Origin of the sequence: Pseudalkalibacillus decolorationis, assembly GCF_024609785.1 — a bacterium.
GTDB classification, from domain to species: Bacteria; Bacillota; Bacilli; order Bacillales; family Fictibacillaceae; genus Pseudalkalibacillus; species Pseudalkalibacillus decolorationis.
The window spans coordinates 115,343-168,977 of record NZ_JANHJQ010000012.1; the positions used below are offsets into that span (position 1 = coordinate 115,343).

53 protein-coding genes and 2 pseudogenes (1 of these 55 only partly in view) are annotated in these 53,635 nt (G+C 38.7%); 42 read left to right on the top strand and 13 right to left on the bottom strand.

Annotated elements, in window-relative coordinates; translation table 11 throughout:
• The 5 genes in view from NON16_RS13265 to NON16_RS13285 are tightly spaced (at most 52 nt apart) and all read left to right on the top strand, a layout consistent with a single transcriptional unit that may run on beyond the window.
• Nucleotides 1–555, top strand: partial view of a phosphonate C-P lyase system protein PhnL gene (locus tag NON16_RS13265; protein WP_257349656.1) — the 3' portion only. 150 nt of this gene lie to the left of the window's left edge; 555 of the gene's 705 nt are visible here — the last part of the coding sequence; its start codon lies off the left edge, out of view; the stop codon is at nt 553–555.
• A 52-nt stretch (nt 556–607) separates the two neighbouring features.
• Nucleotides 608–1,636, top strand: a complete 1,029-nt coding sequence (gene phnD, locus NON16_RS13270; protein ID WP_257349657.1) for a phosphate/phosphite/phosphonate ABC transporter substrate-binding protein — start codon at nt 608–610, stop codon at nt 1,634–1,636.
• 21 nt (nt 1,637–1,657) lie between these two features.
• Nucleotides 1,658–2,437 carry a phosphonate ABC transporter ATP-binding protein gene (gene phnC, locus NON16_RS13275; RefSeq protein ID WP_257349658.1) on the top strand — a complete coding sequence of 260 codons (780 nt, stop codon included), beginning with the start codon at nt 1,658–1,660 and terminating at the stop codon, nt 2,435–2,437.
• Nucleotides 2,438–3,223, top strand: a complete 786-nt coding sequence (locus tag NON16_RS13280) for a PhnE/PtxC family ABC transporter permease (protein WP_257349659.1) — start codon at nt 2,438–2,440, stop codon at nt 3,221–3,223.
• Nucleotides 3,223–4,095 carry an ABC transporter permease subunit gene (locus tag NON16_RS13285; protein WP_372508803.1) on the top strand — a complete coding sequence of 291 codons (873 nt, stop codon included), beginning with the start codon at nt 3,223–3,225 and terminating at the stop codon, nt 4,093–4,095. Before NON16_RS13280 ends, NON16_RS13285 begins: the two co-directional genes overlap by 1 nt.
• 136 nt (nt 4,096–4,231) lie before the next feature.
• Here NON16_RS13285 and NON16_RS13290 read toward each other — a convergent pair whose 3' ends face one another.
• A complete protein-coding gene (locus NON16_RS13290; RefSeq protein ID WP_257349661.1) occupies nt 4,232–5,005 on the bottom strand; it encodes a phytanoyl-CoA dioxygenase family protein in 774 nt (257 codons plus the stop codon).
• 157 nt (nt 5,006–5,162) lie between these two features.
• Between NON16_RS13290 and NON16_RS13295 the strand changes: the two genes are divergently transcribed.
• The 9 genes and pseudogenes from NON16_RS13295 to NON16_RS13335 form a co-directional block, all read left to right on the top strand.
• Complete coding sequence (locus NON16_RS13295) at nt 5,163–6,023, top strand: AraC family transcriptional regulator (RefSeq protein ID WP_257349663.1); 861 nt, start codon at nt 5,163–5,165, stop codon at nt 6,021–6,023.
• A 462-nt stretch (nt 6,024–6,485) separates the two neighbouring features.
• Nucleotides 6,486–6,734 (top strand): substrate-binding domain-containing protein, encoded by a 249-nt coding sequence (locus tag NON16_RS13300; RefSeq protein WP_257349666.1) that lies wholly within the window; start codon nt 6,486–6,488, stop codon nt 6,732–6,734.
• Between the two features lie 29 nt (nt 6,735–6,763).
• Nucleotides 6,764–7,486, top strand: coding sequence for a ThuA domain-containing protein (locus tag NON16_RS13305; protein WP_257349669.1), 723 nt, complete (start codon nt 6,764–6,766; stop codon nt 7,484–7,486).
• A gap of 45 nt (nt 7,487–7,531) precedes the next feature.
• Nucleotides 7,532–8,566, top strand: coding sequence for a Gfo/Idh/MocA family protein (locus NON16_RS13310; protein WP_257349672.1), 1,035 nt, complete (start codon nt 7,532–7,534; stop codon nt 8,564–8,566).
• A gap of 111 nt (nt 8,567–8,677) precedes the next feature.
• Entirely contained in the window at nt 8,678–9,646 is a 969-nt protein-coding gene (locus NON16_RS13315) for a sugar phosphate isomerase/epimerase family protein (RefSeq protein ID WP_257349673.1), read from the top strand.
• A gap of 966 nt (nt 9,647–10,612) precedes the next feature.
• A pseudogene (locus tag NON16_RS13320) lies at nt 10,613–11,158 on the top strand (RNA-guided endonuclease InsQ/TnpB family protein); the annotation flags it as partial.
• Between the two features lie 11 nt (nt 11,159–11,169).
• Complete coding sequence (locus tag NON16_RS13325; RefSeq protein ID WP_257349674.1) at nt 11,170–11,475, top strand: hypothetical protein; 306 nt, start codon at nt 11,170–11,172, stop codon at nt 11,473–11,475.
• Between the two features lie 27 nt (nt 11,476–11,502).
• On the top strand, nt 11,503–12,189 hold the full coding sequence (locus NON16_RS13330; RefSeq protein ID WP_372508805.1) for an RNA-guided endonuclease TnpB family protein: 687 nt from the start codon (nt 11,503–11,505) through the stop codon (nt 12,187–12,189).
• A 155-nt stretch (nt 12,190–12,344) separates the two neighbouring features.
• Nucleotides 12,345–12,686, top strand: a pseudogene (locus NON16_RS13335) (DUF817 family protein); the annotation flags it as partial.
• Nucleotides 12,687–12,726: 40 nt separating this feature from the next.
• Here the strand turns inward: NON16_RS13335 and NON16_RS13340 are convergent.
• Nucleotides 12,727–13,791, bottom strand: coding sequence for a DmpA family aminopeptidase (locus tag NON16_RS13340; RefSeq protein WP_257349676.1), 1,065 nt, complete (start codon nt 13,789–13,791; stop codon nt 12,727–12,729).
• Between the two features lie 112 nt (nt 13,792–13,903).
• On the opposite strand from NON16_RS13340, the gene NON16_RS13345 reads away from it, so the two are divergent.
• The 5 genes from NON16_RS13345 (at nt 13,904) to NON16_RS13365 (ending at nt 20,235) form a co-directional block, all read left to right on the top strand.
• Nucleotides 13,904–14,533, top strand: coding sequence for a LysE family translocator (locus NON16_RS13345; protein ID WP_257349745.1), 630 nt, complete (start codon nt 13,904–13,906; stop codon nt 14,531–14,533).
• 346 nt (nt 14,534–14,879) lie between these two features.
• Entirely contained in the window at nt 14,880–15,776 is an 897-nt protein-coding gene (locus NON16_RS13350) for a TIGR01777 family oxidoreductase (protein WP_257349678.1), read from the top strand.
• Between the two features lie 83 nt (nt 15,777–15,859).
• Nucleotides 15,860–16,678 carry a type II pantothenate kinase gene (coaW, locus tag NON16_RS13355; RefSeq protein WP_257349680.1) on the top strand — a complete coding sequence of 273 codons (819 nt, stop codon included), beginning with the start codon at nt 15,860–15,862 and terminating at the stop codon, nt 16,676–16,678.
• Nucleotides 16,679–17,646: 968 nt separating this feature from the next.
• The gene (locus NON16_RS13360) at nt 17,647–18,990 is read left to right on the top strand and encodes a YfcC family protein (protein ID WP_257349746.1); all 1,344 of its coding nucleotides are present in this window, start codon (nt 17,647–17,649) and stop codon (nt 18,988–18,990) included.
• Nucleotides 18,991–19,059: 69 nt separating this feature from the next.
• Nucleotides 19,060–20,235, top strand: coding sequence for a M20 metallopeptidase family protein (locus tag NON16_RS13365; RefSeq protein WP_257349684.1), 1,176 nt, complete (start codon nt 19,060–19,062; stop codon nt 20,233–20,235).
• Between the two features lie 140 nt (nt 20,236–20,375).
• Here NON16_RS13365 and NON16_RS13370 read toward each other — a convergent pair whose 3' ends face one another.
• Both NON16_RS13370 and NON16_RS13375 read right to left on the bottom strand, forming a co-directional pair.
• Nucleotides 20,376–21,341, bottom strand: coding sequence for an NAD(P)H-dependent glycerol-3-phosphate dehydrogenase (locus NON16_RS13370; protein WP_257349687.1), 966 nt, complete (start codon nt 21,339–21,341; stop codon nt 20,376–20,378).
• 40 nt (nt 21,342–21,381) lie between these two features.
• Complete coding sequence (locus NON16_RS13375; RefSeq protein WP_372508806.1) at nt 21,382–22,128, bottom strand: IclR family transcriptional regulator; 747 nt, start codon at nt 22,126–22,128, stop codon at nt 21,382–21,384.
• A 164-nt stretch (nt 22,129–22,292) separates the two neighbouring features.
• Between NON16_RS13375 and NON16_RS13380 the strand changes: the two genes are divergently transcribed.
• The 6 genes from NON16_RS13380 to cypC all read left to right on the top strand — a co-directional run bounded on the left by NON16_RS13380 (nt 22,293) and on the right by cypC (nt 30,315).
• Nucleotides 22,293–23,165, top strand: coding sequence for a dimethylarginine dimethylaminohydrolase family protein (locus tag NON16_RS13380; RefSeq protein WP_257349691.1), 873 nt, complete (start codon nt 22,293–22,295; stop codon nt 23,163–23,165).
• Nucleotides 23,166–23,186: 21 nt separating this feature from the next.
• Entirely contained in the window at nt 23,187–23,948 is a 762-nt protein-coding gene (locus NON16_RS13385; RefSeq protein WP_257349693.1) for a dimethylarginine dimethylaminohydrolase family protein, read from the top strand.
• Nucleotides 23,949–24,090: 142 nt separating this feature from the next.
• Nucleotides 24,091–25,488 carry an amino acid permease gene (locus tag NON16_RS13390; protein ID WP_257349747.1) on the top strand — a complete coding sequence of 466 codons (1,398 nt, stop codon included), beginning with the start codon at nt 24,091–24,093 and terminating at the stop codon, nt 25,486–25,488.
• A 79-nt stretch (nt 25,489–25,567) separates the two neighbouring features.
• The gene (locus NON16_RS13395; protein WP_257349695.1) at nt 25,568–27,214 is read left to right on the top strand and encodes a M20/M25/M40 family metallo-hydrolase; all 1,647 of its coding nucleotides are present in this window, start codon (nt 25,568–25,570) and stop codon (nt 27,212–27,214) included.
• A 450-nt stretch (nt 27,215–27,664) separates the two neighbouring features.
• Nucleotides 27,665–28,786 (top strand): threonine aldolase family protein, encoded by a 1,122-nt coding sequence (locus NON16_RS13400; RefSeq protein ID WP_257349697.1) that lies wholly within the window; start codon nt 27,665–27,667, stop codon nt 28,784–28,786.
• Between the two features lie 254 nt (nt 28,787–29,040).
• Nucleotides 29,041–30,315: a CYP152 family fatty-acid peroxygenase CypC gene (gene cypC, locus NON16_RS13405; RefSeq protein ID WP_257349748.1), complete on the top strand. Its 1,275-nt coding sequence runs from the start codon at nt 29,041–29,043 to the stop codon at nt 30,313–30,315.
• A 504-nt stretch (nt 30,316–30,819) separates the two neighbouring features.
• Here cypC and NON16_RS13410 read toward each other — a convergent pair.
• Nucleotides 30,820–32,511 carry a M3 family oligoendopeptidase gene (locus NON16_RS13410; protein ID WP_257349698.1) on the bottom strand — a complete coding sequence of 564 codons (1,692 nt, stop codon included), beginning with the start codon at nt 32,509–32,511 and terminating at the stop codon, nt 30,820–30,822.
• A gap of 408 nt (nt 32,512–32,919) precedes the next feature.
• On the opposite strand from NON16_RS13410, the gene NON16_RS13415 reads away from it, so the two are divergent.
• A complete protein-coding gene (locus NON16_RS13415) occupies nt 32,920–33,372 on the top strand; it encodes a hypothetical protein (RefSeq protein WP_257349700.1) in 453 nt (150 codons plus the stop codon).
• A gap of 49 nt (nt 33,373–33,421) precedes the next feature.
• Here NON16_RS13415 and NON16_RS13420 read toward each other — a convergent pair whose 3' ends face one another.
• Both NON16_RS13420 and NON16_RS13425 read right to left on the bottom strand, forming a co-directional pair.
• Nucleotides 33,422–33,601: a small acid-soluble spore protein H gene (locus NON16_RS13420; protein WP_257349702.1), complete on the bottom strand. Its 180-nt coding sequence runs from the start codon at nt 33,599–33,601 to the stop codon at nt 33,422–33,424.
• 82 nt (nt 33,602–33,683) lie between these two features.
• The gene (locus NON16_RS13425; protein WP_257349704.1) at nt 33,684–35,162 is read right to left on the bottom strand and encodes an alkaline phosphatase family protein; all 1,479 of its coding nucleotides are present in this window, start codon (nt 35,160–35,162) and stop codon (nt 33,684–33,686) included.
• A 101-nt stretch (nt 35,163–35,263) separates the two neighbouring features.
• Between NON16_RS13425 and NON16_RS13430 the strand changes: the two genes are divergently transcribed.
• A complete protein-coding gene (locus tag NON16_RS13430) occupies nt 35,264–35,998 on the top strand; it encodes an endonuclease/exonuclease/phosphatase family protein (protein ID WP_257349705.1) in 735 nt (244 codons plus the stop codon).
• Nucleotides 35,999–36,223: 225 nt separating this feature from the next.
• Here NON16_RS13430 and ymzB read toward each other — a convergent pair whose 3' ends face one another.
• From ymzB to ligD, 3 genes are all read right to left on the bottom strand, one after another.
• Nucleotides 36,224–36,568: a protein YmzB gene (ymzB, locus tag NON16_RS13435; protein WP_257349706.1), complete on the bottom strand. Its 345-nt coding sequence runs from the start codon at nt 36,566–36,568 to the stop codon at nt 36,224–36,226.
• A 75-nt stretch (nt 36,569–36,643) separates the two neighbouring features.
• Entirely contained in the window at nt 36,644–36,874 is a 231-nt protein-coding gene (locus NON16_RS13440; RefSeq protein ID WP_257349708.1) for a hypothetical protein, read from the bottom strand.
• Between the two features lie 70 nt (nt 36,875–36,944).
• Nucleotides 36,945–37,844 (bottom strand): non-homologous end-joining DNA ligase, encoded by a 900-nt coding sequence (ligD, locus tag NON16_RS13445; protein ID WP_257349710.1) that lies wholly within the window; start codon nt 37,842–37,844, stop codon nt 36,945–36,947.
• An 80-nt stretch (nt 37,845–37,924) separates the two neighbouring features.
• On the opposite strand from ligD, the gene NON16_RS13450 reads away from it, so the two are divergent.
• The 5 genes from NON16_RS13450 to NON16_RS25895 all read left to right on the top strand — a co-directional run bounded on the left by NON16_RS13450 (nt 37,925) and on the right by NON16_RS25895 (nt 43,309).
• Nucleotides 37,925–38,872, top strand: a complete 948-nt coding sequence (locus NON16_RS13450; protein WP_257349711.1) for an ATP-dependent DNA ligase — start codon at nt 37,925–37,927, stop codon at nt 38,870–38,872.
• 248 nt (nt 38,873–39,120) lie between these two features.
• Complete coding sequence (locus tag NON16_RS13455) at nt 39,121–39,762, top strand: TetR/AcrR family transcriptional regulator (protein WP_257349713.1); 642 nt, start codon at nt 39,121–39,123, stop codon at nt 39,760–39,762.
• The gene (locus NON16_RS13460; RefSeq protein ID WP_257349715.1) at nt 39,759–40,463 is read left to right on the top strand and encodes an MBL fold metallo-hydrolase; all 705 of its coding nucleotides are present in this window, start codon (nt 39,759–39,761) and stop codon (nt 40,461–40,463) included. The genes NON16_RS13455 and NON16_RS13460 overlap by 4 nt, the downstream gene beginning before the upstream one ends.
• Nucleotides 40,464–41,092: 629 nt before the next feature.
• On the top strand, nt 41,093–43,003 hold the full coding sequence (locus NON16_RS13465; protein ID WP_257349716.1) for an endonuclease MutS2: 1,911 nt from the start codon (nt 41,093–41,095) through the stop codon (nt 43,001–43,003).
• A 210-nt stretch (nt 43,004–43,213) separates the two neighbouring features.
• Nucleotides 43,214–43,309, top strand: coding sequence for a YoqH family protein (locus NON16_RS25895; protein WP_486660016.1), 96 nt, complete (start codon nt 43,214–43,216; stop codon nt 43,307–43,309).
• Between the two features lie 8 nt (nt 43,310–43,317).
• Here the strand turns inward: NON16_RS25895 and hepT are convergent, their stop codons facing one another.
• Both hepT and mntA read right to left on the bottom strand, forming a co-directional pair.
• The gene (gene hepT / locus NON16_RS13470; protein ID WP_257349717.1) at nt 43,318–43,716 is read right to left on the bottom strand and encodes a type VII toxin-antitoxin system HepT family RNase toxin; all 399 of its coding nucleotides are present in this window, start codon (nt 43,714–43,716) and stop codon (nt 43,318–43,320) included.
• Nucleotides 43,709–44,113 carry a type VII toxin-antitoxin system MntA family adenylyltransferase antitoxin gene (gene mntA, locus NON16_RS13475; protein ID WP_257349718.1) on the bottom strand — a complete coding sequence of 135 codons (405 nt, stop codon included), beginning with the start codon at nt 44,111–44,113 and terminating at the stop codon, nt 43,709–43,711. Before mntA ends, hepT begins: the two co-directional genes overlap by 8 nt.
• 76 nt (nt 44,114–44,189) lie before the next feature.
• Between mntA and NON16_RS13480 the strand changes: the two genes are divergently transcribed.
• The 7 genes from NON16_RS13480 to NON16_RS13510 all read left to right on the top strand — a co-directional run bounded on the left by NON16_RS13480 (nt 44,190) and on the right by NON16_RS13510 (nt 49,877).
• A complete protein-coding gene (locus NON16_RS13480) occupies nt 44,190–44,375 on the top strand; it encodes a hypothetical protein (protein WP_257349719.1) in 186 nt (61 codons plus the stop codon).
• 200 nt (nt 44,376–44,575) lie between these two features.
• Nucleotides 44,576–44,902 (top strand): VOC family protein, encoded by a 327-nt coding sequence (locus NON16_RS13485; protein WP_257349720.1) that lies wholly within the window; start codon nt 44,576–44,578, stop codon nt 44,900–44,902.
• Nucleotides 44,903–45,140: 238 nt separating this feature from the next.
• On the top strand, nt 45,141–45,338 hold the full coding sequence (locus NON16_RS13490; protein ID WP_257349721.1) for a hypothetical protein: 198 nt from the start codon (nt 45,141–45,143) through the stop codon (nt 45,336–45,338).
• Nucleotides 45,339–45,516: 178 nt separating this feature from the next.
• Entirely contained in the window at nt 45,517–47,028 is a 1,512-nt protein-coding gene (locus NON16_RS13495) for an alpha/beta hydrolase (protein WP_372508808.1), read from the top strand.
• A gap of 325 nt (nt 47,029–47,353) precedes the next feature.
• Entirely contained in the window at nt 47,354–48,238 is an 885-nt protein-coding gene (locus NON16_RS13500; protein ID WP_257349724.1) for an alpha/beta fold hydrolase, read from the top strand.
• A gap of 277 nt (nt 48,239–48,515) precedes the next feature.
• Complete coding sequence (locus NON16_RS13505) at nt 48,516–49,232, top strand: hypothetical protein (protein WP_257349725.1); 717 nt, start codon at nt 48,516–48,518, stop codon at nt 49,230–49,232.
• A 9-nt stretch (nt 49,233–49,241) separates the two neighbouring features.
• Nucleotides 49,242–49,877 (top strand): hypothetical protein, encoded by a 636-nt coding sequence (locus NON16_RS13510; RefSeq protein WP_257349726.1) that lies wholly within the window; start codon nt 49,242–49,244, stop codon nt 49,875–49,877.
• 56 nt (nt 49,878–49,933) lie between these two features.
• Here NON16_RS13510 and NON16_RS13515 read toward each other — a convergent pair whose 3' ends face one another.
• Complete coding sequence (locus NON16_RS13515; RefSeq protein ID WP_257349727.1) at nt 49,934–50,692, bottom strand: MBL fold metallo-hydrolase; 759 nt, start codon at nt 50,690–50,692, stop codon at nt 49,934–49,936.
• 122 nt (nt 50,693–50,814) lie between these two features.
• On the opposite strand from NON16_RS13515, the gene NON16_RS13520 reads away from it, so the two are divergent.
• From NON16_RS13520 to NON16_RS13530, 3 genes are all read left to right on the top strand, one after another.
• The gene (locus tag NON16_RS13520) at nt 50,815–51,243 is read left to right on the top strand and encodes an Lrp/AsnC family transcriptional regulator (protein ID WP_257349750.1); all 429 of its coding nucleotides are present in this window, start codon (nt 50,815–50,817) and stop codon (nt 51,241–51,243) included.
• A 126-nt stretch (nt 51,244–51,369) separates the two neighbouring features.
• Nucleotides 51,370–52,422, top strand: a complete 1,053-nt coding sequence (locus tag NON16_RS13525; protein WP_257349728.1) for a serine hydrolase domain-containing protein — start codon at nt 51,370–51,372, stop codon at nt 52,420–52,422.
• Between the two features lie 64 nt (nt 52,423–52,486).
• Complete coding sequence (locus NON16_RS13530) at nt 52,487–53,224, top strand: DUF2161 domain-containing phosphodiesterase (RefSeq protein ID WP_257349729.1); 738 nt, start codon at nt 52,487–52,489, stop codon at nt 53,222–53,224.
• The last annotated feature ends 411 nt before the right edge of the window (nt 53,225–53,635 follow it).

Below are 53,635 nucleotides of genomic sequence, written 5' to 3' on the forward strand. Positions count from 1 at the left end.
ACGGTTTTAAAATGTATTTATCGTACTTACTGCTCGCAGGAGGGAAGTATTTGGTACAACTCTATCCGATTTGGAAAGATCAATTTATCCGAGGTATCCGAACGAGAAATGATCTCACTGAGAAAACATGAAATCGGCTACGTTTCACAGTTTCTAGATGTAATGCCCCGAACAACGGCAAGAGAGCTTGTTGCCCAGTCAATTATGGAAATGGGTACGGATGCTCAGACAGCGGATTTACAAACAGAGAATATTTTGCAGCATTTCGAGCTCGACCGAGAATTATGGGACAGCTACCCCACTACTTTTTCGGGAGGTGAAAAACTACGACTAAATATTGCACGTGCAATGGTGAAACGACCAAGACTATTACTTCTAGATGAACCGACAGCAAGTCTTGACCATGCCTCTAAGCTAAAAGTAAAAGAACTACTCGAACAGCTGATCAAGGGAGGGACAACGATGCTTGGGATTTTCCATGACCTTGAATTCATGCAGGATCTTTGTGATCGAGAGTATAGCATTGAGAATGGAAATTTCACGATAACTCATTAGTCACCCTTTCTTTTTGGAAAGACAACTCATTTACTATAGGAGGATTTTATAAATGAAAAAAGCATTGATCGTGTTGATGTCTCTCTTTTTAGTAGTTGTAATGGCAGCATGTTCATCTGGTAAAGCTTCAGAAAGTGAAGATAATACGCTAACTGTTGCATGGCTTCCAAATGAGTCGGGTGCAGATGTAAAAGCAGCACGTGAAGCAGTAGGTGCAATGATCGAGAAAGCGACAGGAAAGAAAGTTGAACACAAGACGACTACGGATTACATTATCGCAATCGAGTCAATCGCAAACGGTAGTGCAGATATTGCGTTTTTAGGCGCACAAGGCTATATCGAAGCACACAATAAAAATGAAAAGGTACTACCGCTCGTTGTTCCAAGTGGGGAGTCTGGGACAATAGAAGATGCGGTTTATCATAGCTGGATTGCTGTTAAGCAAGGAAACGAAGCCCAATACAAAGACGGCGATAAATTCTCTATTGAAAACATTGCTGGAAAATCATTTTCTTTCGTATCCACAAGCTCAACATCTGGATTTAAAGTACCATCAGCGGGAATCGTTTCTCATTTCAGTAAAGAAGATAAGTACAAAGATTTAAAGGCAGAAGATCTACTTAAAGGTGGTAAATTCTTTGATAAAGTTCTTTTCGGTAACTCTCATCAAGGGTCAGCAGTAAACTTGCTGTCTGGGAAGGCTGAAGTTGCGGCATTTTGTGATACGTGTGTAGCGAATTACGTGGAATTATCAGATGGAGAACATAATAAAGCAGGAGCAGTCTACAAAGTGAAAGAGGACGCGGCTCAACCATTCGATAAAGTGATTGGTGAAAAGTTCGTGCTTGTCTCTGACACACCAGTCTTAAATGCTCCATTCACAGTCAATACAGAAAACGTAAGTGACAAAGACCGCAAAGCGCTCGTGGAAGCTTTCACATCGGATGAAGTTGCAAACAATGAAGATATTTTCGTCCCAGAGGATTCAAAGAAACCAGCCTTATTCACGAGTACAGGTAAAGAACGTTTCGTAAAAGTAGAGGATTCTTGGTTCGATCCAATCAGAGAATTATCAAAATAATCATAAGTAAGGGTGTTTACCATGAAAACGCTACTTGAAGTGAAGAACGTATCTAAGCAATATGGTACCGATACTGTAGCGTTATCAGATGTGAATTTCTCTGTAAAAGAAGGAGAGTTTGTTTCTGTCATCGGTCCTTCAGGAGCAGGAAAATCTACTCTCCTTCGTTGCATCAATAGAATGATTGAAGCAAGCAATGGGGAGATCATCTTTGATAACGTAAACGTACAAGGATTAAGGAAGAAGGAATTAAGAAGATTACGAACCAAAATCGGGATGATTTTCCAACACTATAATCTAGTAATGAGAATGAGTGTAATTGAAAACGTCCTGCACGGTCTCCTTGGTTACAAATCGACATTCTCAGGTGTTCTCGGTTTATATAGTGAAGAAGAAAAGAAGAAGGCATTACAAGTTCTAACGATACTCGGATTACAAGAACAAGTGTACAAACGATGTGACCAATTAAGCGGTGGGCAAAAGCAGCGAGTCGGGATTGCGAGAGCGTTGATCCAAAATCCGAAGATGTTGTTATGTGATGAACCGATTGCTTCATTAGATCCGAATGCCTCTAAGATTATCATGGATTATTTGAAAAAGATCTCTTCGTCAATGGGCATCACGGTGCTCGTTAATTTGCACCAAGTCGATGTGGCATTAAAGTATTCGGATCGAATTATTGGAGTGAGCAAAGGGAAGATCGTTTACGATGGCTCACCGAAAAAAATTTCGGAAGAGGAAATCAATACGATCTATGGTTCTGAAGCTGGTGAACTAATGATTGAAGTAGGAGGAAAATAAATGAAGACGGATTTTTTTGCGAAAAAAAGACGCCAATCGTTACTCATCCTATTTGTGCTGGTTTTAGTTTGCTACGGCTCTATAATTCTAACCGATTACGATGTTGCCAAAGGGTTTACATCTTTTCCAATGGCGATTGATTGGGGACTGTCTAACTTTTATCCCACTGAGGCATCATTGGCTAAGCTTCCAGAAATACTCGCAGAACTACTACAAACGGTGCTAGTCTCGATCGCTGCAGCTACAGTTGCTGCAGTCTGTGCTATGTTATTTGCGATCTTTGGTTCAAGTATAACGAAGGTGAACAATTTTATGAGCACGATCAGTAGAGGAATTGCTACGTTATTTCGGAACATCGACGTTGCAGCATGGGCGATGATCTTACTCTTTTCATTCGGTCAGAGTGCATTAACAGGATATTTTGCACTGTTCTTTGTTTCGTTTGGATTTTTGACACGCGCCTTTATCGAAACGATTGATGAAGTGGGCAGTGGCTCGGTTGAAGCGTTAACAGCAACTGGTGCAAGCTACTTTACCGTCGTTTTCCAATCCGTGATACCTTCAAGTTTGCCACAAATGATCAGCTGGGTGCTGTTTATGGTTGAGACGAACATACGAAGTGCAACATTAGTCGGAATCTTAACAGGGACAGGGATCGGATTTCTGTTTGATTTGTATTATAAAAGCTTGAACTACAATGTGGCTAGTTTAATAGTGATTACGATTGTCGGGGCCATCTTACTCATCGAATATATTTCAAACTATGTTAGAAGGGTGATTCTATAGTGAATCTTGAAGAATCAACAAAAATCGTTACCACCAATACTCCGAAAAAGTTTCTGACAGCTGGTACGAACAGGATCAAATTAAGGCCCTTAACTAAGGCATCTATTGTTGTACGGGTTACGCTCATGTCCTTACTCCTGTTAACTCTTTACGGTTTTCTAACGTTTAATTATGCTGGCGTAGGCTTATTCGAGGGCATCTGGACAATGCTTGGAAATTTTAAAACGATGTTTGTAAATACACACTTTAAACATTTTACATTTGGAACCGCCCTTTATCAGGTTTTGATTACCTTGGGACTAGCACTCTTAACAACGTTATTCGGGGCAATCATTGCATTGTTCTTAGCCTTGTTTGCAGCGAAAAACTTAGGCAGTTCCTACGTGTCGAATGCGATAAAAGGGTTTGTGGCTTTTATTAGAGCGGTGCCAACTGTACTTTGGGTGTTGATCTTTGCAGTTTCTGCAGGACTCGGAAGTGTCGCGGCTATTGTGGGCATGACCTTTCATTCGGTCGGTTACTTAATAAAAGCTTACTCTGAATCGTTTGAAGAACTGGATGATGGCGTGATCGAAGCGTTAAGAGGAAGTGGTGCTAACTGGTGGCAGGTCGTTTTCCAAGCGGTCCTCCCATCCTCCATGACATACCTCATTTCTTGGACATTCTTACGATTCGAAATTAATTTCGGAGTAGCAATCGCGATGGGAGCAGCAGCCGGAGCGGGTGGAATCGGCTATGAAATGTTCATGGCAAGTGGTTTTTATCTCGACCTTAAAGAAGTTGGCGCAATCACCTACTTCATTTTAACCTTCGCAATCCTATTAGAAATATTCGCCACAAAAATCAAAGGAAGATTGAAAGTGAGAATGTAGTTCTTTGGAGTGGCAATGACATGTGTACAAATTCTTTATAGATCTAGTTAGTTCCTCTCTCTAGTCTTAATGTCATTGTTTCCATTAGTATGCAGGGCTTTGCAAAAGAATAAGACAAAGCCCTGCACAAAGAAATTTACACAATTTGATAAGATGGTGTCACCTTATCGAAGTGGGGGTTCTCTCCATTCACCATCAGTCCCATCCCCCAATCAAAATGTTCCTTGCTTGTAGGGAAATCTGAGGCTTCTCGATACTGAAAAAGTAAGTTTCTTCTATTGCGAGTACTTTGGTTTACGTTGGAACCGTGAATAGTCAAATAATTGAAAAACAACACATCACCTGCTTCAGCTGGACACGGTGTTCCTATTGAAATAGGGTAATCCTTTTGGTCCAAATAATGTCTCCCTACATGTGGAAGAGCACCCTCTTTGTGTGATTCAGGGACGACACGTAGACATCCATTTTCCTCATTACTATCGTCTAAATGGACGCTGGCTGCTAACATGGTATGGTTTTCGTGCGGAAAGTAAGGGTAATCTTGGTGCATCGGGAAAGCAGCACCGTTCTCTGGAGGCTTCACGAGCATTTTCGAATGATGAAGCTGCACATTTGGTCCAATTATTTGTTTCAATACAGCTCTCATGTTCGGATGGGACAAAGCATTTAGGAATACAGAATCATGATAATGAACATTATGAAATCCTTTTAATACAAGTTTCTTCAATTTTTCTTTAGGTAAATAATCACCATCCCAAGTAGCATTATGATCCATCTTTGCTTTTGCTGCACGTTGAATGATGTTTTCAATCCCAGTACGCATATCATCCACTTCTTGACTATTAAATACTCCTTTAACCAATAAATACCCTTGGTCTTTGTAAAAATCTACGTCTTTTGAATTAATCATTTTTTAAAACCTCCTCATAGGTTTATAAATTTGATATCATCTACTCTTTCATTATAATAAAGTTAACCTTGACCTGTATTTGAATAGCAACGCCATGTTTTTGTCAGATTACGCCATATCAAGATTTTGAAACTTAATGAAAGGTAGGGGAATATTGGTGTATTGTGTAAAAGAAAGCGTTGGACGATTAAATCAGCATACTGTTCTGGTTGGTCACGATGTATCCTTTCGAATCAACTACTGGGGAGTCGATTCAAATTTGACGTCTAACCCAGTCCATCGGCATTCTTCTTTTGAAATCTGTTATGTATTGAGTGGAGAAGGGACTTACTTAGATAATGGAAATATTTATTCTCTTTATCCAGGGACATTATTCTGCTCACGCCCTGGTATCACCCATCAAATTCAGAGCGAACAAGGGCTATTTTTATTTTTTGTTTGTTTTGAGGTTGATGAGGGGAAGTCCTCAAGAGAGTATGTGGAAAACTATCTTTCTATGGCTAAGCAAGAGTCAATCATTGTATATAATGGAGAAACTTCTTCTACCGTCTCATTATGGAAATCACTTCTTGTACCGCTACAAAAGCGATGGGCCGTAGCTTCCCACGAATTACCCAACATTGCACATGCCTTGCTTGTATCTTTTCTAAATATGTTCATGGATAACGAGGGAGAATTTAAAACGAACACGTCACCTCCTCATTTTATCTTGCAACAGGCAAAAACATTTATTCGAGATAATTTGGAAAAAAAATTATCGTTAGAAATGATTGCACAGTACCTTAATGTTTCAACACGTCACCTATCTCGTTTATTCTCCGATGGGATAAATGAAAGCTTTATTTCATTTATCCGAAAAGAGAGGGTTAAGCAAGCTACTTACCTATTAAAAACAACGCACCATTCAATCAAAGAGATTGCAGATATGACTGGATTTGGTAGTGTCCATTATTTCACAAGGGTTTTCCATAAAGAAACTGGACATCCACCAGGTCGTTTTCGGAAAGAGTATCATTAAGATGGTTTTTGATAGAGTTTAACTTTCCTCGAAGCCTCTCACATGTGATCAAAGATGTTGTTTATTTTATGAGTAAAGAAAGTATAAAAGTTTGCGGCATGGATGTAATGTCCAGCTTCAACGCCCAGGTACTCGAGGTCGCTTCGATTCTTCCACAAACACAAAAAGCGTGTTGGCTGCAGAATCTCCAGCGCTTGTCGTACCTGAACAGGGCGTTTATGCTTTTCTTAAATCTGTCGTATTTCTCCTTTGTAGCACGTTTCATAATAAGAAAATGGTTATGAAGTACTATTGATGCAATATTCAAACTGTTGAAATAGTAAATTTAAAATGTTAAATTTGAAAAAACATTATGCAACCGTTTTCATTAATGATCAAAAAATACATAACAATTGGAGGATTGATTAGAAGGAAAGGAAGATTGTATACGCAAAGGTTAATAAATTCATTACGTTATCAGCTTTGAGCAAGGAAAATATTCATGTTCCAAATGAAGTCAGTATCGTTAGTTTCAACAATTCTCTGATGTCTCGATTTTCAACACCCCCATTAACATCCATTGATACACAAACCTATCAACTAGGATTTGAAGCAACGAAATGCTTAATGGAGTTGATTAATGAACCAAACCAATTTAAGCGAAGTGTGGTTATTCCGACCATTATTGTAGAACGAGAATCCTATACGCGGCGAGAGCAAAAAGTAGAGTAAAATTTTGAATACAAAAAGGTGATATCTACATGAAGGTATTAGTATGGAATGAAAATCGTCATGAACAAACAAATAAAGTTGTAGCAGATATTTATCCTGAGGGTATTCATGGGGCAATTGCATCCTTCTTGCAAGATGATGAAGTAACGGTGAAAACAACTACCTTAGACGAAAAAGAACATGGTCTGAAACAAGAGCTGTTAGATGAAACGGATGTTCTTGTATGGTGGGGACATCAAGCGCATGATGAGGTTGATGATGTGATTGTTGACCGCGTGAAAAAGCGTGTATTGGATGGTATGGGGTTAGTAATCTTACATTCTGCCCACTTTTCAAAAATCTTTAAGAGTTTAATGGGAACAACCTGTGATCTCAAATGGCGTGAAGCAAGCGAGAAAGAGCGTCTTTGGGTCGTTGATCCGAGTCACCCTATTGTTGATGGAGTTGGGGAGTATATTGAATTGGAAAAAGAAGAAATGTACGGGGAACACTTTGATGTTCCGACTCCAGACGAGTTGATTTTCATAAGTTGGTTTGAAGGTGGCGAAGTGTTTCGGAGTGGTTTGACATACCGTCGTGGGAAAGGGAAGATTTTCTACTTTCGTCCAGGTCATGAAACGTACCCGACTTACTATAACCCAGAAGTACAAAAGGTTATTAAAAACGGGGTAAGATGGGCGAAAGTGACGGATAATCAAACTCCGACATACGGAAATGCAAAAGCATTAGAAACGATTTCTGAAAAACAGTAAAGATAGTGAGACAATAATTGTATGTTCAAAAAGGAGAATTAAATGATGTCAAAACTACGAGTAGGCGTTATTGGCTGTGGCAGTATTGCGAAACACAGACATTTAATAGAATACAATGATCATCCAGACGTAGAGATTGTTGCGGTATGCGATATCGTTGAAGAAAGAGTACAAGAAGTAGCAGGAATCTATGGCACAAAGTCATATACAAGCTATGAAGAACTATTGGCAACAGAAAACATTGATGCGGTCAGCGTTTGCCTACCAAACTACTTACATGCACCGGTCTCGATCAGTGCGTTGAATGCAGGATGTCATGTATTATGTGAAAAGCCAATGGCAACCTCAATAGAAGAAGCGGAAGCAATGATCGAAGCTGCCGAAACGAATACTAGGAAGCTAATGATTGGACATAATCAACGTTTTGTCCCTTCACATAAGAAAGCAAAAGCTCTAATCCAAAGCGGAGAAATCGGGAAAATCTATAGTTTTCGAACAACGTTTGGCCATGGCGGACCAGAAGCGTGGAGTGCTGATGGTGAGAAAAGTTGGTTTTTCAAAAAAGAAGAAGCCTTTATTGGCGCCATGGGTGATTTAGGCGTACATAAAGCAGATCTATTGCGCTACTTATTAGGTGAGGAATTTGTTGAGATTGCAAGTTTTGTAGAAACAAGTGCAAAGGAAAAGAGCACCGTTGATGATAATTCGGTATCTATTTTGAAAACCGAAAGTGGTGTAATAGGGACGTTAGCTGCGAGTTGGGCATATACCGCGGCGGAGGATAATTCAACAATCCTTTTCGCAGAGCATGCGATCTTACGCTTAGAGGATGACCCAGTCCATTCGCTCGTGGTGCAATACAAGAACGGGGAAGTTGTGAAATACGAGCTTGGAAAAATTCAATCGAATGATGAAGGAAACCAGACGAGCAGTCATGTTATTGAGCATTTTGTGGAATCGATTAAGAGTGACAAGGAGCCATTAATTAACGGATATGAAGGCATGAAATCGTTAGAAGTTATCTTAGCTGCGTTGAGATCTCAAGAAACGAAAACAATCACCCAGATTGGACAATCTTAAAGGCGAAGCTTAGGGCATAATCGGTGATAGGGATATTGTCGATTATAAGAGCAGTGAAACAGAGTAAGTATACGATTCTAGCATTAGAGGAATTAATAGGAGGCTATAACTATGAAACTTGGTGTATTTACCGTTTTGTTTTCCGATAAATCATTGGAAGACATGCTGGATCATGTGAAGAAGTCAGGGTTACAGGCAGTAGAAATCGGTACAGGCGGATATCCTGGCAATGCACATTGTAACGTCGATGAGCTGTTAGCAAACGAGAATAAACGAAAGGAATTTCTCGAAAAAGTATATTCTCGTGGGTTAACGATTAGCGCATTCAGTTGCCATGGAAATCCAATTTCTCCGGATAAACAGATGGCAAAAGAGACGGATGACACTTTTATGAAAACCGTCCAGTTAGCAGAATTGTTAAAAGTGCCAGTAGTGAATACGTTTTCTGGGACACCTGGAGATAGTGAGGATGCCAAATACCCAAACTGGCCTGTCACTCCTTGGCCAAATGAATATTCAGATGTGTTGAAGTGGCAATGGGAAGAAAAGTTGATTCCTTACTGGAAAGAACGCGGACAGTTCGCTCAAGACCATGGTGTGAAAATCGGGTTGGAACTCCACGCTGGGTTTCTTGTCCATACCCCCTATACCATGCTTAAATTAAGAGAAGCAACCAATGATGCAGTTGGTGCGAATCTGGACCCGAGTCATTTGTGGTGGCAAGGGATTGATGCCGTTGCAGCAATCAAAATTCTTGGGAAAGAGAATGCGATTCACCATTTTCATGCGAAAGACATCTATATCGATCAAGACAACGTCAATATGTACGGTCTAACTGATATGCAACCCTATTCCAACGTACAGACGCGTGCATGGAGCTTCCGTTCAGTGGGTTACGGACACAGCAATTATGAGTGGGCAAGTATTGTCAGTGCATTAAGGACATACGGTTACGATCATGTGATCAGTATTGAACACGAAGATCCGATCATGTCGGTTGACGAAGGCTTCAACCGTGCAGTGAAAAATTTAAAAGAAGTTAATATCGAAGAAGCGCCTGCAGATATGTGGTGGGCATAAACAACATGGAAGAATCGGGTGACTCAAAAGGTACCTGCTTTACCTGTGTTGGGTTAGCATCTTAAAATTTAGTCGTAATGTTTCAAGTTTATGAGCAAAATCCGGATTATATCGGCTACAAACAAAAGGTTAATATCTGTAAATTCAGGAATTCAGCCGTACTAAGGAGGGCTTAATCTGCACAAAGACTTGGAATTTTCCAAGATTTCTTTACGTTGATTGATTTAGGGGGCAAGTCATGCGAGAGACTTCAAGCTTCATTGGGGGCATATACGCGATAAGTGAATGGGTTACAACGTTTTCAATTTAAGTGTCCATTACCATATGCACATTCCTACATTGCTGAAAAATACTTTTTTTGTGACTGCAGGAAACCCATTATTGTTTATTACCATCTTGATAACCAACTTCTTTTTGTTGTATTTAAGCACTGTAGAGTTTTGGTTCTTGCTCCCATTTTTCACTGGATCATTAATTGCATTTTTCTCCTTTTCAGCTTTCTATCGATTCATTCTTAAAGTTGAAGGGAAGAATAGTAGCAGGTGATAGGTCGAAATATTCATTTGAAGGTCTTTCCAGCAACCGGAAAGGCTTTTTCACTTTTTTTCATAGATGAAAGGTCTAGCTCAGTACCGAGCACTTCGGATCACTTCAATCCCATACAGCGGCAGGCAGACTCCTCATTAGCCTTCGAGGCTACTCGGGAGGCTTTTGCTTTTCTTTAGGAATTGACATTTAAAATTAATCAGTTTATCTCAACTTTTTCACTCATCATTTTCTATCAATAAAGTCGAGAGTACCCCATCCTCAAGGAATGAAAAGACAATGCCCAATGAGTAGGGTGGGGGTGAATCGACTTCGACCAGAGTTCGTGTATACCATCCTTACATCCGACTTCCACTGTTCTCGATTCTGTGATACAATTGAGGGGGACAAATGTTCTTATCCGAAAAGGAGGTGAATCATATGGCAATACAATGTCCCACAGTGGCATACACCACGCAACAAATCTGGATCAAGCCAAGGCATCGGTTGTATCGCTACTTTCAAGCGTCCTGCCAAAACGCCAAGAACATGCATAATGTGGTACATTTTTTTATCCGCCAAGTGTATACCGGCCTAACAAGTGAAAAAGCGTTGCATCCACTCCAAACAGAAGTACTGGAAACCATTCATCGAAATTTGAACAAGATGAATAACCAACAACGGAAGGCCTATCAGGGAAGACTTGCAAAAGAAAAGACAAAACCTGTTGATCAGCAGAAAAAGGTAACCTGTCATCTGTTTCAAGCTCCTACTAGGGAACGCCCCTATGTCCATTATAACTTCTTAAATAGCCTATTTCTTATCATTAAACAGCCGGATTATCTTGCTTTGCCCACTCAAAGCAGCCAATGGGTCATGAAAACGGTGTTTCAAAACTGGAAAAGTTTTTATGCCAGTTTGAAAGACTACAAACTTCATCCTGAAAAGTACAAGGCGAGACCACGCATTCCCAACTACTGTCGTTCTTNCAATGGGTCATGAAAACGGTGTTTCAAAACTGGAAAAGTTTTTATGCCAGTTTGAAAGACTACAAACTTCATCCTGAAAAGTACAAGGCGAGACCACGCATTCCCAACTACTGTCGTTCTTTAGAAAAAGAAGTCCTTTTTACCAACCAAGATTGTGTCATTAAAGCGTCCAAATACTTAAAGTTCCCGAAAACCAAAGACCGATTGAATATCGGAAAGCTGGGTGTATCTGGAAAACGGATGCAGGTTCGGGTGATCCCGAAATATGGTCGGTATGTTGTGGAACTCGTGTTCAGAAGAGAAGAAGTGAACTAGTCCAAGCCATCCCCAACTGGTAACATCATGGCCCTTGACCTGGGGATCACCAATCTCGTTTCCGGGGTGACTAATACAGGTGCAACCCCATTCCTCATAAAGGGGAATCGGATCAAATCGATCAACCACTATTACAATAAGCGAGTAGCTCATTACAGAGCCATTCTTCGCCATGGAAAAGCCCCGAAAGAAGGAGCCCATACCTCAAGACGATTGGAACGCTTACACCAAATCCGATACCGAAAACTCAAAGATTTGTTTCATAAAGCGAGCCATACGATTGTGAATCTTGCCTTAAACGAAAAGGTAGACACCATCATCATTGGCCAAAATAAAGATTGGAAACAGGAAGTAAACATGGGAAAACGTCAAAATCAAGCCTTTGTCAGTATTCCCCATTCCTTGCTCATCACCCTGATCACCTACACAGCTCAACAGTATGGGGTTAACGTCATCACAACGGAAGAGTCGTACACGTCGAAAGCCAGTTTTTTAGATGATGATCCTATTCCTGTTTGGGATGAAGGGAAGCCTCCACCTGTATTTTCAGGAAGACGGGTGAAGCGGGGGTTGTATCGAGCATCTACGGGTGTACACGTGAATGCAGACCTCAACGGAGCAGCCAATATTTTAAAAAAGGCGATTCTCCAGTTTTTCAGAGAGCGAGCCGCTTCCCTCCGGTTGGTGAATGTGTGGCAACCCACTGTCTTCTAAAAAAGAAGTGCCAAAGGCAAGACCAATGGCATAGAGGGGCTGGGCGTAACAAGGTCGCCAATGTGTCAGCTCCACTAACGTTAAGAGTCCCTTTAGGTCGATACGTTAGAAACCCCCATTTCAAGGAAGCCCTATGGTAGAGTAAGTGGCGGGAGTATTCATATGATATTAGATGGATTGTAACGGCTGTTTTGTTCATCAATTTCTTTAAGACCTCCATAGAATTCCATGTAAATGGAGCAAAATGCCAAAATATCGAATCCGTTTGTGCTATCTTTCTTATTAATTGGATTTTTCATCTGGATCGCCGAAAACATCTCTACTTTCCTTGGAGCTTGGCAATACCCGAACCAGAGTAGTAGTTGGGAATTAGTACACCTTGGGAAAATCAGCTCATGGTTTCTTCTCTTATTGTCAGCTTCATCATCGTAGCCCAGTTAAAACATGTGAAAGAGCATTTAGGTAAAAAAGAACACCATAAATCGAGTGTAAGCTAGATTAGATGCGAGTGGGATGAAACGTGATGAATTGCTACCCCTATACTAACTGAATGTCGTGTTTATCCAATAGATCCTTTAATGCAGGTCTTTCATTTTCGTCTCGTCCAACAACGTGAGTAGCTGTTATTAATGCATTCAAGACAGCCTCTTCGGTAGCTTCACCAGCAGCTCTAAATGCCAAATCGATATCCTCTTCATGAATCGTCGGAATCGATAAACATTGGGAAGGATTTTCATGAGGTATTTTGATTGCTGTTGAAAAACCGATAGCGATTTCCCCGCTTCCAGTTGTAATGATGGAGCCTGTCCGTGATAAGCCCGTTACGGTCCGTTTTATGATCCGGTTGAGCTGCCTCTCTGAAAGGGGAAGGTCTGTTCCAACGATCATCATAATCGATCCCTTATCTTTTTCCTCGCAAGACTGTAGGAGAGCTTCTTTCAGCTCTTTACCAACAGCCTTCCCATTTACACTCAGGTCGCTCAAGATACCGAAGTTAGCTAGCACTAATACGCCCATCGTATATGTTCCATGTTCCATCTTCATCATTCGAGAAGCGGTACCGATTCCACCCTTCAACGAGTAACAGAGCATTCCAGTACCAGCTCCGACCGTACCCTCCAAAAATTCAGATGCTGCATTTTCGATTGCTTTGAAAACATTCTCTTTCGTTATGAATCTAGCACGAACATCATTAAGAAACATATCGTTGCATTCGCCGATAATCGGGTTCACGGTACCGGTCGTCCGTCCAATTTGAGGGTTTTGCTCTAACATGTATTCGATCAATGCATCCGCAGCTGTTCCGATACTTAATGTATTGGTTAGGATCATTGGCGTTTCGAGTGTCCCTAACTCATTCAGTTGAACAAGCCCCATCGTTTTCCCAAAACCATTGATGACGTGGCTGGATGCAATTAGTTTTTCTTTAAAAAGATTCCCTTGATGCGGCAGGATAGCGGTTACACCCGTTTGTCTCTCCTTGTCACTAAGCGTTACGTGCCCAACGGTAACGCCTTCTACATCTGTGATAGAGTTATACTCTCCCCGTTCCAAACGTCCTATATGTACCCCGTAATCTCGTATTCGTTTTTGATTGAACATAGAAAACCACCTCTTTTTCATTCCTTTTATAAAAATCTAACATTCTTTTTAGCTAGAAATCTACTGTCCATGTTATAATACGATCACTAATTACAGAAATGAGGGGGCGTGAATAATGACTGATCTGCTATCATTTATTGTACTATCTTTTTTACTTGTCATCTTGCCGGGTCCTGATTATGTGATCCTGACGAATAATACGTTAAAGAATGGAATGGCTTCAGGGTTGAAGACGGTCTTAGGAACCTGCTCTGCTCTAGCTATACACACCTTTATTGCGATCATTGGGTTGTCAGCGATCATTGTAAATTCTGCTTATTTATTCACGGTTTTTAAATATATAGGTGCAGCTTATTTGATTTATTTAGGAGCGATGTCTTTGCTTTCACTTCGTAATAATAAAGGATCAATGACAAAAACTTCGACTAAGAGGGAGACGAAAGCATCAAGCTTTAGGCTAGGATTTTTCACAAATTTATTTAACCCGAAAGTAGCAGTGTTTTTCCTAACATTTCTACCCCAGTTTGTAGACAATAGCCAAAATACGTTCATTCCGTTTACGATTTTAGGAATGATCTACATCCTGCTTACATTTCTATATTTTTTGGTATATATCCTTTTTATTAATAAGATTAATCAATTCATGCAAAAAGAATCTACTCAAAAAGCAATACAAGGTATTTCAGGTGTAGTTCTAATGGCTTTTGGAATCAAGTTAGCTCTGGAAAAAGCACATCACTAAATTGTAATTTAGCGACATAATGAACGATGTGGTCCTATAAGACCATGTCGTTTTTTTATGTTAAGAAAGTATAAAATTTTACTGCATAGATGTAATGTCCAGCTCCAACGCCCAGGTACGCAGATCGTCGCTTCGATTCTTCCACAAACATAAAAAGCGTGTTGTGCTGCAGAATCATACCTGAACAGGGCGTTTACGCTTTTCTTTTGTTTCAATCATTGGAAAAATTCGATATAATTAATGTGAAATATTTCACATGTGAAGCGCGTATTATATCATATAGCTTTATTGCAGCATGATGTTATCATATGGGGATTTCTACCAATAAATGAAATGAGATGATTACATGAAAAAGAAAGTAGTTATAGCTGGTGGAACAGGTTTTATCGGTAAATACTTAAAGAAAAAGTTTGATGATTTAGGATATCAAGTAAAAATAATTTCAAGACAGCCCTCTCACACTACGTGGAATGACATCGCAGGAATTGTAGACGCGATGGAAGATTCCGAAATCTTAATCAATCTTGCAGGGAAGTCAGTAGATTGTCGATACAATGCTAAAAATAAGGAAGTCATCCTAAAGTCAAGGACAGAGACAACCAGAATACTAGGAAACGCACTCGAAGAATGTAAGAATCCGCCCCCATTATGGATCAATTCTAGTACCGCTACGATTTATAGACATGCTGAAGATCGACCAATGACAGAGGAAAGTGGTGAAATTGGAACGGGATTCTCGGTCAACGTAGCAAAAAAATGGGAGGAATCATTTTTTGCATTCCAATTACCTAAGACAAGGCAAGTCGCGTTAAGAATTGCGATTGTATTAGGCGAAAATGGCGGGGTGATAGAACCCTTCAAAAACTTAGTTAAATTTGGACTAGGTGGTGTTCAAGGACCTGGAAATCAAAAGTTTAGTTGGATTCATATAGAGGATCTGTTTAATATCATTCTTTTTCTTAAAGAGAAGGACGAGTTGAGTGGAGTATTCAACTGTTCATCCCCTGACCCTGTAACAAATCGAGAGCTAATGGATCAAATGCGTCAAGTAATGGATAGGAAATTCGGATTGTCATCCCCTAAATGGATGCTTGAACTTGGGACATTCTTAATTCGAACAGAAACTGAATTGATTTTGAAAAGTCGCTGGGTTATTCCTGAGAGGTTAGTAAGCGAAGGATATACATTTAAATTTAATAAGCTTGAAAAGGCACTCCATCAAATAATGAAGAATCGAAATTAATATCGAAGTCAACCCAGTTTCGAAGTGACTATAGAACTTTGTTATAATAGGATCGATGATTACTATAATGGCGAGGTTAAAAAATGAATAAAACAAGAATTGGCATTGATGCTGGAGGTACACTTGTTAAAGTTGCTTATCAAGAAGAAGATCAAATCAAATATCAGACATTTCCTTCCCGAAAAATGGACGAGGTTGTTTCCTGGATTTACGATAGCTTTGCTAATCATAAAATATGTGTAACTGGCGGGAAAAATCAAGTACTTGCGAACAAGCTGAATTTTCCAGTTGAAACCATGGTCGAATTTGATGCAACAAGTCGGGGTGTAGGGTTCCTTGCTAGGCAATATACACTCTCTTTGGGTAACGATTTTATCCTAGCAAACGTTGGAACGGGAACGTCTATTCATTATGTGATGGATGGAGAACAGCAGCGAATCGGCGGAACAGGTGTTGGTGGTGGAACCTTATTAGGCTTATCCTATTTGTTAACTGGCAAAATAGATTTTAATGAGATTGTTCAAGGTTCGAATGATGGTAACAGAGAAAATGTAGACTTAAAAGTGAAAGAGATTTTTGAAGGAGTGGCTCCTCCGATTTCCGGTGATCTTACAGCAAGTAATTTCGGAAAAATAGGCAGCTTGATACAAGAAAAACCTTCAACATCTGACATGCTCGCGTCAATAATTGGTCTTATTGGAGAAACTGTTGTCACAATCTGTTGTCAGGCGGCACATCGCTATCATACAAATTCCATCGTTTATATCGGTTCAACGTTCCGTTCTAATCCATTATTAAAAAATATCATAGAGGAATACACGATATTGAGAGAAAAAAGGCCATTCTTTTTGGAGGATGGTGAGTTTAGTGGTGCTATAGGTGCGTTGTTAACACTTAATTAAACTTATAAAAGAAAAAACACCCCTCGTTGGTGTTTTTTCTTTATGTCGTAAAGTATAAAGTTTTGATACAAAGATGTAATGTCAGCTTTAGCGCTTGCACCACAGGCATAAGTACAACTTAGGCAACCGCCTTCGCAAAGCTTGGCGTTTACCTAGTTTTCTTTATCGGTCCTGAGGAGGGCACTTGCGCTTTTCTTCCAAGCTAAATAGTCATAAAATTCATATGATTAAAAATATATTGACACTTCTTGATAAATTATATTATAGTCTTAATATAAAATTCCTTATTGCGGTAATTAATTCCGTTATGTGGAAAATAGGAACCGATAATTTCTTGAGGGATCAATTAGAAGGACCATATTACAAAGCTAGATTAAGACTATTGATCTTTTAAATGTCGTAATTCCAGCCATGGCTACAGTTGAAACTTACATCCTAGGGTTTTAATATTTTTTAAACGGAAAGGGGGTTAGATGTACGTGAATAGGGGATTTTCTTAATCCGCTTACATAGTCAATAAGCTAAAGCAGAATATGGGTTCAAGGTATTACGGTAGTTCTGTTCATTGTTTTTACACGTTAAGAAAGTATAAAAATACTTTCTATAGTATAAGCGCAACTAAAGTTCAGCCGGCGCCAAAGGCTTGGCTTTACCAAGTTTTCTTTACACGTTAAGAAAGTATAAAAATACTTTCTATAGTATAAGCGCAACTAAGGTTCAGCCGGCGCCAAAGGCTTGGCTTTACCAAGTTTTCTTTACACGTTAAGAAAGTATAAAAATACTTTCTATAGTATAAGCGCAACTAAGGCTCAGCCGGCGCCAAAGGCTTGGCTTTGCCAAGTTTTCTTTATTTTTTTACCGCAAAACAAATGGAGGTGTTTTGATTGAATACGTTACCTGAACAGCAAACGGAGTTACCAGAACAGCAACCTAAGTTACTGGAAAAAGGTATTAATCCGTTTGTACTCATGTTTATTGTGATTGTAATTGCAACTGTTTTAACCTATATTTTACCCGCAGGAGAATATGAAAGAGTCGAAAAGGAGGGGCGAACTGTCGTCGATCCTACTACTTTTGAATTTGTAGAATCATCGCCAGTAGGGCTACTAGAAATGTTTAATAGTATTCACTTGGGAATGATCGAGGGTGCACCGATAATATTGTTCGTTTTTATGTTTGGCGGTGCCCTTGGTATTATGCAGGCAACAGGAGCACTAGATTCTTTTATAAAATTTGTATCTATAAGATTTGGTAGAAAAGAAAAGTTGTTTATTCCTCTGATGGTATTCATTTTTGCATCATTAGGAACACTTATTGGATCTGCCGAAGATTCATTGGTCTATATCGTAATCATTGTTCCAATGACTATAGCATTGGGTTTTGATGCCCTTACTGGTTTTGCAATTGTCATGCTTGGAACATTGGCTACTGGATTTGCTACTGGTATTACGAATCCTTTTAATGTTGGGGTTGCCCAAAGTATTGCAGAGCTTCCTATCTATTCAGGGATGGGATTACGTATCGCTATTTTTGCTGTATATTTCATTGTAACAGTACTCTATATTTACTTCCATGCAATGAAGGTTAAGAAAAACCCTGAATTGGGCGAATATGGCAAGTATGGCCGTCAAACAAAAACGACACCTGACAAAAACTTTAAGATAAGTATAAGGCACCGTATTGCTTTATTTGTTTTACTATTAAGTTTCATAGTATTGATATATGGAGTCATCAAATTTGGTTGGTATATAAGTGAAATTGGAGGCTTGTTTTTATTTAGTGGGATCATCATGGGCATAATTGGAGGATTGTCAGCAAACAAGATCGCCAATGGTTTTATTTCAGGGGCTCGTGATATGGTTCAAGGTGCATTAATCATAGGTGTTGCATATGCAATTGTAGTCATTGTTACAAATGGAGGTTTACTAGATACCATTTTATATTATAGTGCTAGCTTAGTGGAGCAGTTTCCTCCTGCAATAAATGCAATCGGAATGTTCATTATACAATTATTCCTTAACTTTATAGTACCTTCAGGCAGTGGACAAGCCGGATTAACGTTGCCCATTATGACTCCATTAGCAGATTTGATAGGTGTCACAAGGCAAACTGCAGTGTTAGCCTTCCAACTAGGAGATGGAATATCTAATATGGTATTCCCTACTTCCGGTGTACTGTTGGCAGGATTAGCTTTAGCAGGTATCTCGTATACAAAATGGATAAAATGGGTTCTTCCCTTTTTGTTGATTCAGGTTACTGTTGCGGTTATCTTTTTAATCATTGCTCAAAGCATTCAATATGGCCCTTTTTAGAAAACAGGAAGAACTGGACTGTGAATCCGCATTAAAAACTACCGAATAATAAACAAGGAGGCTTTTATAATGAAGGCAGTACAAGATTTGGTAAAAGATGAGGTCGTTACATGGAGGCGTCATCTTCACGAAAATCCTGAACTCTCCTATCAGGAATATGAAACGTCTGAATACATTTATAATCTATTGAAAACCTTTTCAGGATTAGAAGTTACAAGACCAACAGAAACAAGTGTTTTGGCGGTGCTCAAAGGATCAAAAAACTCTACAAACAAACAATATACGATCGCTTTTCGTGCAGATATCGATGCACTTCCAATTGAAGAAAAAGCTGATGTTGAATTTAAATCAAAAAATCCAGGTGTTATGCATGCATGTGGTCATGATGCACACGCTGCAATGTTATTAGGTGCTGCAAAGACTCTTTCTCAAAAACAAGAAGACATTAGCGGAGAAATTCGATTTATCTTTCAACATGCTGAAGAGGTGACACCAGGAGGAGCTCAGGAATTAGTTAAAAAAGGGGTTATTGATGGGGTGGATTATGCGTTTGCACTTCATGTTACTCCATATGAACAAGCAGGGACAATGTGTATTAAGGAAGGAGTGTTATGCGCTGCTGCTGATGATTTTGAAATTAAAATAATTGGTCAAGGTGGTCACGCTTCAACTCCTGAATTAGCGATTGATCCGCTTATTATTGGTGCAGAAATCGCCACTAATATTCAACAAATCGTTTCAAGAAAAATATCAGCTCTTCATGCACCGGTTGTTTCGGTTACTAAATTTAATAGCGGAAATGCACTGAACGTTATTCCTGAGCATGCAGATCTTGGTGGAACAATCCGTTCCTTGGACCCAGATAGCCGTGTTAAATCTAGAGAGTACCTGCAACAGATTGTAAAAGGTATTACTGAAGCGCATGGGGCAAATTATGAGATAAAATGGGACCTTGGTTATCCAGCTGTAGTCAATCATATAGATGCAGTAAACCTATCAAGAACGGTCGTAGAAGAAGTTTGTGGAAAAGACAATTTGATTGACGTCAAGGACCCGCTATTTGGAACAGAAGACTTTTCCTCTTTTTCTGAAGTAGTCCCTGCTTCCATGCAGTTTATTGGGGTTCATAACGATGATTTCGGAAAGGCTTTCCCTTTACATCATCCTAAATTTAAAATCGACGAAAAAGCATTACAGTACGGGGTAGATTACTTTGTGAGGATTGCGGAAAAAATATGTGTTTGAAATGAATGTGAAAGGAGCTAGCCTTAGAATCCAGGCTAGCTCCTTTACATTAATAAACGAATATTCTAGCGGATTGTTTGTAACAGGAGCGTTCTTTACTTTATGAACGCTGTTTTATTGTCTATCTGATGTTACTCTTATTAAAACTCAAATTTTACAGGTCTTAAAAATAAATCTTCCAATGTTTCTTTTGCATTTTTATTCTCAAATATTATCTTGTATATAGCATTACAAATTGGAAGTTCAACGTCGTACTGTATGGATAATTCTCTTAACGCCTTAACTGTTGAAACACCTTCTGCTAATTTTCCAAACCTTTCTCCCTCAACAATTGCTTGTCCGAATTTTCTATTATGACTATGTAACGAGAACAATGTTGCTTCATAATCTCCTAGATGACTTAATCCATATATGGTGATATCGTTTCCTCCCATTGCTCTGACTAGACGAGAAATTTCCCTTGTCCCTCGTGCCATCAGTGAACCTTTCAAACTGCTATAATTCAATCCATCCAACATTCCTGCTGCTAGACCCATAACATTTTTTGTAGCAGCTCCAAGTTCATTTCCAATTAGGTCCTGCCCATAATAAAACCTGATCAAATCACTATTGAACTCTTGAACAATTTTTTTCGTTGTTTCAATATCTTCAGAACCTATGACCATACAATTTGGTATATCATTTACAAAATCTTGTACATGTCCTGGACCTACCCATACTGCTAGATTTATATTTTTTCCGACCTCTTCACCAAATACTTGAGAAAGTCTTTTTCCACTAGTAGCTTCTAATCCTTTCATGCATAAAATGAATGTTTTACCTTTTATTTCATTTAATGAGCTTAATTGAGTTGCAAATGAACGTAATTGTTGAGCACTTATGGAAATGATTATAATTTCAGCAAATGATACTGCTTTTTCTAATGAATTACTTAATTCTATATCTTCTGGTATTGAAAGATAATCATTTTTTCTCGTTTCTTTTAATCCTATGTAATTTCTAGAGGTTTCTCTCCCCCATAACATCACATCATGTCCGACTTTATTAACATACCAAGCTATAAACGTTCCCCAACGTCCACATCCTAAAACTGAAACCTTCATCATTTCACCTTCATCTTTTGTTTTATAAATCGCTACTCAAAACTCAGCTATGATACCCCAATTTTGCAGAAATCTTTTTACCAGTTTCCACGACTTTTTCAATCAGGAATTCAAGCCGGCTGTCCGTAAGGTTAAAATTGACGAAACCGATACTTACAGCACCCTCTACTTTCCCGAAATGGCTTAGGATCGGTACAGCAACAGAAGACGTCCCTTCCGTTCTCTCAGCGTGACTAATTCCATAGCCCATTGTCTTCGTTTCCTTCAACGTTTTCCAAAGCCCTGGCCTATCCTGCTCAGGCAGAAGTTCTCCAATAATTTCTTCCGCTTGTTTGTCAGGCATATAAGCGAGCATCACTTTGTTAGCGGCTCCTATATGCATTGGAATACGCATACCCAGTTGATCATAAACTCGAATTGAATTTTTGTCTGAGTCGATTCGTTCGATGATGAGTGACTCAGTCCCTATAGGCTTGCTGAGATAGACGTTTTCCTCTACTTCGTGTATAAGCCTTTCTAGTTCTGGCCGTATTTTGCTTACATAATCCATCGTGTCATAGACTTGTAGACCATACTCAAGCCAAATATTTCCGATTCCATATAACTTTGTTCGCTCGTCCTGCTGGATCATTTCATGTCGGATCATTGCTTTCAACAGGCGATGCATGGAACTTACAGGGAGTTCGCATTTTTTTGATAGTTCGGTAATAGATAGCCAGCTTTCCGTTGAATTGGATGCCAGCACTTTGACAACATTCATTGCCCGATCGATTGATTGCAATGAAGACACCCCCCTAATATCTTCATTATACTCTTTCTGATTTTTGAAGTAAAAAATACACTAAATTCTAATTATTTAAAAGATATTGACATCTTATAAGAAATTATCTACAGTCTTATATATAAATTCCTTTAAACGGAATCATTTTCCGTAATACGGAAAGGTTGATGATAATGACATATTGTTCATCTATGTTCAAAGCTTTGGAACATGTGATTGTAAAGCATCCAAACGAAGCATTCATTAGTCAGGAGAACATTAGTAAGGAATGGGAGATATTTAATTACGTAAAAGAACCAGACTTCAATGAATCGCTAAAGGAATATGCGGATTTTATTTCTATAATAGAAAAACATGTACCGAACATCGATTATCTGCCAGCTTCCCCTGAAGTCGGTATGGATTCGCTTTATGCACATGACCCTGTCAAGTTCACAAAAGAGGGAGCGATTCTTTTAAAGTCTGGTAAAAGAAAAAGGCAGCCAGAAGCAAAAGTGTATAAAGAGTTTCTAGAGGAAAAGAACATTCCGATCATAGGTGAATTGAATGGGAGTGCGGTTGCGGATGGGGGGGATATCATTTGGCTTGACGAGAGGACACTTGTTGTTGGTCGTGGTTACCGTACAAATGATGAAGCGATTCGTCAATTAGAGGAAATGACGGCTCGTTTGGTCGATGAATTTATCGTTGTCCATCTTCCACATGATCAAGGTGAGGATGAGTGTCTACATCTTATGTCAATGATCAGTATGGTGGATCAAAATCTTGCTGTCGTCTACTCGCGGCTGTTACCCGTCTTTTTCAGGCAGCTCTTAATTGACCGTGGTATCCAGCTTATCGAAGTGCCGGATGTTGAATACGATACCCTTGGTTGTAATGTACTCGCCTTGGCTCCGCGTGTCTGTTTGATCGCTTCCGGAAACCCTACCACAAAACAGCGGCTACTTGATGCGGGTGCCGCGGTCTATGAGTATAAAGGATACGAAATCAGCTATAAAGGTACCGGTGGGCCGACTTGCCTGACAAGCCCAGTAGTACGTAAATAAAAAATATTGGAGGAATGAGCTATGTATAAGAACGTTATTGTTAAGACACCTGGGGAAAGTTACATGAATGGATTGACAACATCTGATCTTGGATCGCCAGATTATGAGAAATTACTAGAACAGCACAATGCTTACTTGGAAGCCTTAAAAAAGTGCGGTGTTTCTATAACGCTTTTGCCGGCAAGTGAGGAATTTCCAGACTCAACTTTTGTAGAAGATACTGCGGTTCTAACACCAGAATTCGCTGTTATTTCAAACCCAGGGGCTGCATCCCGGAACAAGGAAAAGAAAGAAATCAAATCCGTCCTAAATCGATTCTATGATAAGTTTCATTACATAAAGTCGCCTGGGACATTAGATGGTGGAGATGTCCTTCAAGTAGATGATCATTTCTATATCGGTATTTCCGATCGTACGAATGAGGAAGGTGCACGCCAATTAAAGGGTATCGTAGAGTCAGAAGGCTATAAGGGGACAATCGTTCCCCTACAAAAATTCTTCCACCTAAAAACGGGCATCTCCTATCTTGGAAATAACGTGATCGTAACTGCTGGCGAATTCATTGACCATTCGGATTTTCAACAGTATAAAAAAATTACTGTTGCACCTGAAGAAGAATACTCAGCGAACTGCATTCGGGTCAATAATTATGTCATTATCCCTAAAGGATACAAGGACACGATTCACCAGATAAATGAAGCTGGATATGAAACCATTGAGCTTGAAATGTCGGAATTTCAGAAACATGACGGCGGTTTAAGCTGCCTATCCTTGCGGTTCTAAGATTTTTCACACGTTAAGAAAGTATAAATACTTTCTATAGTATAAGTTCAACTACGGCTCTGACTTCGCCTAAAGGCTCGGCAGTCGCCGAGTTTTCTTTATAAATCGATTTTACATGGTACAGGAAGGTAGGGTGGAATTTATGCTGGAAGAGGTTCAACAACAGGAACAGTTGGATCAGGGTCAAAAGCACAACCAGTTAAATCGCTCCATGAAGAGCCGTCATTTGTTTATGCTTTCGCTCGGTGGCGTTATTGGAACAGGGCTTTTTCTAAATGCGGGCTACACAATCAACCAAGCCGGAGCTGGAGGAGCCTTACTTGCCTACTTATTCGGTGGGTTGATTTTGTACATGGTCATGGTCTGTCTAGGAGAACTAGCAGTGTATATGCCCGTGACCGGATCATTCCAGACGTATGCTTCACGTTTTATCAGTCCATCGGTAGGCTTTTCCCTCGGCTGGATGTATTTTGTGGGTTCAGCCGCAACAGCAGGTGTGGAGTTTACGGCAGCCGGTATCTTAATGCAACATTGGCTTCCGGATATTCCAGTCTGGATTTGGTGTTCCGTTTTCATTGCTTTTCTTTTTTTATTGAACGCATTAACCACCCGTGGCTTTGCTGAAGCCGAATACTGGTTTGCAGGCATTAAAGTTATCGCAGTCATTGCATTTCTCATTATTGGTTTTGCAGCGATATTTGGGTTCATTTCATTAGAGGATCGACCGACACCTTTTTTAGAAAATTTAGCACCTTCGGGATTATTCCCTGCTGGAATTGCGATTGTATTCATTACCATGATGAATGTCATTTTCTCTTATCAGGGTTCAGAACTACTCGGAATTGCTGCCGGGGAAAGTGAAGATCCAGAACAAAATATCCCGCGTGCCATCCGAAATGTGCTGATACGGATTATCGTATTCTACATTGCCTCAATCGTAGTGTTGTCGGCGATCTTTCCTTCATCCGAAATCGGCCTTCTTGAAAGTCCATTCGTGACGATGATGGAAATTGCAGGTGTTCCTTTTGCAGCAGACATCATGAATTTTGTCATTTTGACTGCCGTTCTTTCCGTTGGTAATTCTTGTATTTACGCATCAACACGCCTGCTCTGGTCGATGGCTCATGAGGGAATGGCACCGAAGATATTTGGTCGTCTTTCCAAACGAAAAGTTCCGTTCACCGCTTTGGTTTTCACCATGTTCTTCTCGCTCTTGTCTTTATTGACAAGCTTTATGGAAGCAGATACTGTGTTCGTTCTACTCATGTCCATAGCGGGCATAGCTGTCACTATTTCCTGGATGGGTATTGCTTTATCGCAGCTCATGTTCCGCCGGAAATATTTAAAAGAAGGCGGAAAATTGGAGGATCTGAAATTTAAAGTCAGGCTTTATCCTTTTGTGCCATTGTTCTGTCTCGCTTTTTGTTCGTTCATTCTCATATTCTTGGCGTTTGATCCGACCCAGCGCATCGGACTATATTACGGAGTAGGTTTTTTCATTTTCTGTATGCTGTTATATCGGTTCAAATTTTCGAAATAAGAAAGATAGGTCATAAAAAGCTAATCAAATTCAATCGTATAGCTGGACATCACGTCTATACTTAAAAGGAGGAGTTTTCATGAGCCAATATTCATGGGGTACACCCGATTCACTTCGCAACCTGTTATGCGAGCTCGTCAGCTGGGAAAGCCAAACATTCACAAAAGGGGAGCAGGAATTCGCTTTAAAAGTCCAAGCGAAGTTGATGGAACTGGATTATTTCAAAAATAACCCTGATCATATTGCGCTTCATGAGGTAGATATTGGTCGGAATTTTGTATCAGCCTTGTACAAACATCCTGAAGTAAATGAAACAATTGTTTTGATCAGTCATTTTGATACAGTACAAACAGAAGAATATGGCGATCTTGAGCCGCTTGCTTTCCACCCGGAAGAACTTACAAAAAAACTTTATGAGCGTAGAGAAGATCTGCCGGAGGATGCCCGTAAAGACCTTGAATCGGGTAAATACCTGTTCGGTCGGGGGACGATGGATATGAAGATGGGACTTGCACTTCATATGGCCATGATTGAAAAGGCAAGTATTGAACAATGGCCAGTCAACCTGCTTTTGATTACGGTTCCCGATGAGGAAGTCAATTCAGCAGGCATGCGATCCGCAGTCAAAGAACTCGTACAGTTACGAGAAAAACTTGGAATCACATATAAACTGTTTTTGAACAGTGAACCAACATTCACCCAAGAACCGGGAGATACAAAGGATTATATTTATACTGGAACGATCGGAAAAATAATGCCAACTGCGCTTTTCTATGGTAAAGAAACTCACGCTGGGGAACCGATGAAAGGAATTACAGCGAACTACATTGCTTCTTTCCTTACTCAACGTATGGAATGGAATTCTCTGTTCCGTGAATCTGATCTGGGTGAAAGTACACCATTACCAGTATCTCTACAGCAAAAGGACTTGAAAACACAATATTCGACACAGACACCCTATCGTGCAGTAGCCCTGTATAATGTCTTCCTCCTAAAACGTACCGCTGCTGAAGTAATGGATCTATTCAAGCAGGTTGCACAGGAGGCTATGGCACAATGCAACTCTTTTTACAAAGCTATATGTGAAAATGAAAAAGTTGAAGGTGTCGGTACTGTTCGTACACTGAGGTATGAAGAACTTCTCCGATACGCAAAGAAAAAGTTTGGTAGCACATACATTGAGCAATTAAAGAATGAAACGTTTGAAAATACGAGTTGGGATGACCGTGAAAAATCTATACACCTCGTTGATAAACTGATGACTCAATGTTATGAACTTGCGCCGGCCACTGTATTGTTCTTTACACCGCCATATTATCCAGCGGTCAATACGTCCCGGGATCCTCTTGTAATCAATTCTGTAAAACTAATGAAGGAAGTCGCCGGTAGCTTTAATATCGAGGTGAATCAAATTCACTATTTGAATGGCATCTGTGACCTTAGTTATGTAAATTATTCGGATGAAGGGGATGGCTGGACTACCTTTGAAAGTAACACACCGGTATGGGGTAACACTTACAGTATTCCATTTACTGATATGTTGCAGCTCAAAGCTCCTGTTTTTAATGTCGGTCCCTTCGGTAAGGATGCTCATCAGCGTACGGAACGTCTCCATATCGATAGCGCTTTTGTTCAAATGCCCGTTATGCTTGAAAGTTTAATTAGAAACATGTTTTCTGAAACAACGAGAGAAAGCCAACTCCATAAAATGAACATGTGCACTTGATAAAGAGAAACGAAGCATACCTGAACGGAATAATTATTCAAAAAAACACCCTCGTCGGTGTTTTTTCTTAGGCTATCTTAACAAACTAGTAAGGGTCAGCGCTTTTTGAATTTAGGAGTGAAGAAAGTATAAAATTTTGCTGCATAGATGCAATGTCTAGCTTCAGCGCCTAGGTGCTCGAGGTCGCTTCGATTCTTCCACAAACACAAAAAGCGTGTTATGTTACAGAATCTCCAGCGCTTGTCGCAACTGGTCAATGCGCTTCCGCTTTTCTTAAGAGTTGAGAAGGTGAAAATAGCTTTGTAGTAGAAGTACTCTGAAAGGGTTATTGGAAGGGGCACAATTCAATGNACTGGTCAATGCGCTTCCGCTTTTCTTAAGAGTTGAGAAGGTGAAAATAGCTTTGTAGTAGAAGTACTCTGAAAGGGTTATTGGAAGGGGCACAATTCAATGAATGGAAAGAATGAACTTTTAGAAGCATATAAGCAAACGACTTATCAAGTAGCTGGCCATGGAAAAAGAGACATTCAAGTACTGAAAGAGGTATTGAACGAAGTTGATGGGCAGCAAGAAAGTGATCTATATGGAACTGGTAAAATTATAGAAGACTTTCAAGATAAAATAGCAGCGTACTTGGGGAAAGAAGCAACTGTATTTTTCCCTAGTGGAACAATGGCCCAGCAAATCGCCTTAAGAATATGGTGTGATAAAAAAGGACTACAAAAAGTCGCCTACCATCCATTATGTCATTTAGAGATTCATGAAGAAGATGGTTTGAAAGAATTACATCATATAGAGCCTGTTTTATTAGCAGATAAAAACACGGTGATTCAATACGAAGATGTTAGGAACATGAAAGAGGAGATTGCCTGTTTATTACTTGAATTGCCGCAACGTGAAATCGGAGGGCAATTACCGGAGTACGAAACGCTTGAATCGATCTCGGAATATTGCCGTGAGAAAGGGATCAAGTTACATCTAGACGGTGCTAGGCTTTTTGAAATTTTACCGTATTATAAAAAGTCAGCTGCTGAAGTTTGCAGTCTTTTTGATAGTGTATATGTATCTTTTTACAAAGGGATTGGAGGTCTTGCCGGAGCCATCCTTGCAGGAGATGAAGACTTTGTTAAGGAATCTAAACTGTGGAAAAGACGCCACGGTGGTGATCTTATCAGCCTTTACCCGTATATAATAAGTGCTGATTATTATTTCGATCAGAGAGTACATAAAATGCAAAAGTATCATGAGAAAGCTGTGGAACTAGCCGGATTATTCAATCAATGTGATGCTGTCTCAACAAAGCCTTTGGAGCCAGTTTCCAATATGTTTCACGTACATGTTGATGTAGCGAAAGAAAAGCTTGAATCGATTTTAATAGGAATGTATCAGGCACTAGGTATCGGTTTAACCGGTAATATTAAAGAAATAAAGGACAACGTATGCTGTTTTGAAATAAGCATCGGCGATCAATATGAGACAATACAAAAAGAAGACGTAAGAAATGTATTTCAAATGCTTGATGAGAAAATGATGGAACTAAAAAATACGGTAGAGCCTAATACTCATTCTTGATTGTTTGAATTTGTTCTTCTAAATAAAAAGGAAAATAAGTGGTTACCACATAGTACAGCCAATCTGGTTGTACTATTTTAAGTATGTTTAAAAACCAAGGGAGATTTCAATACTGAAAGAGAAAGGATTTCGTTAATTGTTTTACCCGGCAATGTTTAAAGGTTTATAAAACGTGAAAGAAGCTTTATTAAGGGCAGGCTTTATTTTGTGAAACTGCCTAGTTATGAATAAAAGGAGAAGATACTTTTATGTCGATGAACGAACAAGTCCCTCATGATAAAAGCCTTGATAACAGCCTAGCCTTGATGCGGGAAGGGTATCTATTCATTAAGAACAGAACGGATAAATATCAGTCGGATTTATTCGAAGCGCGATTAATGGGGCAGAAGGTCATTTGTATGAGCGGGGAAGAAGCGGCGAAGATTTTCTACGATTCGGAGAGATTTAAGCGTAAGGGTGCCGCACCAAAGCGGGTGCAAAAAACATTGTTTGGCGTTGGTGGAGTCCAGACGATGGATGGTGATGCACATATTCACCGAAAGCTTCTCTTTATGTCGCTAATGACGCCGGAGCATGAAAAGCGACTAGCCGAGTTGACAATGGAGCAGTGGAAAGCCTCTATTAGCAAATGGGAAACTTCTAAAAAAGTTGTACTGTTTGAAGAAGCAAAAGTGGTGTTATGCCGGGTTGTTTGCCAATGGGCTGGAGTACCGTTGAAGGAATCCGAAATCAAAGAGCGTGCTGACGACTTCAGTGAAATGGTTGATGCTTTTGGGGCAGTAGGACCACGATACTGGAAGGGAAGAAGAGCAAGAACAAGAGTCGAAGAATGGATCCGGGGAGTCATCGAAGATACCCGAGCCGGTAAACTGCAAGCGGAGGAAGGATCTGCACTTTACAGCATGGCTTTTCACAAAGAGTTGGATGGAAGTCAATTGGATACCCAAATGGTAGCAGTAGAGCTGATCAATATTTTACGACCAGTTGTTGCGATTTCAACGTTCATCACCTTTGCCGCTTTAGCATTGCATGAGCACCCAGAGTGTAAAGAGAAGCTTCAGTCAGGTGATCGTAATTATTCTGAAATGTTCGCCCAAGAGGTTCGGCGTTATTATCCATTTGGTCCATTTGTAGGTGCCAGGGTACGTAAGGATTTTATTTGGAAGCAATGCAAATTTAAAGAGGGGATGCTCGTATTGCTTGATATGTACGGAACGAATCATGATTCCCGACTATGGGGGAGTCCGAATGAATTTCGTCCGGAGAGGTTTAAGGAATGGGAAGGTAGCCTGTTTGATTTCATTCCACAGGGTGGGGGAGATCCTGCCAAGGGACATCGGTGTCCAGGTGAAGGTATTACAGTCGAAGTCATGAAAGTGAGTTTGGATTTCCTTGTCAACAAGATTGAGTTTAAAGTTCCAAAACAAGATTTAAGCTATAGTCTCGTAAAAATGCCGACACTGCCTGAAAGCGGATTTGTAATGAGTGATGTAAAGCGAAAATACAGCTCACAGGAGTGGACATACTAGACGCGCTGCTTCGTCGATAGAAGATGGGGCTGTCTAGAAAGCCAATTTCCACTGACCTTCTAGATGCCCCCTCAATATTGTTAGTATTTAATGAATTTTAATAATACAACTCTAAAAATACGATCGCAACTCGGCAAATACGGGCGCAACTCAAAAATTACGATTGTAACTCGGCAAATACGGGCGCAACTCGAAAAATACGATCGTAACTCGGCAAATACGATCGAACTCAGAAAATACAATTTAAATCTCGGAGTCTCAATATCAAACAGGATGATTTTTTTACGCTAAGTCGATTGTAAAACATATTTCCTTTCATGTCGTGTATGTGACACTTTTTCTAGTTACTTTTTATTTTAGAGGTTGTTCAAAAAGTCCGGTTAAGATAGTTGTCGAATTTCTACGTTATTTGGTCTCTCCAGTTCTCACGTATTACAGTTTTTTAACTATGATTAAATGATAGGGAGTGTTATCTTTTTTTTGAATTTACAAATCGAATAACCTTTAAATAATACAATCCTCCACTTGATCCATCCATTCCTGTACATACCTTAAGAGGGGCTGTAAACTACTTTCTTCAAACGGTAAATTTAAATTGGCTTTCTCAATCAATTCATGAAACGGAAGCTTTCCTCCGTTTCGACACATATCCAAATAACTTTTCCATGCTTGTTTTGGATTTTTCTGATGTTTTATCCATAGCTGAACAGCACAAAAATGTGCCAAGTCATAGTCCATGAAATAAAACGGTGTTGTGAACAATTGGTTGATTTCGTAAAAACCTGTCCCCTTTTCTAAAAAATCATTTCCATCATAATCACGTTCGGGAAGGTATTCGATCTCCAATTTCCTCCACTTGGATTTCCGGTCCTCAATGGTTGCAGTTGGTTGATCATACAGGTAATGCTCGAATTCATCCACAGCACTAGCCAAAGGCATATACATGAAGGCTGTCGTCAAGTGAGAATACTGATATCTTTTGGTCTCTTCCCCAAAGAAAAGCTCCATCCAAGGCCATACAAAACGCTCCATCGTAAATGAGAACAATTCAGCTGAATCGTAAGGGAGGATATATTCAGGGATGTTCCAATGCCTCGACATATAGAATTGAAAGGCATGACCGGCTTCATGTGTGAAAACTCGTATATCATTGGCTATTCCGTGAAAGTTGGCGAACAGGTACGGAGATTTATTGTCTCCTATATATGTAGCATAGTTTCCTCCCATTTTATTGGGTCGGGTGTGTAGGTCCATCAAATCCGTCGAAACCATTTCATCATAAAAAGCTTTTGTCTCAGGTGATAGTTCAGCAAACATTCTTCTAAAATTGATAAGAATGTCTTGAATGGAGCCTTTAGGAGATGGTAATCCATCCGCGAATAGATAACCTTCATCATAGTATTTTAATTTTTCAACACCTATTCTATGTTGTTGATTGTTCCGAAGCTGAGATACAAACGGCACCCCATATTTTTTTACTTGATTTCGGTATTTTGTCAGGTCCATCGGTCTATGTCCGGTTCGGTTCATTCTTTGGTAACCCAAGTCTATAAAGGAGGAGTGTCCTAACATTTTTGCAATGGTATTTCTTGTTGTAACGAGTTCATCAAGGATTCTGTCAAATTGTGATTCTTTTTCGATAAAAAACTGATTTTTCGCTTCATGGGCTATTTTTCGTGTGATTCGATCTGAAGAGTTAAGGTAAGGCGCTAATTCTGATAATTTCATCTTTTCATTAGAGAATGTAATTGTGGCATTTCCGAGTAACGTTTCGTACTCCCATATGAGTTGGTTTTCTTTTTGGATATCAACGATAATTTCACTGGAGTATGTATTTTGTTTTAATTCCGCAAGACGAAACAACTGCTTACCCCAACGGTCTTCGAGTTGACTTCTAAATTTTGCTCTGAGAATAGAATGATAATATGTTCCTACCAACTTTAAATAACGAGACTCCATTTTGTTAAAAGCAGCAAACTCCTTTAGATAGAACTCGTTATTCATTTCTCGAAAGTGTTGGAGTCTTACATAATTGTAGGCAGTTTCAAAGACAAATCGGTGATCATTCAATTTTTTGAACCAATCACATTGTTCTTCATAAGTAGATGCGTTCTCAAATTGATTTAATAGTTTAGAAAATTCATCCTCATACGTAACAATGTCAATACGAACAAACTTCTTATTTTTCACTTCCATACGATATATCCACTCCCCTAATGTAATTACTATCTATTATAGTATAAATTACTTTATAAGGTAATTATAGTTATATTTTAAAGTAATTTTTTGTCGTGATCTTAACAGGGGCAGAACCTGATATTGCAGCGCAAAACTTATTAAATTCTGTGCAATTGGATAATTTCGATCTATTCCTATACCCAATAGAAATAAAACTTCATGAACAAAAAAAGTAGTAGTAAAAAGCCGGGTACATATTGTAAAATACTAACAAACCATATGTTTGTTTCATACACACAGTGATAGATGATTACTATGTAAATGAATATTCCGATTGGGTAAATGCAGTTGTGATAACAAAGGAAAACCAAATTGTTCTTGTTGAACAATATCGTTACGCAGGAAAAGATTTAGTGAGGAGAAAAGATGAAAAATATATTAGTTATTATTTGGGGCATGCTTTTATTCTTTTTGGGTGCTTGTTCAAATGAACTACAAGGGAAAGAAGCTCCTATGCCGAGTGTTACTTCGTTTAATGTTCAAAAGCAATCAGATATCGAAGTTCCCCATGTTGCAGAGACAATTTGTTGGAATAATTGTGCAGTTGATAAAAAAGATCCTTATTCAATTCAACCGAAAGAATCAGTTAAGTTAGATAATGATAATCCAATCTCTATTTCATTTGAAGGTATGGAACCAAAACCATCTACAATAAATCTTATAAATGAAACGACAGGTGACCATATCCAAGTTGATTCTGAGTGGATAACCCTAAATCCCCCGGACAAAGGCGAATACGTATATCGGATTCATCTCTTCTGGAACAGCGATAAAGGAGCTCCTTTAGGTGAGTTAATGTATGTTTTTTCAGTTCGTTGACATAAAACAACCACCCGCGAAGGTGGAGGTTTAATAAAGTATTGTCGAATTACTGCTCTTGTAAGCTGGTTACAGAAACACTTTGTTTACCATTGGGGTTGTTAAGGGAATGGACTGTAGCTGTTCCATTTTGTTGATCCACGTGTTCAATGTAAATACCTTCCCCATTATAGGTTACATTCGCCATAGTTGATGAAGAAGCAATTTCTTGTGCCCGTTGTGCGTCCATTGTTGTAGCCACCTCCTTTGGTTTGTAACACTTATAATATTTGTTGTAAATTACTTAGATATACTTGTTGAAATTTGAATGTTTAAAGTAAAGATAAAATCCATTCTTTTAGGTCAACCATTCGTAAATGTGATGGACTAGAATCGGTGCCGGTGACGATCATCGGAATGAGTGAGTCTTGTTCATGTAATCCCCCATGGCTAGCCCCTCCAACATGGGTTGGTGAGCCTTCTCCGATAAATTCATACCCTGGTTTGGCACTTGCAATAAGATAATCACCATCATGAGAGTTTAAACAACTATGGAGACGGGCTAGTGCATCTGGGTATTCTCCATACTCAATGGTTCGTTCGGTTAAGGTCAAATCTAATAAGTCTGTATCCCCTTTAATGAACCATGTTTGTTCATAATCATCGGTATAATCTCCGTCTGGATGGAATCTTAACTCTCCTTTTTGAACGCCTGACCTCACTTCGATATGATCTTTATTTTTCCATGCAATCACATCAACTCGGTCGTCTTTTTCTAAAAGCGGAACAAGATTTTCGACAGGTACGTTATTTGGGTCTAACGAATATATAAACGCCATACGCTCATTAACTCCAAGCACAATCTGATCATCCGACGTTACTCCATTCTTCAACTTCATGATTTTAAAGTCGTCGAAAATGCCCCTTAAATCCACTAATGCTCGCTGCTTGTCCGAATCAATCCAAGCTTGCCCATTATCACCTAAGATGATCCACGTATACTTTTCTACGGCTTCTTCCCACGAGTCAAAAGAATCGAATACGTTTTGTAATTGTTGATCTACTTTTTCAATCCCTTTTGCATACATACGTCCATGTTTATGAATCCATTTATCCAAATCAGGCAAGTATACAATTGTAAAAGGAGGAAGCTTGTCTTTTTTGATAAGGTGATTCAATTCCTGTACAGAAGCTTTATTATTAAAGCCAAACCTTTTCCAGAAGTGTTTATTTTGAGTAGAAGGTATGAATTTAGAAAATCTCCCATAAGAAAATTCAGATGAAGCTCTTGCTGCGCGGTTTTCATCTAATTGTGCCATCCACTTCATTAGTTTTGGAAACGAATAATAGTGGTCCGTATTTCCTTTGAAAACGAGAGCGTTGATTGATGCTGATGTTTGGTCATTATTCTCCAGTTCCTCATGAATGGTTGTTACATCTTGACTAATATGTTTGTTATTTAAATTGAAAAATAGATCTTCTAATGATTGATGAATCCCAAGCTTTCGAAGTTCCTTAAAGGAAGTTCCATAGTTGATAAGCCGATTTTCTTTTTTGTTGAACCATACTAATCCGGGAAGTCGATGCTGATCCGGATGGGTTCCGGTTAGTAAGGTCGTATCTACAGTTACAGACATGGTCGGAAATGGACTCACAATAGTGGGAAAGTATTGTCCATTTTCCTTTAGAAATTGAAAGACAGGTGCTTGATTATTTTCAAGAGCCTTTTGCAAAGTTACATCCATTAACGTATCAACAATAATCATAATTACGGGCTTTGGGTGAAACTCTTTCTCTGATGAGGTTTCCATTCAGTCCATCCTTTTTGTTTTATGTATGTAAGCGTTTTGTCTTCATAGTATTTAGTCTTCCAAAATAAGTGGATTTAATAAGTCGAAGTGGGTGATTGTCTTTGGATTTGAAAATATTAACCTTTAATATTCATCATGGAAAAGGAATGGATAAAAAGCTGGATTTAAAACGAATTAGTCAAATCATTGACGAGTCAAATGCAGATATCATTGGCCTGAACGAGGTGGATAAGCAATTTTCCAAAAGAAGTGAATATATGGATCAAGCAGAATGGATTGCAAATAAACTAAAGATGGATTACGTATTTGGACCGGCCATTACGATGGAGGGAAAGCGGAAAGATGACATCCGTCAATATGGAAGTACCATTCTGACTCGATTTCCGATTTTGGACTCAGAGAACCACCCATTTGACTTTTTGCCCAGTATTATTGAGGATCGGTCTTTACTAGAAGTGACGTTAGAAATCGATAAACAAGAAGTAGCAGTATATGTCACTCATTTAAGTTTGGCACCATTTCTACATGGAAAACAAACCGAATTTATTCTAAAGCAAGTAAACAAACAAAAGACTCCATCTATCATTATGGGGGATTGGAACATGAAACCCTATTCAAGCAGTTGGCGTTTAATCACCAAGCAATTGAAGGATACATGGGTTGAACATCAAACAAAAGGGGATTGTGGGTACACATATCCATCTAATCGACCACGAATGAAATTAGATTATATTTTTACAAACAAAGAATTTGAAGTAATAAACTCAAAAGTCCTTATCCATGAAAAAGAGGCATCTGATCATTTGCCCCTTTTGACAACATTAAAATTGAAGTAAGAAAAGCGGAAGCGCCCTGTTCAGGTGTGACAAGCGCTGGAGATTCTGCAACATAACACGCTTTATGTGTTTGTGGAAGAATCGAAGCGACCTCGAACACCTGGGCGCTGAAGCTAGACATCGCATCAATGTATTTATACTTAAAGACAATGGAAAAAACAGACGTCAAACAACAAGAAATCATGAGAATCCAATTTGGATACTTAAGCAATACTGACCCGTACCTCAATTATTATTTGAGGAAATACGGTATTGTCCTTTCGAAGTATGGAATGAAATGAGGTCATCCGTAATTTGAACATCCGCTACTTCCTCTAATGAAATATCATACGTTCCATAAGGAAGTGCGGCGCTTTTTTCATTTTCTACAATGATTCCATCTCCCCGCAGTTGTAAAATGGTCGGGGCAAGGTAGTCATCTCTATCCGGCTGCTGTTCTTTAATGACTGCATCTTCCAAGGTTAATATGGTTTCATCGTTATTGCCGAGTTCTTGTTTCGATATGGTAAGCTCTTGATTTGTCCAGCGACCCAGTGCATCTAAGATCGGTATCGAATTCAAATCGCTCATCCCTTTCTTCTTTTTTTGGCCAACCTTTAAACGTAATCATTTTTTCTGTGTAAATAAGGCATCGCATCTCGGGTTTTATTCGACTTTGTTGCCTCGCATTCGCTTTTCAAACTCCTTCATGTCGTCATTTGGCTTTGATTGTGAAAGGTGAAAAGGATTCTTATCTTGTTTAAATTCCTTTGTCGAGTCTACTTTAATACCCATTTGCTGACCTTGTGTTGCAGTTGGGTCATTTATAATGCTTTCTCGTTTATCGTCAAAATGCGGGGTTGTTTCACGATAATTCTGATAATCATCTTTTGGCATGTCATCATCTCCTTAGTCTTAGAATAACTTTCATGATCATGAACTATTCCTGCGATTAAAATTGGTTGCACTAGGTAGATTTTTCACGAGCTTTCAGAAATGCTAAAACATCATTTAAGCGTTGATTGTTTTGTTCCTTCTCTGTTCTAACCACTCTAAATAAATCTCCTTTTTCTTTAATTCGCTTCAGGATGACCTCCATTGTGAAATCACTTGGTTTAAACCCTTCTTCAACCTCCTGCCATGTGACAGGTGTAGAAACAGACGCCTCTTTCGTAGCTCGAACTGAGTAAGGGGCAGCCATTGTTCTTCCCTTCCACAATTGAAGATAATCAAAATATAATTTCTTGCCTCTCCTTTTTTTCACTCGGTCCAGAGTGATTTTATCGGGAAGCTTTTCAAGCATATACTCGGCGACAAATTGATTAATCATCCTCGTTTCTTCAAATGAAAAATTCGGTTGTATAGGGACATAAACCTGTAATCCGGTTTTTCCAGATGTCTTAGGAATACTTTGTAAACCCATTCCATCTAAAACAGCTTTTAATTCAAGTGCAGTTTCTAGAACGAGATCAAACTCATCGGTTGAAGGATCTAAATCAAAAACGAGTTCGGTCGGGAAATCCTGGTGCGTGTATTGATCAAATGGCACGTGTAGTTCCAACGCTTGTAAATTCGCCAACCAAATTAAAGTCGCTTGATCATTCAGTAAAATTCGTTCTTTTCCTTTATAAAAGGTGCTCGAAATCCAGTCAGGCGCCCCTGTCGGTAACGACCTCTTTTCAACCTTTGAATGGTTTAAACCCCTGGGATATAACCAGTACATTAACATTCTGTCTTTTGTATAAGGCAATAAATAATCGGACACCTTTAGCAGATAGTGCACATAATCAAGCTTTGTAACACGAGAGTCAATCCATAACAGTTTTTCAGGATTCGTAATGGAGATATCTGTTCCATTGACATTCATTTGAATTACCTCTGTTTTATAAAAGTAGCTTTTCATATTGTGGAGCAGGATTGACCAAACTATTCCAGAGGTGAAAAACGATGGAACCAATTATACCCATGGAACCAAAAATTTCTTCTGCTATTCCGACAACAAATGATTGGATTGCCCAAGTTAAATGGGACGGGGTTCATGTATTAACCTATTATGACGGTAATGAAACTCGTCTATTTAATCGGAAAAAGCGGGAGAGAACGTTGCATTATCCTGAGCTTACGGACGTTGGATCCTTTTGTTCTGCAAAATCAGTCATATTAGACGGCGAAATTATTGCCTTAGGAGATGATGGCAAACCTAACTTTCACTGGGTAATGAGAAGAGACGGAATTCGAAACCTCGATCGGGTAGCTTCTGTACAAAAGCAGGTTCCAATTACATACATGATTTACGATGTGGTCTATTACAACGGTGAATGGATCACCAATCAACCTTTTCAAGATCGAATCGATTTGTTATCCGAAATTATTGTTCCAAATAAAGATGTGCAGCTTGTTACTTCCCAAGATGACGGTGAAGTCTTGTTCGAAGCCATTAAAAAGAATGGAATGGAAGGCATCGTTATGAAGAATGTGAATAGTCGTTACTACATCGGTGGAAAAAAAGAGGTATGGCTTAAAATAAAGAATACACGTGATTTAATTGCGGTGATCGGAGGGTTTACGCTAAAGGGTGGAGTCGTCAATGCTATTTTGCTTGGATTATACGATAAAAATGGAGCCTTTACATACATTGGGCACACAGGGACGGGGAAGCTTACAGCCGGTGATTGGCGGGGACTAACAGACCGATTACTGCCGCTCAAAGTTAAGAAAAGAACGTTTGTCAACAAAGTTGAACGTCATAATAATGCGAATTGGGTGACACCAACCATTACAGTTAAGATTCATTTTGCAGAATGGACAGAAGGTTGTATGTTGCGCCAGCCCAGTATACAAGCATTTGTTGATGTTCCTGCAACTGAATGTGTTCTAAATGAAGAGGTGAAGTAGGTGAAAATTAACAAGTATTATTAGGTAGGGGTAAGTGGAAACGAAAGATCAATAACACTTTATAAAAAAGAGGAATAAAGCCCGGCTAATCGTCGCGGTTTTTTTGTTTTTAGAGCAGGAACTTAACAATAGGATCAAAAATTGTAAAAAATTCTTGACAAAGATACGAACCGCCAGTTATTATATAACCAATGGTTAGTAACCAGTGGTTATGGAAATTAACTAACCAATAAAGAGGTTATAAAAAGATGGTAAAAAAACGGGAAATACGAGCAGAGGAAACAAAAAAATCTATTCTTTTAGCTGCTGGAAAACTATTTTCAGAACAAGGATATGATATTGTTTCAATGCGCGAAATTGCGAAGGAAGCTAAGTGTTCCCATACAACCATTTATATTTATTTTACAAACAAGGAAGCATTACTCCATCAGCTTTCCATGCCACCTTTATTGGAATTAAAAGAAGAAATGGAAAATACAATTCATGAAAAATCCCTTTCACCTGAGAAGAAGTTAAAAAGCGTAAGTCATGAATTTATTCGATTCTGCCTGCTGAATCGTACGATGTATAAAGTTTTTTTCAATGCGAAAGCAAGCAGAGTGGATGAGACGAATCCAGAACTTGACCTCAACAAACTCCGGATCGAGTTGTTCAATTTGCTTTCCCGAGTGCTTCAAGAATGTTTGCCAATTCAATCAAGTGATGACAGGCTGCTGGGGTATAGCCGCATTTACTTTTTTACCATTCATGGAATTGTTGGAACGTATCACAATTCGGAAGAATCGGTTCAAACTATAATGAAGAGACTCGGATCCACCTTTGATGATGCAATTGAGGTACTCTTATTTGGTTTTAAAGAAAAAATTCAGATAGGGAGTGAAGGGAAATGAAAACAAAACAGATTTCAGAGCATATTTGGAGTTTGAGGACTTGGATGGTTATTCCGATTCATGTTTGGGTTGTAGTTGAGGAAGATGGAGTAACGTTGGTTGATGCAGGAATTTCCTTAATGGGGAAGGGCATTTTGAATTTTATAGAAAACCTACAAGCCGGTCCTTTGAAAAGAATTGTATTAACTCACGGTCACTCAGATCACGTGGGGGCAATCAACACCATTTTAAAGGAAAACTCTGTACCGGTATTTGCTCATTCGATCGAATTTCCGTATATGGAAGGGGAACTCGCGTATCCCGGTAGGAAAAAGCCTGCTCAATCGATTGAAAAAAATGTTGCACAGCCATTGAATGTGGACGCAAATGATAGCTTACTACCTATTGGTGGATTGACTCCATATCTTACTCCTGGTCATTCACCTGGTCATGTCGTTTATTATCATACAAAAGATCAAGTATTGTTAGCAGGTGATCTGTTCACCTCGAAAAACGGGAAACTTCATAGACCTATACCTATGTTTACATCGAATATGGGTGAAGCAGTAAAGAGTAGCGAAATTGTTCGCCAAGTAAAACCAAAGCGGCTCGAAGTGTGTCACGGAAATCCAGTTATTAATCCTGCAGACCATCTTGATACGTACATTAGAAAAACCGCTGAAGCATATTCGATACCTGAACAAAATGTGTTTAAGGGATAATCCGTTGTTGCTGAGTTTAGTAATAAATTATATTATCAATTTCTGATTAAAGTTGCAAAAAAATCAGAAAACGGAACACTAGGGGTCAATGTATGACTTGATAAACGATCATCCATCGAGTATATTTAAATTATCTATAAAAATGAGTTCAAAAAGTAGACAAATCAGAAACAAGAAGTTCAAGGCACGACAGTTTTGAGGACCGGAGTGTATTTATTAATACATGAGGACCGGAAAAACCGAGTAACGAAGAAATTCGCCGTTTATCATATGGATACTTTTTGAATATCCTTTATAAGTAAAGGAAGATGCATTTATGTTACTGGGTGTTCTTAACTAACGCAAATTTGATACAGAGAAATGGGGAAAGACATGAGTTCGAAAAAATGTCTTTCCAACCAACGGGATAAGTATGCCCTTTTGACCATTCTCTGGTTGCATGTTAAGAACACACACGTATACATGATTCCTCTTTTCATATTCGTTTCGATACTTATTATCGATCGGATTGAGGAGACGAATTATTTGTATCTCTTTCGCCTACTACTGCCATGCCGCAGGTGACGATGTGTTCACCTGTGGTTTTTTATGTTCAAAAAACTAGATGAACAAATTAGGAGGAATTTAAATTGAATCGTACAACGGGAACGATGTTGGAATTTAATATGATAAAAGAACAATTAAGTCACTATGCTTTATCCAATCTGGCAAAGTCATTAATTGAACAGCTTTACCCTTATTCACAAAAACGTGCGGTGGAACAACGGATACAGGAAACGTCTGAAGCGAAATCGATTATCAAAAGAACCAGTGTACCAATACACGGATTAAGCGGAACGGAATCGTTATTGGAGCAATTCAATAAGGGGATTGTGCTTACCCCGAATCAACTAGAGGCAGTTCTGGATTTAATTGAGGGGGGAGGCCGAATCAAACGGTTTATGAAGAAGAACGCTTCATTAGGACCAACTGTCAGTAGCTATGCCGACTCCATTTTTGATCTGGAGGAATTAGGTACAACACTCCGGGAATCCATTCGTAATGGACAAATTCAGGATCATGCAAGCAAGACCTTATCTAAAATTCGTAAACAAGTTTCCACCATTGAAAGCCGAATTAAAGAAAGTGTTTACCAAATTGTCCGCTCGTCATCAAAGAGTAAGTATTTGCAAGAACCGATTGTCAGCCAACGTGACGGTCGATACGTTATTCCAGTCAAAAAAGAATACAGAAAGCAAATCGGAGGGCAGGTCATCGATACTTCTGCCAGTGGATCTACCATTTATATGGAACCTAAAGTGGTGCAAAAAGACCAACAAAAATTAGCAGAGCTGCGATCAGATGAGTATCTTGAAGAACAACACATTCTGTCCATTCTAACAGGGCATGTTGAAGCATGTGAACAAGAATTGAGAATCAACATCGAGACGATGGCCCATTATGACTTCGTCTTCGCAAAGGCTAAATACAGTGAATCAATATCAGGTAACCCCGTGAACATTGTAGATTCACCTTTGTTAAAACTGAACGATGCTCGACATCCGTTACTAAAGAGTGAGGCAAAACCGCTGAATATAGAACTTGGAACTGCCTTTCGAACACTTGTCATCACGGGACCGAATACAGGCGGGAAAACAGTAACGCTGAAAACGGCTGGGCTTTTGACAGTAATGGCATTGTCAGGTTTACATGTACCCGCCTCTACAACGAGTGAGATTGGGGTTTTTACGAAAATTCTAACTGACATTGGAGATGGTCAAAGCATTCAACAATCATTAAGTACATTCTCATCAAGAATGAAGAATGTGATTGAAATATTGAAACAGTCCAATCAACAAACACTCGTATTGTTGGATGAGCTAGGCGCAGGAACGGATCCGGCTGAAGGAATGGGGCTTGCGACTGCCATACTTGAACAGTTGAACGAGATGGGTGCGAGAACAATTGCGACGACCCATTATAACGATATTAAAACATTCGCCACTGAACATCCGGATTTTGAAAATGCCCATATGGAGTTCGACCTTGAAACATTGATGCCTGTTTACGAGTTAACCATAGGGAAACCTGGACATAGCCAAGCATTTCATATCGCTCGAAAATTAGGTCTTCATCCAAGGATTCTTGAAAAAGCCCACATGAGAACTTATGGAGAAGAAGTCAGATATGAAAGTAAACCTGAGCAAGATTTACAGATTTTCTCCGGAAAAGAAAAAATGGTCCAAAGAAAGAGGACAACGGAATCGAAATATAAAAAAGGTGATAGTGTCTTCATTCCTTCAATGGATAAGAAAGCAATCGTTTATGAAGGAGAAAATGAAAAAGGGGAAATAATCGTATTCATGAAAGGTGACTTCATCAACATCAATTATAAAAGAGTACGACTTGAATTAACCGCAGATGAATTATATACAGAAGGTTACGATTACGATATCCTCTTTGAAACTGTAGAAAATCGGAAGAAAAAGCGGCTCATGGACAAAAGGCATATTGAGGGATTGACGATCGACTACAACAACGAATCAACAGATGAAAATTAGAAAACGTTGAGTGAGAAGGAGCTGCCTATGAAGAATCATTCGGTCAGCTCCTTTTTTATAATGCATCGAAAAGAATCAAATCTAAATAACAGAAGTTGTTTTCTAATCAATCAAGCTTGAAACGGGAAAACTGATTCAAAAGAAAAGGAGTAGGTGTTGAAATGAAACGATTCGTTGTGTTCATGTTCCTAATAACAACTTACTGCAAAAATGAAGAATGTGACCGTTCAAGTCCGTCCTTTTAATTCTATCACCGATCAGATAGGTCCAAGTGTATTAACGAACAATATCAAATACTGTAAGTGAATTTCGGTTTATGAAAGTATTGTTTTTGTAAATTCCTTAAAATCAACTAAATGGTCATCAAGTATTTTTTGTAAAATCACTAAATTGATTTCTTGGTAATCATGAACAGCAATATTTCGGAACCCAACCATTGCTTTCATTTTATTGGAAAGGGAGAGGGTGATGACCCCTTCTGACTCCAATAGTGAAAAAGCATCCCGACTCGTTTGAGGCAGCCCTAATTTTTTCTCTGCTACAATATGCATTGCCAAATCAATACTTGCCTCACAGGCTCTTTGTAGGTTTAACACAATTGAATCTTGCTTTGTGATATTCTCTAAATGATTTGGATTATTTTCATATTCCTCTGAGATTCTTTTAATACACCTTTCAATAATACTAACTTTATTCAATACCACATCACTCATGAATGGACCCACTTTCATCTATTTTTTTTAAAATCTCTGCTCGCTCTTCGTTCAACCGAGTATACATCTTAAAGGTTTTCATTTCATAATTTGCTTTCTTTTGCTCATCCGTACAATATATTATATTCCCAGTATGAAGGATTTGGGCTTGAAACACAGTACTTGCCTGGTTTAGGTCAATTAGGTCTACATCACGATTCAATTCTGTCGCTAACTCCTGAGCGATCATAAAAACTTCATATTTATCAAATTTGGTATTGTCATTCAGAAAGGCAATATCAATATCACTTTCGCTGTGCGTATTTCGCTTAACGGTTGAACCAAATAATAGAATCAAAAAAGGAGATAATTTTTCCACTAGTACATCTACAATAATTTTTTCTATATTTTCATTCAACGTAAAAACCCTCCCTATTTTCCTTCTATTATAACATGTAAGATTGTTAACCTTTCTAATGAATGGGTGATAATTGATGGACAATCTTTTCCGGGGTAATCGATTTCGCTATACAGCGATCCAGTCAATTTATGATTTAAAAATTTCCGTTACTGGAATAAGACAAACAACAATTTATGAGCATCGTTCTATTTTGGTATACAACCAACGGACGTCTTCTTATAGTAATCATGGTGACCATGTTTGTTTAGGAAACAAATAGTTAGCTTTGCACCTTATTATTATTGGGAAATTATAAATAAGGGGCTGGCAGAAAAGTATAGAATTCTATCATTATCATAAAACAATTGGGGAGGTCTATAAAAAAAGTCCTCGTATTATTTAGAAATAAAAGGAACTAAACCAATTTTGGAGAAGATTAACAGTATGATATATAATCACTAGGATGAGGAAGTGTAACCTATGAAACTAAACCATCTCAATCTAACGGTCACGGACGTTAATGAGGCTCGGGAGTTTTTAGAGAAATATTTCGACCTTCAAACCAAGCACACACGCGGCGATTTATTCGATGACAACGGGTTAGTACTTACCTTAATGAAAGGGATTCAGGTCAGTTACCCTAAGACCTTTCATATCGGCTTTCTGCAAGAGAGTGAAGAGCGGGTGAACGAAATCAATCAACGCTTGAAGAATGATGGATTTGATGTGGAGCCGCCGAAAAGAGCTCATGGTTGGACATTCTATGTTAAAGCCCCCGGTGGATTTAACGTCGAGATTCTTTGTTGAATCAGCCACACCCTTTAAGAAAGTAATCTAGTTTATACGAGCAGAAAAACGATATCACAATACCTAGGTTAGCTTTATTGATAATAATAAACATAAAATCTAGAAGAAATTACAATTCGCTTTTTAAGCTAAAATTTGAGAATCCCAATGTCCTGAAAAAATAATGCATAATGGTTAATGAAGAAAAGCTTACTCTGTTTATGTTGGTGCTTTTAGAGACAAGGATGGAACAAATACTATGTATGGTCTGGCCCCGCAAATGGTTAACGCTGAAATAAAACAAGGAGAATCCCAAAGGTTTAGAAATTTCCCCATCCATGTAAAGGCGAATAAATTAAAAATCGTTATACCATGGGAGGATGAACCAATCGAACTAAAGGATGGTAGAAAAGCACCTGGAAGAAAATATATGGAGACGGTCTTATTTACAAACTAAAATAAACAAAGACTTTTTCTTTCATTAAACAGTGCCTATGATTTTTACAGGTGCTTTTTTTATAATCTTAATCGTTAATTTCTTGAAACCTCTCCCTGTCGAAAACGTACTCTTTAATGAGCGTCAAAGGGTACGAAATAAAATCAAAAACAGGGAGGGAACATTTTTGAAACGTCCAATGTATAAGAGATTACTAGTTTTAGGGTTAGCGCTTTCTTTAAGTCTTCCGGCCACTGCATTTGCAAATGAACCATCGCCTCAGTCAAATTCAACGGATCTACATTTCAACCAACAGGAAAGGATTTTGAATTCTCCCAATCTATTAATTAGAGAAAGTCTATACGAACCATCTAGATTTGTCCAACAAGATCGGAACGCCGAAAAAGGTCCTGTTATAAAATCAAAAAAACAACAAGATCGTTTCGAACAAAATGCTTATGAATTTGTAACAGACCTACATACGGGTAACTACAAACAGGCTTTAAAATCAACTTCCCGTGCATTGAAAAAATCGATTTCGGAACAATGGCTTGAAATCTACTGGACGACACTTTTACAGCAATTTCAAGCTCAGTTCGGTGCTTTTTACGGTTTCGGAAAGGTAGAAATGGAGGAAATAAACCGAGTTCACACCAATGTGAAGATTGAACTGCAATTCGAAAGAGCAACCATTCCTTTTATTGTTCGAATGGAACGTTCAGGGAAAGTAGATGACTTTTTACTCAATCAATCAACAGGCCCATTTGCTAGCGAACCGGAATACAGCAATCCGGAGGCTTTTACAGAAAAAGAGGTTGTCATAGGTAAAGGGGATTTCGCATTACCTGGAACGCTGTCAATTCCTAGAGGGAAGGGACCATTCCCAGTTGTCGTTCTCGTTCATGGATCTGGAGCAAGTAATGAGGATGAGGCAGTTTTTGCCTTTAAACCATTCCGTGATCTGACGCATGGTCTTGTTTCAAAGGGGATTGCTGTCTTGCGCTATAATAAACGGACGTATGAGCATTCTGTAAAAATAACCGCTGATCCGAACCATACTGTCGATAAAGAAACAACAGACGATGCCCTTTTGGCAACCCGTTTACTAGAAAAAGAGAAACGTATTGATGATGAGCAAATCTATGTTCTTGGTCACAGTCAAGGCGGGATGATGGTACCACAAATGATCAATCAAGATAAGAGGCAAAACACAGGTGCCATCATAATGGGAGGACCTGCAAGAACCATCCAAGATGTTGTCCTCGATCAATTTGACTACCTGCTTTCAACTGGGCAAATACTGCCGCAGGTGTATGAATTTTATACAACACAATATGAAATGTTAAATGATCCGGATTTTTCTGGAGAAAACCCTCCTGAAGGTTTTCAGCTAGGGCAAGCGATGTTTTGGGATTCGATCAATGATATTCGGGCTGCAGAAATGGCAAAAGACCAGTCGGAACCGCTACTAATCATCCAAGGCGAACGGGATTACCAAGTGTTATCAGATGTTGAAATCCCGATATGGAAAGAAGAGCTTTCTCACCGTCATAATGTAGAATATAAGCTTTACCCAAAACTAAACCATTTCTTCACAGAAGGCAAAGGGGAAATGAGCACACCACAAGAATACATGACCCCAGCCAATATTCCGGAGTATGTCATTAATGATATTGCTGAATGGGTGAAGTCTGATCCGAAAGGTGAATAACCACTTACAATTGTAATTAAGTAGTTTAGTTTTGGGGTGCAAAATTGTAACATTTGCCCCCTAATTGAACTATTATATGATATTGCACATCAACTGCATGAAAAACTGTATTGAGATCTGTTCGGTGAAAGTAGATTTGGAAAAGTGGTATATAAAGTCGAAATAATTCAATTTTATAATGTTGATGAAGATGAATACTTTGGAACGAATAATACTGATGTTTTGCTGAATTTCATTAAAGAATTTGAATTTCAACAAGTAGTCGATAGTGTCTTATGGTGTACATATAACATTAGAGTGTAATAAGGGTGGTTGGTAAACTTAAATGAGATTAATTGATGGTGAATATACGATAAACATTAATGGAATTAATCATTGGATAAAAATTGATGGTGGTAAAAACAAAACAATTCCTTTAATACTACTTCATGGAGGTCCAGGGGGAAATCATTACACGTTTGAACGAACAACAGGACCACTACTAGCTAGTAGGAGAACGGTTATTTATTATGAACAGCGTGGTTGTGGTAGAAGCGAAAAGTCTCGTTCTGTTGATGAATATACAATTTATCACTTGATTGAGGACTTTAGAGAGTTAAAGAAATGGATAGGGACAGAAAAGGTAGATTTACTCGGATATTCTTTCGGTGGTGAACTTGCTCTGGAGATCGCCTACGCTCTTAAAGGTGAAATTAATAATATTGTGCTTTCTGCTCCCAGTTTGATGACATCAGACGTACAAAAGATGGTCCAAATAACGGGAATCTTATCGGTAGCTAATAAAGAACTTTATAGTAAACTCATACAAATTCCTATGGAGACTTTAACAATTGCTGAAGCTTATAATAAGTTTTGGAATCTTATTGATATAGATACAGTAGATTCATTATTATTCGAAAACCGGGATATTGCTAAAAGGAATCGAAAATTGTGGGAAGAGAGTAATTTAATTAACACAGGTCATATGATGACTGCCCTTATAACATATCCAATCAACCCTCCACTAATCAATCGTCTTAACGAAATCCAGAATCGTTCATTAATTCTTACAGGTATTTTTGACCGAAATACTGGCTTAAGTATATCGAAAATAATACATAGAGAATTATCAGAAAGTCAGTGGGTATTATTTAATGAAAGTGCTCATTTTCCTGATTTAGAAGAAACAAATAAATTCGTCAGTTTTGTTATTAACTTCTTAGATTCTTAACTACGATATATTTTATAAAAGGGGATTATAAAATAATGAGACGATTGCTTAGCCCATTTTTTGTTATTTCAATATTACTTTTACTTGTATAAGACCCTCTTTTTTATCCAATTGATTCATTTCCATCACTTTGTAAACCATATATTCTAAGTAATCTACTTAATTCCTTTTATTTATTTGTATCACCTCATTCAATAGGAAAAACTAAAAAAAGCTAGTAAGAATAGTTCTGCATCTCCGGCTCATAAGGTAACATAAGGGGAGTGGGGGTGTATAGATGAGAACTGTTCTTTTTTTGTTCTTTCTTCTCGTTCCAATTGTTGTACTCGTTTTTATACATAAGAAGTACAAAGGCGATGAAGAAGGCAACCTTTTTATAAAATTGATTGGATATTATCTGCTCGGGGTATTTTCATTTTCGATTAATGATTTTAAAGTGCCTATTGGTTTTATCGTATTTTTATTATTTTTCAAGCCGATAAAAAATCAAACCATAAAAGAAATGGCAGCCTGTCTCGGACTAGTCGTTTTTGCTTTACATTTATTTTTGACTCCGATTCAAAATGCTTTATTCGATTGGCCGCGAGAGGTTACGGTTAATAGTGATAATCTGTATTCTTTCCATTTTCGGGACAATTGGGAGGATGTACAATGGGATTTTGGTATAGATAAAGATGCGAGAATGCAAGAGTTCGAGGTTGAATATGCTCAAAATGGTCAGATTCGTCAAATGAACTTCAACCTAGTCGCCAGTGAAGGTTCAGGGTATATACAATACCGTTTTACTTATGATCCAGATGAACAAGCCTTTAATATCCGACGTCAACGGTTTAATGATCCAAGGTTACATTATGATAAGTTGCTGTCGGTTACACATTTCTTTTCAAAACTAGACGAATTCGATTTTGAGGAAAGCGCAAGCGCCCTGCTTAGCCACGAAGGTCACTGGAAGACCGACGAGGAGGCTGTTGCCGCCGCAGGAGGCCTGAAGTGATCCAAGTGGTTGGGCGCTGGAGCTGGACATTACATCCATGCCGCAAACTTTTATACTTTCTTTACTAAGAACAAAATGAAACCAAAGAATAAATATCCTTTGTATTCCTTTAGAAGTGAAGGAACTCCAACATCCTTTGCTATATTGGATAGTAAAAAGTTCATTGTTAACAATGAAGAAATTACAAAGGTCAAAAACTATGAGCTGCCAATTGACGGCTATATGATTACCACCTGTGGTGAACATGAAAAATCGGAGCCAATAAGGATTGGTTGTAAGGATAGGGCATATTATTTCTTCGATGCAAGTTACGGAAGGAAAAAGGAAGGGCAATTTACTCATAAAGAAGCTATAGCTGTTTTACGAGGAAATGAAACGGTAAACAAGTGGTTGTACGATCACATGGGATCTAATGTAACGAAAGAAGATAATGGTAAGTACTATTTGAAAAGGTTGGGGCAATGGGATAAAGTTTCTGAGGAAACATATTTTACAAAGGTCGAAACGATACATCGTGAACATACGCTAAAGAATCAAAAGTGGCATATCACTTTTCAATCTATTTATGGCGAATCCCCTTATAAAATTGAAGGTATAGTAGATGCAAATACTGGAGAAATCCTGTCTGTTAAAGCGGTAGAATAAATCGAAAAAGCAGAAGCTTCCTTTCATTTTATGAAAAAAGGAGCTTCTGCTTGTATTTATAGGGAAACCATTTCTCCATCATCGGGTACCAATATTGAAGTCGAAAGGTCTTTTTCAGAAATAAAATCCCGTAATTCTTTCCTTGTTAACAAGCAATGGTTGACGGCTTCCATATGGGAAACAATAACCGTTGCATCGTCGCTTTCGGTGTAAGTACGATTGATATCTTCCTTTGTCATCGTAATGGGATCGCCTTGAAGGAACTGGGCAGCACCTCCGTTGACAATGATGACATTAGGCTGATGAGTGTCAATCGCATTTTTCACATCCTCACACCAAATGGTATCTCCGGCCACATAAAGTGTTTTTTCATCTGGATGTTGAAACACAACACCAGAAACCGCCCCCATTAATTCTTTCATTTTACCTGTTCCGTGTTGGCCGTTAGTTTTGTACAGACAGATGCCCTGAAAGTGTGTCGTGGCGCTCAAGGCATCGACATTCTCAAACCCTTCACGTCTGATTACTTCAGCATCTTCCTCAGACTGTGCAAACACTTTAATGTGTTTTGGTAAAACCTCTTTCGCGACAGAATCAAAATGGTCGGGATGTAAGTGCGTTACAATAACTGCATCTGCTTGTATAATTTCTTCAACAGCGATCGGTAACTCTACGGTCGGAATACGTTTATCTTGATTCAAAGTGTTTTGGACCGGTGGGTACGTTCCCTTTTCAGCTAGAAACGGATCGATTAAAAAGGTCGTTCCCGCATAGTTTAAAGAGATGGTTGCATTTCGGATTTGTTTAATATTCACGTTCAATTCCTCCTTCTTTAACGTTCTACTTTTATAGAGTAATATTAATGTATATAACTGTACATAGAACAAATCAAGAATAAGTACATATTGACTTGAAATATGAAAGAGGTTGGTCAGTGATGCTTGATCATACGGATAAGGAAATTCTTAAGGAATTATTGGAAAACAGCAGGATCTCTATGAAACAGTTAGGAGAGAAGGTACATTTGACAGGGCAGGCAGCTGCAAATCGCGTATTAAAATTGGAAGAAGAGGGTGTTATCGAAAACTATACTGTTACGCTAAATCAAGCAAAAATAGGCTATCCTGTCCACACGTTCATCAATATCTATACGAAAAGCACCAAGCATGATCCGTACTTATCCTTCCTCGATAAACATCAAGCATATGTAAAAAATAACTACAAAATCAGCGGGGATGGCTGTTACCTCCTCGAATGCCGGTTCCCTGACAATTCAGAGTTGGATGAGTTTTTGACAGAACTGAACCACTATACGAATTACAAACTATCGATTGTCATTAATAAGAGGAACGGATTAACAACGTGATAGAGCATTCAAAACGACCTGATTGAAAATGCTGTCACATTACGAGAAAGATTCAGTCCCGGGACGGAGTACGATTCAACGTTTTTACAATAACATTTAGCTAACAACAGATAAAGGAGATTAGCCATGTTATCAGAAATAAAAGGAAAATTGGATGAGAAATTGGAAGAAACTTTAGAAAGCGAAAAACTGCCTGGTTTATCGGTTTGTATTACCGATCAAAACTTCAACCATTGGGAACAGGTATACGGAGTACAACTAGCTTCAACCAAAAACCCGCTGCAAACCCAACATTGCTTTCGAGCTGGAAGTACAACGAAAACGATGATTGCGGTCATCCTTATGCAATTAAGAGAAGAGGGGAAGCTTTCATTGGATCAGACGATTGAATCCTTGCTGCCAGAGTTGGTCCCGAATGGTGAGGGGATTTCAATCAGGCAATTGATGAATCATAGAAGCGGATTCGAGGATTATTTATGGGTTCAGGATAATGGCAGACCGATGATAAGCAAATTTAAAACCCATCCCAATGATCGATTCACCCCCGAACAATTAGTTGAAAAAGGTACAAATGCTCCTGTTCATTTTCAACCTGGGGCAGGCTATTATTATAGCAATACGAATTATATTATTCTCGGAATATTGATTGAGGAATTAACAGGGGACTCGATTCAAGATGTATTAAAGGAGAGAATCATCACACCCCTCCAACTGAGCCAAACGTATTTTCCTACTGACAATGAAATCAAAGTACCATATGCTGTAGGGCATTCAAAACTTGATGATAATTTACAGGTGACAGAACATATTGAGTCCGAAATTGAAAACTTAAATGTATCTTTGGCGTGGAGTGCAGGCGCTTTAATTTCCACACCTATGGATTTGAACTTATTCTTGGCTGGACTGTTTTCGAATAAATTATTATCTGAGGAATCTTTAAAAGAAATGATACAGTTTCAGCCTACAAATGATGAAGGTTTAAGCTATGGCCTAGGACTTTACAGGTTCGAGTTTAATAATGCTGTTGCTTATGGACATCCAGGTGGAATTCCAGGGTACGAAACCGTGATGTTACATGTTCCTAAGGATCGGATTTACATATCGATCATGATTAATCAAATGCCATCAAACGCATTGAAAATTGCTGAGAAAGTTTATAATCATTATTCTGAATCATAGCTTTGAAGATCGAGTCTATCAATGTATTTGAACGAATTACCAACATAGAGGTGTCATGAAAGCAATGAAGGACAAAAATGAAAAACGGTATGAAGTCGACTTATATACGCCTATTCAACATTATTTTGCGGGCGAAGGATATGAGGTCTATGGCGAAGTCAACCATTGCGATATGATTGCAGTGAAGGACGACGAACTAATCATTATTGAGTTAAAACTTCAGTTAAGTGTTGACCTTCTCATTCAGGCAACTAAAAGACAGCGCCTATCCGAACTTGTTTATATCGCAATTCCCCAACCGAAATACAGTCTTCGTTCTAAGAAATGGAAAGATATTATTCATTTAATTAGAAGACTGGAGTTAGGTCTGATAGTGGTGTCATTTCAAAAGAACAACACCTCGATGGATATAAAGATACATCCAGCACCCTTTGATCGAGTCAAAAGCATGAAACGCAGCAAGAAAAAGCGGGAAAACCTTCTGACAGAAATGAAGGGAAGGCATGGGGATTATAATGTGGGTGGAAGTAATCAAACGAAAATTATGACCGCTTACAAGGAAAATTGTATCCACATCGCGTGCTGCCTTGAACGCTTCGGGTTATTATCTCCTAAAGACCTTCGTCAAATGGGGACAGGGGAAAAGACATTGTCGATCTTGAACAAAAATTATTACGGGTGGTTTGATCGAATACGGAGAGGAACATACTCCCTTAGTGAAGCAGGTATAAGTGAGTTAAAGGAATATCCTGAACTTGTAACGTATTACGCTAATTTAAATGATTTATCTAAAAAAGTTTAGTCCATTCACCCTGAACTATTCATTTAAGTAAGTAGATTTATATCATTAATCAAGGCACTAATCCTTAATGAAGGATTAGTGCCTTCTTCGGTATATACAGGTCAGATTGTGGAAGAATACCATCAAAATAGCTTACATCATTAATTTTTTTGTCACTCATGTTTAGAGGATACAATGCATTATTAATTTATTGTTAAGTATGTAAAATAAGCAACCTTCCTTATGTTAAGTTTTCATAAATTTTCATTTGGTTAATTGTAAAATGAAGTGCAACACATATAAATAGAAAAACCATAGTGAGACCGTGTATCATTAATGTCGACGAAAACAATTAACTCACGGAGGTCACACTATGGCTCAAACTCATTCTAGCACAAAGGCTCGCTCCTTTAAACATCTTAGCGATTCCGA

Excerpts from the sequence above, each read along its gene's own strand:
- NON16_RS13395 (WP_257349695.1), top strand. The coding sequence starts at position 25,568 with ATGAGCCAATATTCATGGGGTACACCCGATTCACTTCGCAACCTGTTA.
- NON16_RS13305 (WP_257349669.1), top strand. The coding sequence starts at position 6,764 with ATGAAGGTATTAGTATGGAATGAAAATCGTCATGAACAAACAAATAAA.
- NON16_RS13280 (WP_257349659.1), top strand. The coding sequence starts at position 2,438 with ATGAAGACGGATTTTTTTGCGAAAAAAAGACGCCAATCGTTACTCATC.
- hepT (WP_257349717.1), bottom strand. The coding sequence starts at position 43,716 with ATGAGTGATGTGGTATTGAATAAAGTTAGTATTATTGAAAGGTGTATT.
- ymzB (WP_257349706.1), bottom strand. The coding sequence starts at position 36,568 with ATGAGCGATTTGAATTCGATACCGATCTTAGATGCACTGGGTCGCTGG.
- NON16_RS13330 (WP_372508805.1), top strand. The coding sequence starts at position 11,503 with ATGGCCCTTGACCTGGGGATCACCAATCTCGTTTCCGGGGTGACTAAT.
- NON16_RS13370 (WP_257349687.1), bottom strand. The coding sequence starts at position 21,341 with ATGATGAAGGTTTCAGTTTTAGGATGTGGACGTTGGGGAACGTTTATA.
- cypC (WP_257349748.1), top strand. The coding sequence starts at position 29,041 with ATGAACGAACAAGTCCCTCATGATAAAAGCCTTGATAACAGCCTAGCC.
- NON16_RS13520 (WP_257349750.1), top strand. The coding sequence starts at position 50,815 with ATGCTTGATCATACGGATAAGGAAATTCTTAAGGAATTATTGGAAAAC.
- NON16_RS13420 (WP_257349702.1), bottom strand. The coding sequence starts at position 33,601 with ATGGACGCACAACGGGCACAAGAAATTGCTTCTTCATCAACTATGGCG.
- NON16_RS13485 (WP_257349720.1), top strand. The coding sequence starts at position 44,576 with ATGAAACTAAACCATCTCAATCTAACGGTCACGGACGTTAATGAGGCT.
- NON16_RS13490 (WP_257349721.1), top strand. The coding sequence starts at position 45,141 with ATGTATGGTCTGGCCCCGCAAATGGTTAACGCTGAAATAAAACAAGGA.
- NON16_RS13440 (WP_257349708.1), bottom strand. The coding sequence starts at position 36,874 with ATGCCAAAAGATGATTATCAGAATTATCGTGAAACAACCCCGCATTTT.
- NON16_RS13385 (WP_257349693.1), top strand. The coding sequence starts at position 23,187 with ATGTATAAGAACGTTATTGTTAAGACACCTGGGGAAAGTTACATGAAT.
- NON16_RS13480 (WP_257349719.1), top strand. The coding sequence starts at position 44,190 with ATGGACAATCTTTTCCGGGGTAATCGATTTCGCTATACAGCGATCCAG.
- NON16_RS13455 (WP_257349713.1), top strand. The coding sequence starts at position 39,121 with ATGGTAAAAAAACGGGAAATACGAGCAGAGGAAACAAAAAAATCTATT.
- NON16_RS13350 (WP_257349678.1), top strand. The coding sequence starts at position 14,880 with ATGAAAAAGAAAGTAGTTATAGCTGGTGGAACAGGTTTTATCGGTAAA.
- phnC (WP_257349658.1), top strand. The coding sequence starts at position 1,658 with ATGAAAACGCTACTTGAAGTGAAGAACGTATCTAAGCAATATGGTACC.
- NON16_RS13310 (WP_257349672.1), top strand. The coding sequence starts at position 7,532 with ATGTCAAAACTACGAGTAGGCGTTATTGGCTGTGGCAGTATTGCGAAA.
- NON16_RS13495 (WP_372508808.1), top strand. The coding sequence starts at position 45,517 with ATGTATAAGAGATTACTAGTTTTAGGGTTAGCGCTTTCTTTAAGTCTT.
- NON16_RS13415 (WP_257349700.1), top strand. The coding sequence starts at position 32,920 with ATGAAAAATATATTAGTTATTATTTGGGGCATGCTTTTATTCTTTTTG.
- NON16_RS13290 (WP_257349661.1), bottom strand. The coding sequence starts at position 5,005 with ATGATTAATTCAAAAGACGTAGATTTTTACAAAGACCAAGGGTATTTA.
- NON16_RS25895 (WP_486660016.1), top strand. The coding sequence starts at position 43,214 with ATGAAGAATGTGACCGTTCAAGTCCGTCCTTTTAATTCTATCACCGAT.
- NON16_RS13400 (WP_257349697.1), top strand. The coding sequence starts at position 27,665 with ATGAATGGAAAGAATGAACTTTTAGAAGCATATAAGCAAACGACTTAT.
- coaW (WP_257349680.1), top strand. The coding sequence starts at position 15,860 with ATGAATAAAACAAGAATTGGCATTGATGCTGGAGGTACACTTGTTAAA.
- NON16_RS13505 (WP_257349725.1), top strand. The coding sequence starts at position 48,516 with ATGAGAACTGTTCTTTTTTTGTTCTTTCTTCTCGTTCCAATTGTTGTA.
- NON16_RS13425 (WP_257349704.1), bottom strand. The coding sequence starts at position 35,162 with ATGGAAACCTCATCAGAGAAAGAGTTTCACCCAAAGCCCGTAATTATG.
- NON16_RS13360 (WP_257349746.1), top strand. The coding sequence starts at position 17,647 with ATGTTTATTGTGATTGTAATTGCAACTGTTTTAACCTATATTTTACCC.
- NON16_RS13325 (WP_257349674.1), top strand. The coding sequence starts at position 11,170 with ATGAAAACGGTGTTTCAAAACTGGAAAAGTTTTTATGCCAGTTTGAAA.
- ligD (WP_257349710.1), bottom strand. The coding sequence starts at position 37,844 with ATGAATGTCAATGGAACAGATATCTCCATTACGAATCCTGAAAAACTG.
- NON16_RS13525 (WP_257349728.1), top strand. The coding sequence starts at position 51,370 with ATGTTATCAGAAATAAAAGGAAAATTGGATGAGAAATTGGAAGAAACT.
- NON16_RS13365 (WP_257349684.1), top strand. The coding sequence starts at position 19,060 with ATGAAGGCAGTACAAGATTTGGTAAAAGATGAGGTCGTTACATGGAGG.
- NON16_RS13390 (WP_257349747.1), top strand. The coding sequence starts at position 24,091 with ATGCTGGAAGAGGTTCAACAACAGGAACAGTTGGATCAGGGTCAAAAG.
- NON16_RS13380 (WP_257349691.1), top strand. The coding sequence starts at position 22,293 with ATGACATATTGTTCATCTATGTTCAAAGCTTTGGAACATGTGATTGTA.
- NON16_RS13500 (WP_257349724.1), top strand. The coding sequence starts at position 47,354 with ATGAGATTAATTGATGGTGAATATACGATAAACATTAATGGAATTAAT.
- NON16_RS13315 (WP_257349673.1), top strand. The coding sequence starts at position 8,678 with ATGAAACTTGGTGTATTTACCGTTTTGTTTTCCGATAAATCATTGGAA.
- NON16_RS13410 (WP_257349698.1), bottom strand. The coding sequence starts at position 32,511 with ATGGAAGTGAAAAATAAGAAGTTTGTTCGTATTGACATTGTTACGTAT.
- NON16_RS13530 (WP_257349729.1), top strand. The coding sequence starts at position 52,487 with ATGAAGGACAAAAATGAAAAACGGTATGAAGTCGACTTATATACGCCT.
- NON16_RS13340 (WP_257349676.1), bottom strand. The coding sequence starts at position 13,791 with ATGTTCAATCAAAAACGAATACGAGATTACGGGGTACATATAGGACGT.
- phnD (WP_257349657.1), top strand. The coding sequence starts at position 608 with ATGAAAAAAGCATTGATCGTGTTGATGTCTCTCTTTTTAGTAGTTGTA.
- NON16_RS13450 (WP_257349711.1), top strand. The coding sequence starts at position 37,925 with ATGGAACCAATTATACCCATGGAACCAAAAATTTCTTCTGCTATTCCG.
- NON16_RS13460 (WP_257349715.1), top strand. The coding sequence starts at position 39,759 with ATGAAAACAAAACAGATTTCAGAGCATATTTGGAGTTTGAGGACTTGG.